Origin of the sequence: Planctopirus limnophila DSM 3776, from assembly GCF_000092105.1 — a bacterium.
Classification (GTDB): domain Bacteria; phylum Planctomycetota; class Planctomycetia; order Planctomycetales; family Planctomycetaceae; genus Planctopirus; species Planctopirus limnophila.
Genome location: NC_014148.1, coordinates 4,659,804 through 4,717,474, shown reverse-complemented (window position 1 = coordinate 4,717,474; position 57,671 = coordinate 4,659,804). Strand labels below are relative to the sequence as shown.

At 54.8% G+C, this 57,671-nt stretch carries 46 protein-coding genes (2 of these 46 cut by a window edge); 21 read left to right on the top strand and 25 right to left on the bottom strand.

From position 1 onward, the window contains the following. Nucleotides 1-272 carry the 5' portion of a serine/threonine protein kinase gene (locus tag PLIM_RS23270; protein ID WP_013111911.1) on the bottom strand. 1,390 nt of this gene lie to the left of the window's left edge, so only the first 272 of its 1,662 coding nucleotides appear in the window; the start codon lies at nucleotides 270-272; the stop codon falls past the left edge of the window. A gap of 329 nt (nucleotides 273-601) precedes the next feature. On the opposite strand from PLIM_RS23270, the gene PLIM_RS18850 reads away from it, so the two are divergent. From PLIM_RS18850 to PLIM_RS18830, 5 genes are all read left to right on the top strand, one after another. Then, on the top strand, nucleotides 602-1,153 hold the full coding sequence (locus PLIM_RS18850) for an inorganic diphosphatase (protein WP_013111910.1): 552 nt from the start codon (nucleotides 602-604) through the stop codon (nucleotides 1,151-1,153). 89 nt (nucleotides 1,154-1,242) lie between these two features. Then, nucleotides 1,243-2,109, top strand: a complete 867-nt coding sequence (locus PLIM_RS18845) for a glycerophosphodiester phosphodiesterase (RefSeq protein ID WP_013111909.1) — start codon at nucleotides 1,243-1,245, stop codon at nucleotides 2,107-2,109. A gap of 113 nt (nucleotides 2,110-2,222) precedes the next feature. Then, the gene (locus PLIM_RS18840; protein WP_013111908.1) at nucleotides 2,223-2,501 is read left to right on the top strand and encodes a zinc ribbon domain-containing protein; all 279 of its coding nucleotides are present in this window, start codon (nucleotides 2,223-2,225) and stop codon (nucleotides 2,499-2,501) included. A gap of 61 nt (nucleotides 2,502-2,562) precedes the next feature. Further along, complete coding sequence (locus PLIM_RS18835) at nucleotides 2,563-4,572, top strand: alpha/beta hydrolase family protein (RefSeq protein WP_013111907.1); 2,010 nt, start codon at nucleotides 2,563-2,565, stop codon at nucleotides 4,570-4,572. A 124-nt stretch (nucleotides 4,573-4,696) separates the two neighbouring features. Further along, a complete protein-coding gene (locus PLIM_RS18830; protein WP_013111906.1) occupies nucleotides 4,697-5,485 on the top strand; it encodes a class I SAM-dependent methyltransferase in 789 nt (262 codons plus the stop codon). A gap of 552 nt (nucleotides 5,486-6,037) precedes the next feature. Here the strand turns inward: PLIM_RS18830 and PLIM_RS18825 are convergent. Further along, nucleotides 6,038-7,951: a sulfatase gene (locus PLIM_RS18825; protein WP_013111905.1), complete on the bottom strand. Its 1,914-nt coding sequence runs from the start codon at nucleotides 7,949-7,951 to the stop codon at nucleotides 6,038-6,040. 741 nt (nucleotides 7,952-8,692) lie between these two features. Between PLIM_RS18825 and PLIM_RS18815 the strand changes: the two genes are divergently transcribed. Beyond that, nucleotides 8,693-9,193 carry a hypothetical protein gene (locus PLIM_RS18815; protein ID WP_041402233.1) on the top strand — a complete coding sequence of 167 codons (501 nt, stop codon included), beginning with the start codon at nucleotides 8,693-8,695 and terminating at the stop codon, nucleotides 9,191-9,193. A gap of 581 nt (nucleotides 9,194-9,774) precedes the next feature. On the opposite strand, the gene PLIM_RS18810 is transcribed toward PLIM_RS18815, so the two are convergent. Continuing rightward, nucleotides 9,775-11,163 (bottom strand): ABC transporter permease, encoded by a 1,389-nt coding sequence (locus tag PLIM_RS18810; RefSeq protein ID WP_013111902.1) that lies wholly within the window; start codon nucleotides 11,161-11,163, stop codon nucleotides 9,775-9,777. Nucleotides 11,164-11,450: 287 nt separating this feature from the next. Between PLIM_RS18810 and PLIM_RS18805 the strand changes: the two genes are divergently transcribed. Then, complete coding sequence (locus PLIM_RS18805; protein WP_013111901.1) at nucleotides 11,451-12,770, top strand: beta-ketoacyl-[acyl-carrier-protein] synthase family protein; 1,320 nt, start codon at nucleotides 11,451-11,453, stop codon at nucleotides 12,768-12,770. On the opposite strand, the gene PLIM_RS18800 is transcribed toward PLIM_RS18805, so the two are convergent. Next, a complete protein-coding gene (locus PLIM_RS18800; protein WP_013111900.1) occupies nucleotides 12,765-13,430 on the bottom strand; it encodes an MOSC domain-containing protein in 666 nt (221 codons plus the stop codon). The genes PLIM_RS18805 and PLIM_RS18800 overlap by 6 nt on opposite strands. Before the next feature lie 652 nt (nucleotides 13,431-14,082). Here PLIM_RS18800 and PLIM_RS18795 point away from each other — a divergent pair. Then, entirely contained in the window at nucleotides 14,083-15,192 is a 1,110-nt protein-coding gene (locus PLIM_RS18795) for a DUF1559 domain-containing protein (RefSeq protein ID WP_013111899.1), read from the top strand. Beyond that, entirely contained in the window at nucleotides 15,182-15,646 is a 465-nt protein-coding gene (locus tag PLIM_RS18790) for a hypothetical protein (RefSeq protein ID WP_013111898.1), read from the top strand. Before PLIM_RS18795 ends, PLIM_RS18790 begins: the two co-directional genes overlap by 11 nt. A 327-nt stretch (nucleotides 15,647-15,973) precedes the next feature. Here PLIM_RS18790 and PLIM_RS18785 read toward each other — a convergent pair whose 3' ends face one another. The 3 genes from PLIM_RS18785 to PLIM_RS18775 all read right to left on the bottom strand — a co-directional run bounded on the left by PLIM_RS18785 (nucleotide 15,974) and on the right by PLIM_RS18775 (nucleotide 18,946). Then, nucleotides 15,974-16,549 carry a peptidylprolyl isomerase gene (locus PLIM_RS18785; protein ID WP_013111897.1) on the bottom strand — a complete coding sequence of 192 codons (576 nt, stop codon included), beginning with the start codon at nucleotides 16,547-16,549 and terminating at the stop codon, nucleotides 15,974-15,976. Between the two features lie 116 nt (nucleotides 16,550-16,665). After that, on the bottom strand, nucleotides 16,666-17,190 hold the full coding sequence (locus PLIM_RS18780; protein ID WP_013111896.1) for an adenine phosphoribosyltransferase: 525 nt from the start codon (nucleotides 17,188-17,190) through the stop codon (nucleotides 16,666-16,668). 286 nt (nucleotides 17,191-17,476) lie between these two features. Continuing rightward, complete coding sequence (locus PLIM_RS18775; protein ID WP_013111895.1) at nucleotides 17,477-18,946, bottom strand: MFS transporter; 1,470 nt, start codon at nucleotides 18,944-18,946, stop codon at nucleotides 17,477-17,479. Nucleotides 18,947-19,186: 240 nt separating this feature from the next. Here PLIM_RS18775 and PLIM_RS18765 point away from each other — a divergent pair, with 240 nt between their 5' ends. Then, nucleotides 19,187-20,428 carry a hypothetical protein gene (locus tag PLIM_RS18765; protein ID WP_013111894.1) on the top strand — a complete coding sequence of 414 codons (1,242 nt, stop codon included), beginning with the start codon at nucleotides 19,187-19,189 and terminating at the stop codon, nucleotides 20,426-20,428. 163 nt (nucleotides 20,429-20,591) lie between these two features. Then, nucleotides 20,592-21,557: an NTP transferase domain-containing protein gene (locus tag PLIM_RS18760; RefSeq protein WP_013111893.1), complete on the top strand. Its 966-nt coding sequence runs from the start codon at nucleotides 20,592-20,594 to the stop codon at nucleotides 21,555-21,557. Here the strand turns inward: PLIM_RS18760 and PLIM_RS18755 are convergent. From PLIM_RS18755 to PLIM_RS18740, 4 genes are all read right to left on the bottom strand, one after another. Continuing rightward, nucleotides 21,549-22,628 (bottom strand): LOG family protein, encoded by a 1,080-nt coding sequence (locus PLIM_RS18755; protein ID WP_013111892.1) that lies wholly within the window; start codon nucleotides 22,626-22,628, stop codon nucleotides 21,549-21,551. The genes PLIM_RS18760 and PLIM_RS18755 overlap by 9 nt on opposite strands. Nucleotides 22,629-22,791: 163 nt before the next feature. Continuing rightward, on the bottom strand, nucleotides 22,792-27,759 hold the full coding sequence (locus PLIM_RS23265) for a protein kinase domain-containing protein (RefSeq protein WP_013111891.1): 4,968 nt from the start codon (nucleotides 27,757-27,759) through the stop codon (nucleotides 22,792-22,794). A gap of 171 nt (nucleotides 27,760-27,930) precedes the next feature. Next, nucleotides 27,931-29,259, bottom strand: a complete 1,329-nt coding sequence (locus PLIM_RS18745) for a glycoside hydrolase family 15 protein (protein ID WP_013111890.1) — start codon at nucleotides 29,257-29,259, stop codon at nucleotides 27,931-27,933. Nucleotides 29,260-29,533: 274 nt separating this feature from the next. Continuing rightward, on the bottom strand, nucleotides 29,534-29,917 hold the full coding sequence (locus PLIM_RS18740) for a VOC family protein (RefSeq protein WP_013111889.1): 384 nt from the start codon (nucleotides 29,915-29,917) through the stop codon (nucleotides 29,534-29,536). A gap of 210 nt (nucleotides 29,918-30,127) precedes the next feature. Here PLIM_RS18740 and PLIM_RS18730 point away from each other — a divergent pair, with 210 nt between their 5' ends. From PLIM_RS18730 to PLIM_RS18715, 4 genes are all read left to right on the top strand, one after another. Further along, nucleotides 30,128-30,559, top strand: a complete 432-nt coding sequence (locus tag PLIM_RS18730) for a helix-turn-helix domain-containing protein (RefSeq protein ID WP_013111888.1) — start codon at nucleotides 30,128-30,130, stop codon at nucleotides 30,557-30,559. 291 nt (nucleotides 30,560-30,850) lie between these two features. Beyond that, nucleotides 30,851-31,867, top strand: a complete 1,017-nt coding sequence (locus tag PLIM_RS18725; RefSeq protein WP_013111887.1) for a DMT family transporter — start codon at nucleotides 30,851-30,853, stop codon at nucleotides 31,865-31,867. A gap of 130 nt (nucleotides 31,868-31,997) precedes the next feature. Further along, nucleotides 31,998-33,176, top strand: a complete 1,179-nt coding sequence (gene eboE, locus PLIM_RS18720) for a metabolite traffic protein EboE (protein ID WP_013111886.1) — start codon at nucleotides 31,998-32,000, stop codon at nucleotides 33,174-33,176. Between the two features lie 144 nt (nucleotides 33,177-33,320). Then, entirely contained in the window at nucleotides 33,321-33,842 is a 522-nt protein-coding gene (locus PLIM_RS18715; protein ID WP_013111885.1) for a transposase, read from the top strand. Nucleotides 33,843-33,974: 132 nt separating this feature from the next. Here the strand turns inward: PLIM_RS18715 and PLIM_RS18710 are convergent, their stop codons facing one another. After that, complete coding sequence (locus PLIM_RS18710) at nucleotides 33,975-35,537, bottom strand: sulfatase family protein (RefSeq protein WP_013111883.1); 1,563 nt, start codon at nucleotides 35,535-35,537, stop codon at nucleotides 33,975-33,977. 33 nt (nucleotides 35,538-35,570) lie between these two features. On the opposite strand from PLIM_RS18710, the gene PLIM_RS24615 reads away from it, so the two are divergent. Then, nucleotides 35,571-35,900 (top strand): hypothetical protein, encoded by a 330-nt coding sequence (locus PLIM_RS24615; protein ID WP_041402226.1) that lies wholly within the window; start codon nucleotides 35,571-35,573, stop codon nucleotides 35,898-35,900. A 61-nt stretch (nucleotides 35,901-35,961) separates the two neighbouring features. Here the strand turns inward: PLIM_RS24615 and PLIM_RS23260 are convergent, their stop codons facing one another. The 7 genes from PLIM_RS23260 to PLIM_RS18670 form a co-directional block, all read right to left on the bottom strand. After that, complete coding sequence (locus PLIM_RS23260) at nucleotides 35,962-37,722, bottom strand: type II secretion system minor pseudopilin (RefSeq protein WP_013111882.1); 1,761 nt, start codon at nucleotides 37,720-37,722, stop codon at nucleotides 35,962-35,964. Further along, nucleotides 37,719-38,660, bottom strand: coding sequence for a type II secretion system protein GspJ (locus PLIM_RS18695; RefSeq protein WP_013111881.1), 942 nt, complete (start codon nucleotides 38,658-38,660; stop codon nucleotides 37,719-37,721). Before PLIM_RS18695 ends, PLIM_RS23260 begins: the two co-directional genes overlap by 4 nt. After that, nucleotides 38,657-39,271, bottom strand: coding sequence for a type IV pilus modification PilV family protein (locus PLIM_RS18690; RefSeq protein ID WP_013111880.1), 615 nt, complete (start codon nucleotides 39,269-39,271; stop codon nucleotides 38,657-38,659). The genes PLIM_RS18695 and PLIM_RS18690 overlap by 4 nt, the downstream gene beginning before the upstream one ends. A 17-nt stretch (nucleotides 39,272-39,288) precedes the next feature. Then, nucleotides 39,289-40,053: a prepilin-type N-terminal cleavage/methylation domain-containing protein gene (locus tag PLIM_RS18685; RefSeq protein WP_013111879.1), complete on the bottom strand. Its 765-nt coding sequence runs from the start codon at nucleotides 40,051-40,053 to the stop codon at nucleotides 39,289-39,291. 513 nt (nucleotides 40,054-40,566) lie between these two features. Then, the gene (locus PLIM_RS18680) at nucleotides 40,567-43,044 is read right to left on the bottom strand and encodes a BatA domain-containing protein (RefSeq protein WP_013111878.1); all 2,478 of its coding nucleotides are present in this window, start codon (nucleotides 43,042-43,044) and stop codon (nucleotides 40,567-40,569) included. Between the two features lie 182 nt (nucleotides 43,045-43,226). Next, the gene (locus PLIM_RS18675; RefSeq protein WP_013111877.1) at nucleotides 43,227-44,249 is read right to left on the bottom strand and encodes an AAA family ATPase; all 1,023 of its coding nucleotides are present in this window, start codon (nucleotides 44,247-44,249) and stop codon (nucleotides 43,227-43,229) included. 69 nt (nucleotides 44,250-44,318) lie between these two features. Next, a complete protein-coding gene (locus PLIM_RS18670) occupies nucleotides 44,319-45,164 on the bottom strand; it encodes a thiazole synthase (protein ID WP_013111876.1) in 846 nt (281 codons plus the stop codon). Between the two features lie 533 nt (nucleotides 45,165-45,697). Here PLIM_RS18670 and PLIM_RS18665 point away from each other — a divergent pair. From PLIM_RS18665 to PLIM_RS18655, 3 genes are all read left to right on the top strand, one after another. Continuing rightward, the gene (locus PLIM_RS18665; protein ID WP_013111875.1) at nucleotides 45,698-46,486 is read left to right on the top strand and encodes a TatD family hydrolase; all 789 of its coding nucleotides are present in this window, start codon (nucleotides 45,698-45,700) and stop codon (nucleotides 46,484-46,486) included. A 139-nt stretch (nucleotides 46,487-46,625) separates the two neighbouring features. Next, nucleotides 46,626-47,453, top strand: coding sequence for a sugar phosphate isomerase/epimerase family protein (locus PLIM_RS18660; RefSeq protein WP_013111874.1), 828 nt, complete (start codon nucleotides 46,626-46,628; stop codon nucleotides 47,451-47,453). A 1,420-nt stretch (nucleotides 47,454-48,873) separates the two neighbouring features. Beyond that, nucleotides 48,874-49,077 (top strand): hypothetical protein, encoded by a 204-nt coding sequence (locus PLIM_RS18655; protein WP_013111873.1) that lies wholly within the window; start codon nucleotides 48,874-48,876, stop codon nucleotides 49,075-49,077. Nucleotides 49,078-49,610: 533 nt separating this feature from the next. Here the strand turns inward: PLIM_RS18655 and PLIM_RS23255 are convergent. Next, on the bottom strand, nucleotides 49,611-50,279 hold the full coding sequence (locus PLIM_RS23255; protein WP_013111872.1) for an FHA domain-containing protein: 669 nt from the start codon (nucleotides 50,277-50,279) through the stop codon (nucleotides 49,611-49,613). A gap of 113 nt (nucleotides 50,280-50,392) precedes the next feature. On the opposite strand from PLIM_RS23255, the gene PLIM_RS24460 reads away from it, so the two are divergent. Further along, complete coding sequence (locus tag PLIM_RS24460) at nucleotides 50,393-50,548, top strand: hypothetical protein (RefSeq protein ID WP_155523254.1); 156 nt, start codon at nucleotides 50,393-50,395, stop codon at nucleotides 50,546-50,548. Nucleotides 50,549-50,722: 174 nt separating this feature from the next. Then, complete coding sequence (locus PLIM_RS18640) at nucleotides 50,723-53,134, top strand: FG-GAP repeat domain-containing protein (protein ID WP_041402220.1); 2,412 nt, start codon at nucleotides 50,723-50,725, stop codon at nucleotides 53,132-53,134. A gap of 252 nt (nucleotides 53,135-53,386) precedes the next feature. Here PLIM_RS18640 and phnX read toward each other — a convergent pair whose 3' ends face one another. The 5 genes from phnX to PLIM_RS18615 all read right to left on the bottom strand — a co-directional run. Next, nucleotides 53,387-54,196, bottom strand: a complete 810-nt coding sequence (phnX, locus tag PLIM_RS18635) for a phosphonoacetaldehyde hydrolase (protein ID WP_013111870.1) — start codon at nucleotides 54,194-54,196, stop codon at nucleotides 53,387-53,389. A 236-nt stretch (nucleotides 54,197-54,432) separates the two neighbouring features. Continuing rightward, a complete protein-coding gene (locus tag PLIM_RS18630) occupies nucleotides 54,433-55,449 on the bottom strand; it encodes a sugar phosphate isomerase/epimerase family protein (protein WP_013111869.1) in 1,017 nt (338 codons plus the stop codon). Between the two features lie 90 nt (nucleotides 55,450-55,539). Continuing rightward, nucleotides 55,540-55,944: a hypothetical protein gene (locus PLIM_RS18625; protein ID WP_013111868.1), complete on the bottom strand. Its 405-nt coding sequence runs from the start codon at nucleotides 55,942-55,944 to the stop codon at nucleotides 55,540-55,542. Continuing rightward, the gene (locus tag PLIM_RS23250) at nucleotides 55,922-56,773 is read right to left on the bottom strand and encodes an endonuclease/exonuclease/phosphatase family protein (RefSeq protein WP_013111867.1); all 852 of its coding nucleotides are present in this window, start codon (nucleotides 56,771-56,773) and stop codon (nucleotides 55,922-55,924) included. The genes PLIM_RS18625 and PLIM_RS23250 overlap by 23 nt, the downstream gene beginning before the upstream one ends. Before the next feature lie 218 nt (nucleotides 56,774-56,991). Next, on the bottom strand, nucleotides 56,992-57,671 hold the final stretch of the coding sequence (locus PLIM_RS18615) for a lactate utilization protein B (RefSeq protein WP_013111866.1). The gene runs 718 nt beyond the window's last position; the window shows 680 of its 1,398 coding nt (coding positions 719-1,398); its start codon lies beyond the right edge, outside the window; its stop codon occupies nucleotides 56,992-56,994.

Sequence of the window (57,671 nt, the reverse complement as noted above, 5' to 3'; positions counted from 1 at the left end):
CCTTCGACATACTCCATGGCGTAGTAGTGGGTCTCGCGATCAGTTCCGCAGCCGTAAAGGCGAACGATCTGGGGATGATTGAGTGAGCGGAGGACTTCGATTTCGCGATGGAACCTGGCGACGAAACCTTCTTCGCGAGCCAATGAAGCGGGCAATTCTTTAATGGCGGCGAAGGCTCCGGTGGCATCGTCACGTCCGAGATAGACGTTCCCCATGCCTCCAGAGCCGAGTTGCCGCTCGATAATGTAATTGCCAATGCGATCCGGGAGCATGCGAAGGATTTGCTTATGAGGTGATGGAAGAAATTTTATGAGAAGTGACTGAAAACGATCGCTAAAGAGTTAATTCTAAGGAATGGATGAGATTTGTGTGGTTTGGAGTCGTTTACCACTGAAATCGATAGCTTGAGGATAATCATCCACCAGCGGCTCTGTCATGGGTGAAATGGGTGACTGTCTCAAGGATGGAAATTCTTGAAACTGTGAGCAGACCCATCGTGCACTGCCGTTCTCTGTGCGGTAGACTTATGGTGTGTGCTCGCAGTTGATTTGCGGCTCCCTTTCCGAATCGTTTTTAGAAACAGCTAACAGGAGCTGCGTGAATGACTCACGCCTGGCATGACGTAACACCTGGTGAAGATCTTCCTTCAGAGTTCACCGCCATTATTGAGATCCCCCGGGGTTCCAGCGTCAAGTACGAGCTGGATAAGGAGACCGGCATGCTGCGACTGGATCGCATGCTGCACTCGGCTGTGTACTACCCTGCCAACTATGGTTTTATTCCGCAGACCATGGCTGAGGATGACGACCCGCTGGATGTGCTGGTGCTGTGTCAGGAGCCGGTTGATCCGCTGACGCTGGTTGAAGCGCGGGCGATTGGTCTGATGACGATGATCGACTGCGGCAAGCGGGATCATAAGATTCTGGCTGTGGCGACGCATGACCCGGAATTCAACTCGTTCCATGAAGCGAGTGAGTTGCCACCTCATCGGCTGGCGATGATTCGCCGCTTCTTTCAGGATTATAAAATGCTGGAAGGAAAGCAGGTCGAAGTTGATGATCTGACCAGTGCCGAAACCTGCTTCCCGATTATTCGCGAAGCGCTGGAAAGGTACAGTCTGGAACGTCGCAGGGGTTTTCGTGAAGCCAAGTAGAACGCAGCTAGGTCAAAGGACGACTGATCGGCTCAGGTCGATTTCTGCGTCGACTCGCTGAGTTTGCACTCTCACTGAGGGGAAGGTCTGTGTCTGCAAGTCGAAATGTGGGGCTGGTGCTGTTCGCTCTGGCCTGGTTTTGTGGTGCATGTTTCTACGGGGCAAATCTGCAGAGTGAGGAAACTCGCACCATGCGAAGAGTGGAGATTGTGGCTCATCGCGGTGCTTCGCACGATGCTCCGGAAAACACGATGCCGGCTGTGCTGCTCGGGTGGGAACAAGGCGCTGATCTGGTCGAGATCGATGTTTACTTGAGCAAAGATCGAGAAGTTGTGCTGCTGCACGACAAGACGACCAAACGGACAACCGGAGTTGATCGACCGGTGGCGGAGCAGACGTGGGCAGAGCTTTCGACACAGGATGCCGGTGCCTGGAAATCTCCGAAGTATGCAGGGACGAAGATTCCTCGACTGGCTGAAGCATTGGCGAGCATTCCGCAAGGCAAACGCATGCTGGTGGAGGTGAAGTGCGGGCCAGAGATTGTGCCTTACTTGAAGCAGGAGTTTTCGAAGTCAGGGCAGCCACCCGAAGCGATCGTCGTGATCTGTTTTCAGGCTGCGGTCTGTCAGGCTGTCCGCGAGCAGATTCCTGAGCATCAGGTGTATTTTCTCGCTGACATCAAGAAGCCGAAAAGTGGTGATAAAACACCACCGACGGCTGAAGAGCTTGCTCAGACAGCCAGACGTCTGGGCGTCCACGGTGTCGATCTTTCGGCGACCACCGATATCGACCGGAAGTTTGTCGAGACCATTCGTCAGGCGGGTCTCGTAATGCATGTCTGGACAGTGGATGATCCTGAGTTGGCGCGGGCCATGTGTGAAGCGGGAGTGGACAGTATTACCACCAATCGACCGGCATTTCTGCGTGCAGAACTGGCAAAACCTGCTGTGAAGTGATCACTGGGGTGTTGTAAGATAAAGATGGTGCATTCCGTAAGAACTCCATGACACCCTACGCAACCTGATGCGGATAAGACCAACATGTCACGTTCCTGATTCCCGAGTGCATCATGAGCATTGCAGAAGATGATGACGACTGGTGGAAGAAGGGGAAGAAGCCCAAGGACTGGTCTTACGAAGACGACACTTATGATCAGGTGGATGACGAAGAACCTGAGTACATGGAGTGTCCGCATTGCCGGGCCGATGTTTACGAGGATGCGGTTCGTTGCCCGTTCTGTGGTGAATACATCAGTCGTTCGGGGAGCCCTTTTGCGAAAAGCTGGTGGGTCTATGCCATCGTGGGGCTCTTGCTGTTCACGATGTTGCTCTTGAGTTTGAGGTGGTAGCAGCGATGGCCTGAGTGCGTGCTGAGAACATTTGGAATTATCCAGCCTGAGCGGAGCATCCATGAAATCCTTGCTGTTCTATCTATTTAGCCTTTTGGTGTTTGCGAACTCTTTGTTATCGACGGCTATTCAGGCCGAGACGTTGCCGCCACTTGTCAATGGAAGAGTGCCCGCCAATCTGGATGAACTCTGGGCAGACTTCGATCCTCGCAACGAGCCCTTGGAAGTCGAGGTTCTCAGGGAATGGGAGCAGGATGGCGCGGTGTGTCGTCTGGTGCGATTTCAAGTGGGTGTTTTCAAAGGTGCACCGGCAAAAGTCGCGGCGTTTTATGCATTTCCTCAGGGAGGGCAGAAGTTACCGGCACTGCTCTCGATTCATGGCGGGGGACAATCGGCCGGCTTTGATAGCGTGCTGAAAGATACCGTGCGCGGTTACGCGAGCATGTCGATTAACTGGGGAGGCAACCCCTTGAACTTTGGCCGAGCGGTCGTGAAGTATGAGGGGCCTCAAACCGATTGGGGTCGACTTGACGCCACGCACCCGCCGCAGCGGAACAAAGCGAATCACTTTGTGAGTGAGTTGACGCCTGACGAATACACGCTCGATGCGGTGGTATCGCCGCGGAATAGCAACTGGTTCCTGGTGTTGATGGCTGCCAGGCGTGCGATCACGTTCCTCGAATCACAACCAGAGGTGGATGGTTCGCTGATTGGAGTTTACGGGCATTCCATGGGCGGCAAGCTCACGACGAATCTTGCGGCCATCGACAAGCGTGTGCGGGTGGCTGTGCCCTCTTGTGGTGGTGCGGGTGATCTCACCGAGTTGCAGATTGACGTGCCGGGAGGGCTGAAAACGAAACTATCAGCGATGAAACTCGCGTGCGTTTCGGACAACGCCTACATCCCGCGACTGACATGTCCGGTGCTGTGGCTTTCGCCGACCAACGACTTCCATGCACATATTGACAACATGGCCTGGAACTGGCGAGAGGTTCCTGATGAGCGGTTCCGCCTGAGCATTTCGCCACATTTCAATCACCGCCACACCAAAGAACATGAAGTCACACAGTTCCTGTGGTTTGAGGAGCACTTGAAGGGTGCCTTCCAAATGCCGGAAACGCCCCAAATCGAATTGCAGTTGAAGACCCAGGATGGCGTACCGCTGGTTACGGTTGTGCCTGATGGATCGCAAGCGGTGCTGAATGTGGCCATCTACTATGCGATCGATCCACACGAACTGACACGGTTCTGGCGAGATGGAAAGGCCGAGAAAAATGGCGTGCAATGGCAGGGCAGGTGTCCCGTGATGAGTCTGGACCAGCCCCTCTTCGTCTATGCGGATGTGACGTATGAGTTGCCCGGCCGCTATCGCACGGTCTCCAGGAAATACCAACTGTCCGATACCTACAAGCTGAGTTCGCGGGTCCTTTCCAGGGCCTCTGCTGAAATGAAAGCGGCTGGTGTGATGGTGACGGACTCTCCGGAACGCCTGATTGATGATGGAGCACGCGGGTGGCACGACTGGTATCAGATCAACTGGGACCATCTGCCGCTCTGGAGCGCCTCGACGCGTAAGCTGAAGGATGTCAAATGGCGTGGTCCGAATGGTGCCAGGCTGATGTTCGACATCCGTTGCCACACAGATAACTCGCTGGTCGTGAGTGTGCACTGCAACGAGTGGGGCGCTTATGAGCCGGGCAAGCCCGCTGTAAGTTACAGCGTGATCAAGCCACTGAAGGGATCGACCGACTGGCAGACGGTTGTGGTGAGTCTGGAGGAACTGGCGGTCACTGACCCGAAATTCTCGACGCTAATAACGGACTGGCAGACGGTCTGTGAGTTGAGCATCAGTCCTGCCGGACAGACGACCAGATCCGGGCAATTGGTCAAAGTGGACGCCAAGCCCTGGGAGGGGCCGCGCGAGATCCGCAATCTGCGCTGGGAAGGTGGCAAGTATTCCAAGAACCGGATGTCTAACTCTGCTCTCGCACCTGCTGAGCATGAGAAAGCTTTCAACGAGGCGATCAGGAAATCGTTGCAGCAGGAGGAGGCGGACCGCAAAGGGAAGTGACGGATGTTTGTTTTCCATCGACTCGTCCGGATGGCTGACCGTTGAAAACCCACCTTGCCGAAAAAGTCTGTTCAGAGCTACAGTTCCTCCCATGAAGTCTGTCTTCAGGGAAGGGATGGCAAGCATGGGTCTGGGCACTTTATGGAATCGTCTGACTGGGCCACAGGGTTCAATCCGATCATTGGGTTCTGCCAGGTCATGGGGATCTGCGGCGGGATCAACCCGGCTGTTTGGCCGGCGGGGAGTGGCCGAAGAGTACCTGTGTGGCGAAGGGATAGAGATTGGTGCTTTGCATAATCCCCTCAAGGTGCCAGCCGCTGCCCGCGTGACCTATGTGGATCGGATGTCGTATGACGATCTGATTCGCGCCTATCCAACCATGGCTAATAAAGGGATCGTACGCCCGGCGATTATCGACAATGGTGAGACGCTGGCGACGTTGGCGAATACATCGCAGGATTTTGTGATTGCCAACCACATGATTGAGCATGCCGAAGACCCGGTCTCGGTGATCGAAAACTTCTTGCGCGTCGTGAAACCAGGGGGCGTGATTTATCTGACGATCCCGGATATGCGGGGCACGTTTGATCGGCATCGGCCAGAGACAACTGTCGAGCATCTGCTACGCGACTATCGGGAAGGCCCGGCTTGGTCGCGACGCGACCACTTTGTCGAGTATGCCCAGCTCGTCGATCAGGTGACAGAACCAGCGGCTCTTGCAGCGCACGTCGAACATCTGATTCGAACTGAATTCAACATTCATTATCACTGCTGGTCACAGCGGGGGATGTGGGCGTGGCTGAGTGCCCTGCAGATGGAACTCAAGTTCCCTTTTGATGTCGAGTTCTATCTGCATCGAAAGTCGACCAAAGGTGAGGGCGAAGGAATCTTTATTCTGAAGAAGCATCTCTAAAACGCATACCAGAAATCAATGGCGTGTTGAGGGTTGATCAGCATACTTGCTTGGAGCTACTGTTTATGACACACAACGTTGATTGTGTGCTTTTTGGTATGTGGCTGGAGGCTGGGTGGCTGGGGTCAAACGTCTTCGTTTGCCCCCAGGTTTCTTGACGCTGGTTGTTTATGGCGATGTTGGGGAGTTCTGAAGAACGCTACAGATGCATTGGTGCTGGTGAACTCGATTTGAAGAGGGGGCGGATGAAGACATCCGACCCCTGCCACCCTGGCAATGCATAAACTCTCACTCAGAAAAGGGGTAAAGACCACGCCCTTTCGCACAGTTTTGATTTTTGTGGCTCCAGGGTCGTGCCACCCAAGGGCGAGACAAGAGTGATGGCGTGACACGCGCATGGCGCGGCTTCTTGTCATCGCACTAAGTACGATGACCCGGCCACGAGTTGGCCGGGCTACCCGTCATCCTTGGAGGCATGCTTGCCCAGAGCTGCAAGCATGGCACACAAGTACCCGATGGCAGAATGAAGTGTGGTGGCGTGGAATGCGATGATTACTCAGATTCGACTTCGCCGAATTGCCATTCTTTAACGAGGTTGCCATCGATCAGTTCGGCCCGGATCCAGCCGAGAGAGAGGTCGCTATTTCCTCGACCGAACTCGATGCGGATCCCGGTGAGCAGGTCTTGAACTGGCAAGGTGATCTCGTGAGTTTCCCATTCACCTGTCTGTGTGGCTGCAAATTTGGCCTGCCGGTTTTGCGTAAAGCTTGGCTCGCTGGCAGTTGACCACATGACACGCCCTTCCATGCGGGACGAGGTCTTGAGTGGCAGGCGAAGGCGCAGTTGCCGATTCACATGCGGTACATCGTAGGTTTCAAAGAGAATGGGTCGATCTCCGGAACGTTTGAGGACTAGCTCGCCATCTTCGACTTCGGCATCGGCACCAGTCGCCCAGCCTTGTTGCGGTCTTTCAAAGTTCGGATTTTTCTGTGGAACCAATGCGCGGGTTTCTATGAGAAAGTTCTGGATGAGGTTCGTCAGGCGTACGATTTCATCCCGGCGTGAACGTGCGAGGTTGATGCGCTCGCCGGGATCATTCTGCAGGTCGTAGACTTCAATGCGGTCTGTCTGGGTGACATGACCACCGAAGAAGCGAATGAGCTTCATGTTTTCACTGCGAACAGAGATCGCAGGTGTGGTTCCTGTCGTTGGGTTGTAGTGCGGGTAGTGATGAAAGATGGCACCTCGATCAAAACCTGTGGCCCCTGTGAGTGCGGGTTTCAGACTGACGCCGTCAATCTGATGACCTGCGGGGATGGTGCCGCGCGCCATATCGACCAGGGTCGGGAGGAGATCCACAGCACTGACGGCGTCGTCGCAGCTGCGAGCAGGAGTGGCGACGCCAGGCCAGACGACGATGAGAGGGACCCGACTGCCCCCTTCATACATCGAGCCTTTGCCACCACGGAGCGGTCGATTGCTGGTGAGGAGGTCGCCTTCGATCGTGTCGGTCATGTTGCCACCGTTATCGGAGGTGAAAACGATGATGGTGCGCTGCGTGAGCTGGAGTCGCTCCAGTGCGGCGACAATGAGGCCGACGCGCTGGTCGAGTGCCGCGATCATGGCGGCCATGACCGGGGCCTGCTGTGGATCTTGAGAGGGGTCTGCCAATGTGCGTGCCTGCTGTATATCCCCAGATGGAGCTTGAAAAGGTGCACCGACTGATTGATACCACAGATTCAGAAAGAACGGTTCCTTTGAATTGGTTTCCATCCAGTTGATGGCCTGTTGTGTCAGCAGATCATCAGCATGTTGACCGGCGAACTGCGGCTGACTGGTAAGCGGCGAACTGCAGACAACGTGAGAGAAGCCCTGATTTTCTGGCTGAGAAGCGTTTTCGCCCAGGTTCCATTCGCCCATGAAAGCGGTGGCATAGCCTGCGTTTTGGAGAATTTCTGCTGCAGTGAGTTCATCGCCAGGGAGTTGAGTGCGTGATGTCGGGGTGATCATCGAGATATGGGAAAGGGCGGTTTGTGGCAAAGAGGGTTCGAGAATTTCGCCCGGGTTGAGTTCCCGCGATTGAGTCAGCTTCAGACGTGCGGGCCATTTTCCAGTGAGGAGGCTGGCCCGGCTGGGTTCATCGAGCGAACTGCTCGAGTAGGCTTGAGTGAAGATGACGCCGCGAGCGGCGAGGGCATCGATGTGAGGAGTGCGGGACGACTTGCTGCCGTAGATGGAAGTGTCTCGCCAGCCGAGGTCATCGACCATGATGACGATGATGTTGGGGCGGTCGGCGAGGGCTGCCGAGGTGGTGTCAACACTCGTTTCCGGAGTGATTTGTGCGAGTACGACAGGTGTCGGGCTGGTTGTGAGGATCCAGATCAGGCAGGCAAAGAGCAGGCAAAGCCCCGAGACAATGCGAGTGAGGCGACGCTGATTCAAGTACGCTTGGCGATCCGGCAACATCGAGCGCCCGCTTCTATCCGATCATCGGTGGTTTTCTGTGGTGGTCATGCTCAGGTCAAAATACAGGTCTGCGGTCTGGCGAGCCGCTGGAATCCTGATTCAATCCAGTGATCCGTTCAATTCAGGATCAGTTTGTCTCAAACCTGAAATGATTCGTGGAGGCCTGCCATCGGGCGCAGTGACAGTCCATTTCACAAATCATCGTGCTCATTGTCATACTGGACTTTCAGTCAGTGCTCAAGTGAAAGATCGATTGATATCGCCAGGCACTCGGAGATCTACTGGTGAAGATCGGGAGATCTTCGTTGATTTTGATGAAGAACCTGAGAAGAAGAGGTTCACAAACGACCCGGGGACGAACGAACTGTCATGAGCAATCGAGATTCTTTGAACGCGCAAGGATGCCGCAGAACCCCCTGGATCAGCCAAAACCCCGGATCCATGTATCTATCGCAATTATCCATTTTCACGATCTGGGATCTCGCAGGTTGCTGACGCTTGCGGCGGAAAATTTTACCCATTATCCCTAAGTCCATGTATCATGGAGGTGTCGAAGCGACATTCGGCAATTTTTGCCATCAATCGAGGGTGTGTCGCCGATAGATTGAGAAATGTCAGCAACGGGCCTTGCTGGTGTTCGACTGAGCGAGCCTTTCGTGTGGAAAGGCCTGATGAGGGCTGGAACCTGTTCTCTTGCCTCACTCAAAGCGTATCAGGGACATCACTGGGAGAAGGAGTGAAATGATGGGTCGTTTTATCCGCAATGTGGCTGCACTGGCAGTCGTCACTGCACTGGGGATTTCTGCTTCGGGATTTGTCGAAGCGAAGCAACCTGGGGCTGTCTATGGTGGCCCTTCGTTCGGCCAGATTCCGCCAGTTCCTGGCCAGGAGCCCACCGCTCTGCAGCCTATGGCTGATCCGGCTTACGACAGCATGACCACAACCGTGGTTTCGCCGGGTGCGGCTTATGTTTCCACAACTTCCTGTGTGCTCTATGAGTGTGTGAATTACCGCAGAGAGCGGAACATTGCACCATGTGCAGTTTCCAAAATTGTGTCGATCAAGGATCCCTGCAATCCCTGTCAGTGCGTCTGTGTGAAGATCTGCGTACCACCTTGTGCCTGCGAAGAAGAAGTCAAGGTGAGTCGCTGTGGTGACAAGGTCGTTTATGACTACGGCAAGTACTCGGTTGAACTGACTTCGTCATCACGTCGTGGGATTACCGTGACCTATCACGACTAAGCCCGATGTAATGCTCGAGTGAGACGTTAAATGGTGGGTTCAATGGCCAAAACATGCTTGCCCAGAGCCGCAAGCATGGCACTCTGAGTGAGTATGGTCATTAGAGCACCCGTTTGAATTGAGCTTGAAACAGATCGCCCGCCTGATGATTCACATCAGGCGGGCGATTTTGTTGGTGATGATGATTTCTTTCAGGCTGAGGGAAATGATACGTTTCCCAGGAAGTAACAGCGTTGTGCTGGTTGCGAAGGCATGCTTGCCCAGAGCTGCTGTCTATTACACACAACTTTGCCGGCGTGCTGAGTACAGGGGTCGCTGGAGACTGTGTGGCTGGGGTCAAACGTCCTCGTTTGCCCCCAGGTCGTTTGATGTTGGTTGTTGATGGCGATGTTGCGGAGTTCTGAAGAACGCTACAGATGCATTTGTGCTGGTGAACTCGATTTGACCAGGGGGCGGATGAAGACATCCGACCCCTGCCACACCGGCAATGCATAAACTCTCACTCAGAAAAGGCGTAAAGACCACGCCCTTCCGCAAAGCCTCCAGGGTCGTGCCACCCAACGTCGGGCCACCCAACGGTTTTATGAGCGGCGGATCGCTTCCATGGGTGTGAGTCTGGTGGCCCACAGGGCGGGGTAAAGTCCGCCGAGCACACCCAGTGCCATACTGAAAGCGAGGCTGAAGAGGAGCAGGCCGGGACTTGCATAAAGGTTGAGTTTATCGGGAATGGACGCATTGACGACGAGTGTGCCAATCCAGCCCAGTGTGCAGCCGAGAATCCCGCCAATCAGCCCGAGAGCCGCTGATTCGTAAGCGATGAGCCGCAGAAGATCCCACGATGACCAGCCATTGGCTTTCAGAATGCCGAACTCGGTCATCCGTTCGGTGACACTCATGAGCATGGTGTTGAGAATGCTGAGCAGGGCAATCACGACCCCGATGCCACTCATGAGGTACATGAAGATATCCAGGTCGGAGCTGAACTCCTGAATTTTGGTGCCCCAGTCACGGGCGGAACGAACTTCGAGACCTTCTTCGGCATCGCTGGTGTCGGCTGCAGAGTTTTCGCCGGAGATGTCTTCGGGGCTGGGCTTTTCACCTCCTGCGAGAAGGACTTCGCCAGAAGTCGACGAGTTGGCCGGCGCTGGTTTGCGTGGTTTTCCGAGATCTGACAGCCCCGATAAGCCAGCGACGAACTTGTCGGCGAGTGTCGCTTCTGTTCGACCAGAAAGGCCGGCGATGGTATCAGCCGACGGTTGCCATTTGCCGAGGGAACGTCCACGGAATTTCTCGCGAATAGCCTTGGAGAGTTCGTCAGGATTCATCTTTTCCACCGGTTCGATATAGACCGAAGAGATGATCGAAGGATCCATGCGGTAGAGTTGTCGCAGAGTGGATTGATCAATGACGATGGCCACATCGAGCAGGATGGAACCTGTTTTGTAGACGCCAATAACTTCCAACAGGTTGCCATCGACTTTGATGATATCACCTGGTTTTTTGCTGGAATCGCGGGCAATGGCTTCGCTGATGACGCAGCGGTTGGTGCCGACGTCGGCAAGTTCCAGGAAGCGCCCGGCTTGAATGTCGTCGCGATAGACGGCCGACTTCATCTGGAGAGTGGTGGGGATATCGGTTCCGAATAGGAAGCGTGGCGGGTTGAAGGTCATTTTGCCATCGACCATCTGGGCTCTGGTCCAGAGTTCGGGCCTGACGACACTCACGCCGGGAACTTCGCGGATTTCTTCGGCCCAGGCGGCGGGCATGCGGGAAAACAAGGGGATGGGTGCGCCGGGTTGCATGGCTGCCAAGCCCGGGATGCGATCAAAGGTTCTGCCGACAGTTCGTTGCAGGCCGACAGCAATCGAGAAAAGGCCCACCATCCCCGTGATGGCGACGGTCAGGCCCAGGAGAGCGAGAATTGAACGAGCCGGACGACTGGCCAGATTTTGCCACGCGAAATGCAGCATTCCAAACTTCTCCCGATCCTTCGATGTGGTCGTCAGCCTGCCTGTCAACTGGCATACGTATTGGAAGCAGGTGGCCTCCAACATTCTAGCGTGGAGGGCGATCGTAACTCTCATCGCGAAAGAAACGAAAGGTCAATTGTCGTGAAACGAGGTTTCAAAGGTCGGTTTTGATGAACAACTGCTATACAAAATGTGTGGCGTTGAAGTCTGAGGAAGAGGACTCGCTTTTCGCGGGGATGGTGACTGCGATACCCTTACCGGGACGTTGTTGAGGAAAATATGCCGCCATGTTGGCGGGAAATTCCTCATGGCAAAGGCAGAGTGTCAGCGTGGGTGAGAGCAGTGTCGTCATTACCGGATTGGGGGCTGTTTCGGCAGCTGGCACCGGGACGGAAGCTCTCTGGCAGGGATTGATCCGGGGTCAGTCGCTCATCGAAACCCGCCATGAGGGCGAAACTTTTCGCGGCTTGCGGCACATACCAGCCTCTATAGCGATGACAGGTGGTTATCTTCCGCAGGAGCTTTTTCGCCAGAACGAACCGTGGCACGATCCGTTGGAAGCGGCCGCTGTGGCTGCTGCCCGCGAAGCGTGGGAGAGTGCGGATGGTGATGGGCAGTTTGAGCCTGTGAGGATTGGCTGTGCTTTCGGTACCAGCAAAGGGGGCGTTTACGCAGCGACCCAGGCGTGGCAGTTATCGCGCGAGCAGGCCCGTCATCTGAGCGCGATTGAGAGAGATGTTTTCTTATCGGTTTTTCCGCATGAGGCTTCGCGACTGGTGGCGACGGTCTGCAAAGCACGCGGGCCATGCTCCGCTCCCATTGCGGCCTGTGCGACAGGACTGGCAGCTGCGATGCAGGGGGCGCGCTGGATTGAAGAAGGGTTATGCGATGTCGTGATCACCGGGAGTGCGGATGCTTCGCTGCATCCCCTCATTCTGGCGGCATTTCAGCGGTTGGGAGTGCTCGCGTCGCAGCGCAATCTGCCGGAAGGATACTCCCGACAAAGTTCGATCGAATGCCGACCTTTCGACAAGTATCGGCATGGATTTCTGGTGGGTGAAGGAGCTGGTTGCCTGGTGCTGGAGCGCGAATCGTCGGCGGTCGCCCGCGGGCAAAAGATTCTGGCGCGCTGGCGGGCCGGGCGGCAATTGACGGATGCGGCCAGTTTGATGCAGCCCGATCCTGAAGCGCAGAGCCTGCAGCGGCTGATTGTCGATCTGCTCAAATCGGGTGATTGTGACGCTCAAGAACTGGGGTATGTCAATGCCCATGGAACGGGGACCAGGCTCAACGATCAGACGGAGTTGATGGCCTTGCAACAGGTGCTGGGATCGTCATTGCTCGAAGAACTTCCTGTGAGCAGTTTCAAGGGGACGATTGGTCATCTGCTGGGGGCTGCGGGGAGTGTGGAACTGGTGGGTACAGTGCTGGCACTCGATCGAGGAGTGGTTCCACCGACGGCAAACCGAACTCAGGTTGATGGCGAGTTCGAGAAGTATCTGTTACCGGCAGAAGCCCTGCCCATGAGAAAAAACGTGGCTTTGAAGCTGTCGAGTGGCTTTGGCGGGCATTTGATGGGTGTGCTGCTGGAGCGTCCTGATTTATGACGAATGCAGGCGGCTCATGAAGGTGTCGCGCCAACTGGTCGAGAGAAACGGAAGTGCCAAAGCTTCTTTGAGCAGGCTGATGTTTTGCTTTTCGCGGTACATCAGTTGGTTCAGGCGGCTGATGGGCCAGGCAGGTGCTGGTCGCGCGATGAGTGTGATTTCATCGCCTTGAGCCAATGTTCCCGGCTGAATGACGCGCAGGTACCAGCCCGTCTTGCCGGTCTGAATGACTTTGCCGGGAAGATCGGTCATTTCCCAGCGGCGGCCCAGCTTCCAGCAGGGTTGGCGCGGTTGAGAGACCTGGAGCCTGGCTGTGCCAATGGCCCAGAGATCGCCGACGCAGACTTCGGCTTCATGAAGAGTTTCGCCACTGACCGTGAGATTTTCGCCAAAGGCACCGTAAGAGAAATCATCTCGCTGCAGTGTGGTTTTCCATGCGGGGTAATGCAGGGCGGCATAGATGCAGAGGGCTTTGTCGGTGCCGCCATGATTGATGAGATCGGCCTGACCATCCCCTTCGAGTCCATGAGCATCGAGGAGTAATCGCCCTGTGACGGGAGATTTCCAGAAGCCTGTCCAATAGGCGGGTTGCCGGTCACTCAGCGCGGGCCGCTGTTGCGGTCTGCCGACTTGCAGGGAGGTGATATGACCGAGGGGCATGGTTGTTGGGTATTTGGTATTTGGTATTTGGTGTTGGGTGTTGGGTGTTGGGTGTTGGGTGTTGGGTGTTGGGTGTTGGGTGTGGCCCATGCGGTGGTGATGTTCATTGAAGCTACGTTGTTTGAATGGCGTGGGAAAGTCGAAACCTGTGGCTGGGCGGTTGGGATGGCGGAAAGTTAAAAGAAGACCACGCCTTGGGGAAGACCTCAGGGTGTGCCCCCGCTGTCGTGTGGAGTTTGATCGGGGCAAGACATTGCTGGCGAGCCAGTAGTGGTACGCAAGAGGTTTCGCGATGCTGATTGAGTCACCAGGAGGCTGATGTTCCAGCGAATGAGTTGGCCGAGCATGGTGCGATCTGGCAGAAGATGAGCGCGAGCAAGTGTGCGTGCATCCTGTTGTCGCTCATGGTCAATTCAATCGTTTTAACCTCCTGATGTGCTTGGTTTTGTGAGGTGTCTAACGATGTTTGATGCACGAACAAATTTTCGTGAATATTCGTCGAGATGAAGAACTGGACTAGGCAGTGATGAGGTGCATTGTAGCATTTCAGTTCGTTCTATAGAGGGTTAGTCGTCAGATGAGCCTATATACGCATTGGTATGTATTTATCCGTTTTTTCCCGGATGGTTCAAGATTTTAGGGGGCGGTCACTATGTCGAAGTTGATGTCTTCGAGGAAGTCTGGATTTACGCTGATTGAGTTGCTGGTGGTGATTGCGATCATTGCCATTCTGATTGCGCTATTGCTGCCAGCAGTGCAGCAGGCGCGAGAAGCCGCGCGAAGAACTCAATGCCGTAATAATCTGAAGCAGTTGGGTTTGGCGTTCCACAACTATATGGAAACGCACGGCACCACGCCGATTCACCAGCATCGAATCGCAGGTGACTATACCGGCGGGAATGGCCGAGCGGGTGGCAAGTCATGGTATTGCTTCATCCTGCCGTTTATCGATCAGGCTCCGGCATATAATGAGTTGAATTTTTCTTCGGGCGGTGGCTGGTCTGAATTTGCCGCGGGAACGACGAACCAGATGCGGGTATCCCGAATTCAGATGCCAGCCTTCAAATGCCCGTCAGAGTCGATGGTCAATACGGCGGATGGGATTCCTGCTGCTAATTTCAGCTATCTGGCGAATGCTGGTCGCCCAAGAAACCTGCTGATGCCTGGCCAGCCTTCAACAAGCGGTGGCCCACCCCCACCGTCAAAAGGGATCGTCACAATGTCCCGAATGAATCCCGGCTGCGGGTTTAGTGCGAATTGGTCGCAGACAACGAACAACGTGGTTCGTATTCGTGACGTGACTGACGGAACTTCCAACACCGCCATGCTGAGTGAATCACTTGTTGCTTCGAGTAGCTCACATACTGACCGGCGCCGCAATCTCTCGTACACCAACTCCGCAGCCATTGAGCAGTACGATGCCTACATCGACAACGTTGTGCGGGATGGACTAGCGAATCCAATCAACTTCGCCTCCTGGACAACTTATAAGGGCCATTCATGGATGTATACCGATTCTTGGCAGAAACATGTTTACGCCCATCTCTTCCCTCCCAATACAGTCAATATTGCCGCCTACAGCACGGAGACATTTCGTTGCCATGAAGGAGATGGCGGGATCACGGCCTCCAGCGAACATACGGGTGGCGTCCATGTGACGATGATGGATGGCTCGGTACGTTTTGTCTCCAACAGTGTAGATCTTGCGACATGGTGGGCGTTGGGTACCAAGGGAGAAAACGAGGTTCTCGGTGAATTCTAATTTTCTTAATACTATCCGCCACAGCCATGCGGCAGTTGGCATATTTCTCTGCCTTTGGGTATTCATCTTTTCGGGTTGCTCGACAGACACCGGAGAGCAGACGAACAATCGACTCAAGGAATTGCCCTATACACTCGATGTTGTCGGGCAGGAGTTTGTCAGCCGCTTTCAGGCAACGAAAAAGCCAAGCTCCGAGGGTGCTCAATTAGCCATCCGTGAAGGAGGTATTGTTGAGCATGGGGGCAGTGGGCCTTCCAGCGCGCCGCAGACGCTCGAAATGATCGCGGATGACATTCTGACAAAATTGCGTCGAGTGGATACATTGTCCAAGTCCGAGCAGGTTCCTGCCTTTGAAAATTGGTTGAGAACGTCTTCAAAGCTGGACGAGAAGTCGGTTCAAACGCTTATTAGCGCTTTGCAACAGGCGGTCGCTCATGAACCTGTCGAGTCATGAAGTTGCTGGTTGAGAGTCTTTTCGTTTCGGTAAAATCCTAGACTCAATGAAAGCACCCGGTGTTGCATAGAACACCGGGTGCCTTTTTATAACTGCTTTCGTCGTTGCTGGAAGAGACTTTGGGCTGTGTCGGTGGGTAGATGGGCATTGTGAAAGCGAATTCTGACAGGAGGTTGGGTGTCAGTCAGTCGGATGAAGACCACGCCCTTCGGCGGACCTCAGGGACGTGCCACCCTTTGGGGTGCCACCTACTGGATCAGTGACAAACACCCAATACCCAACAGCCAACAGCAAATCCCAACCATCCACCCACAACCACCCACCAAACTACTTCACTTCGCCGCAGTCGGTGATTTCGACCTTCTGGCTGGTCTTGCCGCTTTGGCTGCCGACCTTTTCGATGGCCTTGACGACATCCATGCCTTCCACAACTGAGCCGAAGACGACGTGCTTGCCGTCGAGCCATTCGGTCTTTTCGGTGCAGAGGAAGAACTGCGAGCCGTTGGTGTTGGGGCCGGCATTGGCCATGCTCAGAATGCCTGGGCCGGTGTGCTTGAGCTGGAAGTTTTCGTCGGCGAACTTGCTGCCGTAGATCGACTTGCCCCCGGTGCCGTTGTGATTGGTGAAGTCACCACCCTGGCACATGAAGCCGGGAATCACGCGGTGGAAGGAGGAGCCTTTGAAGCCGAAACCTTTTTCGCCTGTGCAGAGAGCGCGGAAGTTTTCGGCTGTCTTGGGAACTACGTCATCACGGAGTTCCATGACGATTTTACCGGCGGGTTTGCCGCCAATGCTGATATCAAAGTAGACCTTGCTCAATTTTTTGCCTTCCGCTGCAAACAGGTGAGATCCCACAGTGGCTGCTGCAACGGCAGTAGCCAGGGCTTCGCGACGATTCATCATGGTGAGCATCCTTTCAAAGAGTGGTTCATCCATAGGAACATGAGAGACTTTGTACCGGCGTTGATGAGGCATAATGGCCTGATCGTTGCCAGTGGTTCATGAATGGTAGCAAAAGATCAGGTTTCCCCATCATAAGTGATGAGGCTCTTGATGGGGTAGTTCCCCAGCTTTTTGCGGCCATCGAGGAAAGAGAGTTCGACGACGAAGCCACAGCCGACGGCTTCGGCACCGGCTTCTTGAGCGAGTTTTGCGCAGGCTTCGATGGTGCCGCCGGTGGCGAGCAGATCATCGATCAACAGCACCCGGCTCCCCTGGCCAACGGCATCGACGTGAATTTCGAGCGAGTCGGAACCGTATTCGAGGTCGTAGGAGAATTTGCGTGTTTTGTAAGGGAGCTTGCCGGGCTTTCGTACGGGGATGAAGGCTGCACCTAAAGCAAGAGCAAGTGGTGCCCCAAAGAGGAAGCCCCGCGATTCCGCCGCCAGAATAGCTGTGGGTCGAGTGGGTGCGAAGGTGCGTTTGAATTCGTCAATCGCGTAGCCAAAGGCATCGGGATTGGAGAGTAAGGGGGTGATATCGCGAAACAGGATTCCGGGTTTGGGGAAGTCTGGAATGCTGCGAATGTATTCCCGCAAATCCATAAGTGGCACCTGCTGCTGAAGGTCAATTGATCGCGACGTGAAAATCGGTTGGCAATATCTTCCGCAGTCTGGCTGTGCACTGCAAGCATACCTGCTTACGCGGCTGTCTCTGAGGTACAACGTTGCTCGTGTGCTTTGTCAATTACTGGCTGGAGAAGAGGTGTCTGGAACCCTGTGGTACAGGACGCGGGCGAGGGTTTTGCTCCTTCTCCCGTTCTGACGGGAGAAGGATGGGATGAGGAGAACTCGAACGTATTTGGCGAGCCCGCACGTATGGGGCGAGCCGTCAGATCCGATGGCCGGTCACTTCTGCCGCCGCATCGTGAGCGAGTCGCCAACTGTCGATCGTCGAAATTACCACCATCCCACCAATCAACCCGAGTGTGATCTGGAAGTCGATCAGTGAGGGAACGGCGGTTTCCAGATCGATCGACGATCCCGTCCAGAGTGACGAAAGCCTGAGTGACAGAGCTGCGGCAGCGATCCCCACGCCGATATGCAGTTGCCGCCCCAGGCTGAAAATGACATTGGCCTGTCCGGTTAAAGTCGGAGGGATATCTGAGAACGCCAGGGTATTCAGGCAGGTAAACTGCATCGAACGCGAAAGCCCGCCAGCAAACAGAATCGCCATGATCAGCATGATCGGGGTCTGGGCCTGGATTGCCGTGCAGGCCCAGAGTGTTGCTGCACAAATCAAGCCGTTTACGATCAAGACGCGCCGGATCCCATAACGCCTGAGCATGAATGTCGTCGCAGGTTTCATCCCCAGATTTCCCGCGAAAATGGCGAGCATCAAAAACCCTGACTTCGCTGCGCTGTAACCAAACCCCACTTGAAACAGTTGTGGAAACAGAAAACTCGTCGATCCCACCACCATGCGGAACAACCCTCCCCCCAGCATCGTCACCTGAAACGTGGGATACCAGAAGACCCGCAGATCAAACAGTGGATGAGGTGTTCTCAGCAGATGGACAATCATCAAACTCCCCGCGAACAGACTGCCAATCAGCAAAGAAACAGCCAGACTCCAGTTCTCGCCCGGCTGGCCAATCAACTCCATGCCATACAACAGACAGGACGACGCCAGACCGCACAGGCAGAAGCCCATCAGGTCAAACGGATTCTGATGCTCACTGGGAATGGGCGGGATCATCCGTAGCGTCAGCGCGAAGGCCACCACTCCCAAGGGGACATTCAAGTAAAAAATCCATGGCCACGAAGCATATGTCGTGATCAGCCCGCCCAGGGGAGGCCCGATTAATGGCCCAAACAGCGCAGGCCAGGTGAGATAGGCAATGGAACGCAACAGATCCTGCTTCGATGTCGCCTGCAGCACCACCGCGCGGCCGACGGGCACCATCATCGCTCCACCCAGCCCCTGCAGGACACGCGCACAGGTAAATTGCGACAAACTCTGACTGAACCCGCACAGCACCGATGCCAGAGTGAAAACGACGATTGCCGTCGCAAAGACCCGTCTCGCTCCCAGTCGATCTGCCAGCCAGCCACTGAGCGGAATAAAAATCGCCAGGGCAAACAGGTAAGCCGACAACCCCATGTTCAGATCGACAGGGTTTTCGCCAAACGAGATGGCCATTTGAGGCAACGCCGTGGCAATCACCGTACTGTCCAGATGCTCCATAAAAAAGCACGCCGCCACCAGCAGTGCAATGGCCCTCGACGAACGAGAACTCTTTCCCTCCACTGGCAGATCGTCAGGTTGCTGTGATGAATTCTCAGCCCGGCTCGCTTCCACTTTGCTCCTTATCGAAATGCACATATTCTGCCATCGGCAATCCTTGCCGGAAATGATGTTGACGAAATTGCCGATTTCCCCAACATTCTCACCGCGGCCACTGACCAGCTCTCAAGGGCCTTCGTGCGAACTGTTCCCGCTCGATGGTTCGTGAGTGACGGATTAATTGCCAGTCCACCCGCCATGAGGATCATGCGAGTGAAATTGACTGGCAGGAATTGTGGCTGCTGGAGCTTTGCCATGGATGGATCTCCTGACTACTACATGCTTTCGGGCACACGCCAACTCTCTTCATTCGCCTGGAGATTGGTGGGTGTGGTTCTGGCATGCACCTGTTGCCTCGCCCATGATGTTCCGGCTCACGCCCAGAGCTTCCTGCCACACGGGCCACGCTTCACTTATGCCAACAATCAGACATCTTCTCTGATTGGCTACAATCGCTCGGAAGAATTCGAGCAGGCCATTCGAGCGCAATCCCCTTCTCCCACGTTTGAGCAACCTTACAACCCTTCCTTAGGGGCTCCACCGGCTGGGGCGTCTCCTCAATATCAGGTTCCTACCGATCAGGCCCCTTATCTGGCCCCGCAAGGAGGTTATCAGGATCCTTTTCTGCAATATCCAGGAAATGCCGTTCCCGATTCGATGAATGCTTTCGGGGGTTCCCAGGTCTTTGGTGTCAATGGCCCGCAACCTTTCCGCACCGGATGGATTCCCAGCCTGGAACTGGGGTGGCTCGCTCCCGCCAATGCAACTGGGGGGAATGCCAGCGGCGATATGCAGATCTTCGAAATCGACAGTGAATTGCGCTACAACACGATCATCGGACGGGGCGGCTTATTCTCCATCGCCCCGCAATTCGGCATGCGATTCTGGGATGGCCCACTTTCCCCCAACCTGCCTGGTGAGGTCTATCGTTTTGGTCTCGATATGCAACTCGATACCGTCCCGGTCAATGGCTGGGGTGTGCGGGTGGGCTTCAATCCTTCGATCAACTCTGACTTGACTGCCAGCCTCGGTTCCGATGCGTTTAACTGGGATGGTACTGCCGCCCTGGTCTATCAGGCATCTCCCACATTCACCATAGTCGGTGGTGTCACCTACTGGGATCGTGTGGATAACTTTCTGTTGCCTTACGGCGGTGTGATCTGGTTGCCCAGTGACCGATGGGAGTTCCAGGTGCTCTTCCCCCGAGGCAAAATCAGTTATTTCATGGGGAATTTCCTCAATGGGAGCCACTGGCTCTATGTCTCCGGTGGCTTCTACGCAGAAAGCTATCAAATCCAGATGCAGGGGCCAGATATCGCCGAGCAGATCCAGTTTACTGATTGGCGAGTGATGCTGGGTATTCGCAGCGATCACTGCTATTACGAAAAATTCATCGAAGTCGGTGCGGTCCTCGGACGTGAGGTCGATTTCAAGTACGGCACACCCAACTTCGATCTCTCTGACACCTTCATGGCCCGTTTTGGCATTCGTTTCTAAACATCGCTGCCAGATGGAGTCTTTGCGTAGGGTGCATGCAGCGCCAGCGGAATGCACCACATTCGGCGTTGCTATCCACAACAGGTATATGAAGTCACAGAAGATTGGTGCATTGGCATGCACCCTACAAGTGGCATCTATCAACATAAGGTCTCACGCTTATATGGCGGCTCCACTGGCAATCGTTCTTGCAGCTGGCAAAAGCACTCGCATGAAGTCGGCACTCCCGAAAGTCGTGCATCCACTCTTCGGTCGCCCCATGGTCGAATACGTCTTTGATGCCGCCCGCGCCGCTGGTGTTGAACGACTCGTCGTCGTGGTGGGCCATCGAGCCGATGAAGTCCAGGCGATTCTGGCACATCACAAAGATGTCGAATTCGCTTTACAGACTGAGCAGAAGGGAACTGGCCACGCCGTCAAAATGTGTCTGCCAGCCCTGCAGACGCATCAGGGGCCAGTGCTGATTCTTTCTGGTGATACTCCACTGCTCAAAGTCGATTCACTCAAAAAACTCCTGGCTGCCCAGGGGGCTGGTGCTGCGGCTGTGATTGGGACAGCCAAGACTCAGGCCAATGAAGGGTTGGGCCGCATTGTCCGTTCTCCCGAAGGTGAGTTTCTGCGTATTGTTGAAGAACGCGATGCGACACCTGCCGAAAAGCGGATTCAGGAGATCAATACCGGATGCTACGCCTTTGATGGTCAGAAGCTCGCCAGTGCTCTCGAGCGACTCCAGCCCACCAATGCCCAGGGCGAGTATTATCTCACCGATGCACCGGCTCTGCTCAAAGCCGATCGAGAGTTAGTCATTGCAGCCGACTGCTTCGATATCGAAGAAGCGATGGGCGTGAATACGCGTATTCAACTGGCCGAGGTGGCACAGGTCATCAAAGATCGAACCGATCGGCAATTGATGGCTGAAGGTGTAACGATTGTAGATCCCCGGCTGGTGTCGATTGATCCTCAGGCGAAGATCGCTGCTGATGTCGTCATCGAGCCTTTTGTCGTCATCCGTGGTGCGGTCGAAATCGGGCCCGACAGCCACATTGGCCCGCATGCCGTTCTGGAAGGCCCGTTGACACTCCCTGGAGGTTCAATCGTCAAACCTTTCCAGCATCTTCCCTCACGATAAAGATGGCTGCTGAGGGGAAAGTTCTGGTGTCGGAAGTTCTGGCGAAAGGTTGAGGGCGTCGATCATTTGCCTAAGGCGGCCAGTTTCCCGCCGCTCGAAATGGAAGCGCAAGCGGGGGAGATCTTTCAAATGTGGCTCGTCCGCTTCAAACGGATGGGCCGCTGTTCGCTCGATCCTGCCTGAAATGAGCAGATCGGCAAACTCGACATTCAACTGATCCAGCAGTTCATCGCTGATGGGGTGGTTCAGCCTGAGTACCAGATTCTGTTTGACGAAGCGCATGCTGTTATAGACACGGTAAAAACTCAGCACTTCAGAGACGGCTGCTGCTGGCGAATGGACGATCCGGTAGAGCGAGAGATCAGCCGGTGAAATCAGGCCCCGCTCCAGAAGTTGATGACGAATGAAGTCCTGCAGAGCACACCAGTAATTGCAATCGGGCTGATCGACCAGCACGATGGGGAGCATGTCCCGCTTCCCGGTCTGGATCAGCGTGAGTGTTTCAAAGAGTTCATCGAGTGTTCCGAAGCCCCCGGGATAGACCACGATGGCATGGACTTCTTTGACGAACATCAGTTTACGGGTAAAGAAAAATCGAAACGTGACCAGCTTCGGATCACCATCAATGACCGAATTGGCCTGTTGCTCAAAGGGGAGCAGAATGTTCACACCCATCGACATCGGTAAACCGGCGCCGACATGGGCACCTTCCATGATGCCGCTACCTGCGCCTGTTAAAACCATCCAGTTGTTCCTGGCCATCAGGCGGCCAAACTCGACCGATGAAAGATAATCGGGATGATTGGCCGGAGTGCGGGCCGAACCAAAAACCGTCACCTTGCGATGGAGTCGATAGGGGGTAAAGACCTTGAAGGCGTAGCGCAGTTCTTTAGCGGCCCGGGCAATAATTTTGATATCACCGCGCGTGGCCTGATCGTGTGCCAGCTTGTCGGCCACTTCGCGAATCTGCGCGAGAAACGCCGACTTGCCACCAATCTCCGGTTCCTGTTCGGAAATCAGCGTGTGTTCTTCGGCTTCACCCGCAATCGGGAGTGGGAGTTCGTCTTCCATGGTCAATCCTGCGGCTCTGAAGGCCTGTCAATGATGCGAAGTGATTTCGTTCCTGTGAGAACGCATTTCGAGAATCATTGGATCATGCCGGAGACCGGCGGCCAACAGGCTGGGCAACTTTTCCACATCCTCCGGGGCAGCCAAAGTTGGTTGGCACCCGGCATCAATTGAAGTCCTTGAACTCACCACCGTTCCAGAGAATCCGGCATTTCGGATGCAAGGATTGGAATTTGTCGACGGAGTCGGCCGTGACCTTCGTTTCGAGGAGATTCAGTCGTTTCAGGTTGGGCAGGGCGTTCACCAGCAGCAATAAACCCTGATCACTGAACTGTGTGTTGCTGAGGGTCAGTTCTTCGAGCTGATTGAGCTTGAGAAAAACTTTGGCTGAGGCGTCGGTCAATCGTGTGTGATTGAGTCCGAGGTAAGTAAGGTTTTCAGCACTGGCCAGATGTTCGATACCCTCGTCGGTCAGCCCGGTAAAGTTCAAAGTCGCCATTTCCAGATTCTGTAAGCTTTCAAAGGCCGCGATCGAGGCATCGGTGATCCGAGTGCCTCCGAGATTGAGATAAGTGTAATCAGGTGACGCGATCGACTGGATGAATTTGTCATCTGCCTGTGTGGCCCAGACGGATAAAAAGGTCAGCCTTTTGCAGCCTGAAAAGTACGAGAGCCCCTTGCTCGTTACTGCCTGGCCATCGAGCTTTAACTTTGTGATGGAGGTTGTTCCTTCAAACGCCCTGAGATGTTCGTCGGTGATTCCCATGTTCAAAAGCTGCAGATCGGACAAGTTTTGGCACCCTTTGAAGATCTCGAAATCACGAGGTGTGAGAGTTTTCAACCCTTCAAGACTGATCCCCGTCAATTTGAACAGGTGCGGCGGCAGTATCGCCGGGTCCCCGTGCAGCGGATCTTTGGCATTATCGAGCCAGACGTATTTTCCCTGTTTGAGGACAAACGCTGCCGCTGCGCGATCGGCCTTGGCGTTCTTCACCAGTTCATCGCCATTCGGCTCCCATCTCGGCAGCACGCCCGCATCACACTTTACTTCGCAAAGCGGTTTCTGCTTGCGGAATGACTCGATCGCCTCTGGCGTGACCTGAGTGTACCGCAGATCGACCGAGAGCAGATGGGGTAGCTTCATCAAATAGAAAAAGACCTCGTTGGTGACTTTGGAACCCTGCAGCTCAAGAGATCGCAAAGCCTTCAGTTCGCAGATCTCGCGAACACCTTCATCACCGATCCCCGTGTTGTAAAGCGCGAGGAAGGTGAGTCGATGGCAATCCTTGAGTGCGGCAAGATCTTTGTTTTTGATCGATGTGAAGGCCAGCCGTGAACTGCGGAGATCCGAGAGGTTGGTGAATGCCGCCAGGGCTTTTCCTGTGATCCGCGTGCCACCCAGATCGAGGTTTCTGAAAGGGTTGTCTTTGAGGGGGGCGAGATCGTCGTCACCCACGGGCACCGCCCACGCTTCCAGATGTGTCAGGTGCTTGAACTTTCGGATCGCCGCCCCCGTGACCTTCTCGCACTGGCTCAGTTCAAGGTGCGTGAGCTTTGGCAGATTCTCCAGAGGTTTCAAGTGGGCATCGCTGATGGAAGAGAATCCCAGCCGCACCTTTTCAAGATCCCGACATCCGGAAAAGACTTCGAAGTCCTTCGCGTCGAGGTCGCGCTTGTTTCTAAATTCAATTCCGGTGAGTTGCACAGAATTGGCGAATTCCGCGACGGACAGCGATTGCCGTGCGGTCGATTCCCCGTTGATCCAAACGGAACCCTGTTGGTTCAGCACATAGCGGGTGGCAGCGTGATCCGAGCCAGCGCTCGGGTTGACATTCTCCGTCATCAGTCGATCGGATAGTGGATGATCGGAAAGGGGCCAGATGCGAACGGTACGATCGTCGCTCCCCGAGACGAGACGTTTGCCGTCAGCCGAGAAACCAACATCATTGACCCTTGCAGCGTGGCCAGTGAATCGTTCGAGAATCGATCCAGAACGGGTGTCGTAAAGCGAAACCTGGCCGGAGTCATCACCGACCACAAAGGATGAGCCGTCCGGCGAGAAGGCCACGCAACGAGGTTGGCTGTCGAGGATCTCATCGTCGCCGATGCAGAGCAATTGTCGTTCTGAAGCCCAATCCCACAGTCGGATCGTAAAGTCTGGTGCACAGGAGAGGAGCAACTGGCCATTGGCCGACATCACCACATGTGTGGGGGGCCTCGTATGACCCTGAAAAGTTTTGGCAATCTCGCCGGCGTCAGTCTTCCACGCTCGGATCTCACCCGCGCCATTCCACACTGCACTCAACAAATAGTTTGCATCAGGCGAGAACGACATTCGCGGTGCTTCGACTCCGGGTGGAGTCTCTTGAAAAACGACTCGGGGCAGTTCTTTTCCTTCGGGCAACGTCCATGAGTTAATGCCCCCTTTCCCACTGCGGGCCAGCTTCACCACACCTCCCTGAGGCGAGAATGTCACACAGCGGACGCAGTGATTGTCGGCCAGCGGGAAGTGATGCAACCGCTCGCCGGTTTCCATGTTCCAGACATAGACTCGCGGCTCCGAAGGGCCATTGGCCGTCGCCCAGCCCGAAGAGGCCGCGAGCGATGTTCCATCCGGTGAGATGGCAATCCCCATAGGGCCGTAATGACTCCCTTCCGTCATCCACAAGCGGCGAATCTCTTTACCGGATTGGGCATCCCACACGCGAACTGTGTTATCCTTCCCTGCGACGTGATAACGAATCCCGCCACGAATCTCGTGATCATCACCATTGCTGGCCGAAACGATTCGTGAACCATCTTTGCTGAAGGCGACCCAGCGCACCGGGTCGATATGCTGCATGGTGACCACAGGTGCGGCGGGATCAACCGTTTTGGATGTTGCCGGAATCGGTGCAGCTGGTGATACCTGCGGCAGATCGGGAACTCCTTCCCAGAGCAGATTTCCCTGCGGGTCGGTGACGCGGATGTTGCGAAAGCGAACCGCAGCGTTCCAACTGGCGAACCCGACCTTCCCTTGAAGACGATGAGGATCGGCCATCGTGAGAACCTGTGCTCCATCCAGAAAACAGGTCGTTTTATCGCCGCGAAGCTGCAGCTTGACTTGATACCAGCGCTGTCGCTCGAAGGCGAAATTGAGATATCCACCGTCGTTATCGCGGCTCCATTTCCCCTCGATGACTCGATTGAGTTCAATCGCTCGTCCACCATACGCACCCAAAGGGAAATTCAGCACATTATTGAAATCGAGCACGCGAAAGAGGCCAATTCCTCCCTGACTGTCGGCGGCATTCGAAGTGGTCATCGTTTCATAGCTGAAGTCGATATCCGTCCACGCCGGATTTCCGAAACTCATGTGAGATGGAAATATGGATGACAAGACGACTTCGTTGCCGTCTGCCGTCCAGTTCCCTTTGAGAATGGTTACCGAGCGATCTTTGTAAAGCCCCGATCCAGCACTTGATTGGCCCATTGTGGCTGTGGCCTGAGCGGGTTTTTTCGTGGCTTCCTGGCTAATCTTGAGCACTTCCCGACCATTGCTGGAGATGTTGACCAACTGCTTGAGAATGAGGGCATCCCCCTCTTTGGCTTCCACTTCGTACTGACCGGGCTGCAATCGAAGTTCCTTCACACCGGCACCAGTCACGACGATTTCCTGCCCATCGATTCTCAGAGAGATGTTCGGATCATCGACTTCGACCACGAGTGTCCCGGTGGGTGTGAACAGGCGGATGACTGTTTTCGTGACGGCGGTAACACCGGAGGCTTCTGTCATGCCAAAGCCGAGAAGTATGGCCAGCAAAACCGTCGCGGCTAATCCCCACGGTTGGCGCACTGCCTCCGAAAACCGTCTGGTGATCCTATGCGAACCCGCGAGAAAGACCGTCGTGGCAGGTTCTTGTTTCGGGGGCTGTTTTTCTCCCTGTGAACTGAGCGGTTTTGCATCACCTTGGGGGAGTTCAGACTCAGCGAGGCGAGGAGCTTTTTCCCGTAGATTCAGCCGGGCGGCCACTTCTGTCGCTGATTGAAAACGCGCTTCGCGGTCTTTGGCATGGAGCTTTTCGACAACGCCAATCAACCAGACGGGGATCTCGGGAACAATGTCGTGCATGTCGCGCGGCGTGTCTTCCACCACCCGCTTGAGGACAGCCATCGTATTGCCGGCACGAAAGGGAGGCCTGCCTGTGCAGAGGACATAGAGCACACTTCCCAGGCTGAACAGATCCGAACGATAATCGAGTGGCTCCCCGCGTGCCTGCTCAGGAGACATATACAGCGGCGTACCGGCTATCACGCCACTTTGCGTAATGCTCGCATCGTCGGCAGTGCGTGCCAGTCCGAAATCGGTAATCTTGACGCGATGCGTACCATCTTCAACCAGAATGTTCCCTGGCTTGATATCGCGATGAATGAGCCCGGTCGCATGGGCAGCTGCCAAGCCACTGGCGATCTGATGGCCAATGGCAACGACTTCGTCGATAGAGAACGGCCCCTTCTCTTCGTGCATCTGCTGCAACGTTTTGCCTGCAATGTACTCCATGACGATGAAAGGAAGTGGCTGTTCTTCGACGGCGTAAATCTGCACGACATTATCATGGCGAATGGCTGCTGAGGCCCGCGCTTCGCGCAGAAACCGCTTTCTGGCTGGCGATGTGACTGCCAATTCCGGTGCCATCAGCTTGAGAGCAACGCGGCGATGCAGCTTTTCATCGAAAGCGCGAAAGACCGTCCCGCAACCACCACTTCCCAGAACTTCTTCGATCTCGTAATGCAGTAATCGCCCCAGTGAACCGGGCTTGGTCGAGGGAGTGAGAATCGATAAATCGAGGCGTTCTTGACTGCTGGTCGAATCGACGCTGGTAATTTCTCCTGCAGGAGCGGATGAAGCATTGGGTTCGGCATCGGTATCGTCGCGTGTGTTCCCTGCGAAATTGGTAAGGCCGGCAATCTTCAGAAACGCGCCCGATTCCTCATGCGCTTTAAGGAGTGCTTCCACTCGTTTGAGTAATGCAGGATCGGATAGACAAGCCTCTTCGAGATAAGCACTTCGCCGCTGAGGGTCGTCGATGTCAATGGCTGCCAGAAAGATCGATTCTTCATCGGGCGTGCCCGTCTTTTTGTCGTCCGGATGCATACCATCAACCTCAAAACTTGCATTCTTCGCAGACCCTCAGAGATCAATGCGAGAATGGCAAAAGATGATGGCCAGGAAAAATGAATTTTATTCGTAGTTGGTGAATCGAGTCAAAAAACCAGTGCGTGAATGACCTGCCAGGAGTGACACAACCTCCTGAAAAATTTGCCATTACGACGAGAGCGACTGGAGCATGCCGACCAGTGCCAGGCGCAAATTGGCCTGAGTCCACAACAGGGGTGTGATGTCATTGGGTATGTACGATCCTGCTTCGCAGAAGTAGGACTCCGGGCATTTGTAGGGACCAAAGCGGCTCTCTGGTCGAGTGAGCTGTGTGAGTGCCCGCAATAGGTGGAACTTCTGCAGCGCCAGATCTTCCGGCTGGCCGTGCGAGCGGTACCATTCGCCAGCAATGATCGAAATGATCGGATCAAACAGGCACCACTGTGCTTCGAAACCTTTCTTCAAGAGCTGATCGCGAGCCGACTGATCTTCGCTGTAATCGGTCGATCGTTTTTCGGCACTGACCAGCGTGCGATAATCGGCACACCAATAGGAATCTCCCAGGTAGCGGCGAATGCCATAAGGCCCCGCGAGTTGTTCACTCACATTGGCCACAATGGTGCGGGCCATGGGTTCCGTTGTCACCTGCAATGGCCAGATCAGGAAGAGCAGAGCCGCATCGACAGCGCGGACTTTTCTGGAATTCTCCTGGCGACATTCATAGGGCAAAATACGGGCCAGCGCGTCTTCACCGCGATGCACCAACTGACTGCAGAACTCCGACGTCGCACCCCGTCCAGCCGTGCGGAACTCGGGGTGTTCATCGAGAATGACGGCCCACAGCTTCAAGGCCGCCACGACGACACCGATGCTCGAAGCCTCGACTTTGCGCTCTTCTTCCCAGTGGCCACTGTCTTCATCGGTCGTGTAATCGATGGCTTGAAAGTAATGCGGGAACTCATTGAGCAAGGCGGCTTGTTCGATGGAAAGCTCGAGTTGCCCAGTCGTTGCGAGCCTGGAAGTGAGCCAGAGAAAATAGCCCAGGGCATCGTTCTGGGCGTGAGACCATGACTCGCTGTTTTCCGTCAAAGTCCTCCCATTAAAGCGAATGTGCGGCCGCTGCTGGATCTGATCGGGAGTGGTTCGCCCTTCGATCATGTTCGCCAGTCGCTGCTTCTGGGTCGCAAAGAATGCCAGAAGTGCCTCAACATCCTCGACGGCGATGGCCTGCTCACCCCAGAGAAAATGGCCATGGGCGACATGCACGTTGTCTCGTACCCAGACGTTCTGATACCCCGTCAGGTGAAAGTCATCGGCGACCGATGTCGCTGCCGCAAACAGACCTGTCTCCAGCCTCGGGAAGTGGAAAGTTCCCTGCTCGATGAGCAAATCTTCCACAGCTTTGACTTGCCCGTGAGTCCAGGTGTCATTGATCGAGGCGGGCAGTAGCGCAGCAATTTCCGGGAGCAGACTTTGAGCGGGAGCAGGTGCAGGCATGTTATGCAGGAACTTTCCAGAACGAGGCTAATACGAGAGTGGCCACAGGTCACGTTATGACAGCCGATGGGTAAATTCCCATACCACCGGCCTCTTGTCATGCTGAGGAATTCAGTTTGATTAGAACGAGGGAGCGGCGGGTGGCTGGGGTTGAGTCTTCGAACCCCCAGCGATTTTCGGCACGATCTGGGGGTTCGCGAAGAGGCTCAACCCCAGCCACTCCATACCAGGGAATGCAGTTGATTATTGGAATCCGTATCAGTCGAGTTGTTGATTAGAACGAGGGGGCGGTATGCAGACCGAAGGCGTTCCCTTCGGTATCGATCCCTGTGGCGATAAAGCCGTACATGCCGATGGATGTTTTGGGCATCATCAGCTTGCCACCGGCGGCTTCAATGCGACCGGCTTCGACAGCGCAGTCTTCGCAACTGAAGTAGATCATTGTGCTGTTTCCCCCGGCTGACATCCCTTCCATTTTGCATAAAGCCCCAGAGGCTCCCGGGCCGTCCATCGACATGGGAAAGGTCATCATCTGCAGATTGTCGACCGGGCTGGCCAGCTTATCGAGCTTTGTTCCGAGGACGGTCTGATAAAAAGCCGTCGCGCGGTCGAGATCATCGACATAAATTTCAAACCAGCAACCAGGATTTGGACGCACAGGAAACCTCCTTCACAAACAGAAACGTGGGGTATCGGAAACATTGGGTGTTCAGTAAGAACGCTCGCGACAATAACTGCGCCACCTGATCATTGCCAAAGAGTTTTTGTAACATCATGACAGATTGCGACATCACCAGCATTCGATCGAGTGATCGGGACATTCTAAGGTGCATTCTGCAAGATCATTGAGAGAACGGGGGAACCGACCATGACGATCCATTCACAGTTTCGTCTCAGAGGGAAGAACAAAGATTCTTATCTGGAGCTGATTCTGGATTTTCCCCTGGCTTCGATCCGAAGTGATGCACATCTGGTTGAAGCACAAAAAGTGATCGATGGCCTCTTGGCCCGCGAACGTCTTAACGAGGGTGAAGCGACTTACCTCGACGCACTGAGTGATCTTGTGGAGACCTACGAAGACGAGCATCATGCCATCGCTCCTGCTACTGATGCCGATCTGCTCCAGCAGCTTCTTGAGGCGAAAGGATTATCTCAGGCACAGCTCAGTCGAGAAGCGGGTCTGCCCAGATCAACGATCTCCGAAGTGCTCAAAGGGAAAAGACGATTCAGCCGACAGATGATCCACAAGCTGGCCGCCTACTTTCAGATCGACGCTGCCGTGCTGGCGGTTAACATCTAGTGCGCTTCGAGTTCGATAGTTCGGGCATTTGACTCATGCTCCAGCGAACTTTTTCTGAGTTTTGATGTCGGATTCGATGTCAGAATCGTGTGAAGGTCGGGAGAATCAGAGGCCATCAGGCCGAAATTTGTTCAGAATCGCTATGTGACTGAAAGACTGGGCATCATCAGCCGCTATGATCCGCTAGAAGATTTTCCTTCCAGCCTGTGGATCGACCCACACGCTAGCCGCCCTGCTGAACAACTGTCTGTACGCTCGGCATGGACGGAGCATTTTTGACTTGAGGATGATGTGCCTTATCTGCTGTTTCTACTGATCTGCACTGTGTGGGGGGGCAGCTTCATCCTGATGAAGAAGGCCAATCCTGTCCTCGAAGCGATCACGATTGGTGGTTGGCGTGTGGCGGGTGGTGCCATCGCACTGGGGTTGATTTTCTGGTGGCTCGGCCCATCTCGAACGCTTCGGAGAAAACATCTGGGGGCACTGGTCATTGTGACCTTTCTCGGATTCACCTGGCCTTATGTGGTGCAGCCGTGGCTGGTCGAGCGGAATGGCAGTTTTATCGTGGGTGGGAGTGTGAGCCTCAATCCACTGATGACGATCTTCATTGCCATACCACTTCTGGGTGTCTGGCCCACCCAGCGGCAATTCTGGGGTGTGCTGGCTGCTCTTTCGTTTCTCATTGTGCTCTTCGCTGGCGAGATTCATAAGAACCTGCCACTGCTCGACCTGGCTGTACTGATTTCAGTCCCCTTAGGTTACGCCTTCTCGAATGTCATCATTCGCCGCACGATGAAGGATGCGAATCCTCTCGAATTGACACTGGTCGCACTGGCTGCCGCTGCAATCATCCTGTTGCCACTTGCCTGGTTCACCGAATCTGCGGCCCCGGATGCCACCCGGATCGACTGGATCACCGCGATTGGTGCTGTGGCGATCCTCGGTGTCGCAGGAACGGGATTGGCCATGTATGGCTTTAACATTCTCATTCGCGATCAAGGCCCGCTGTTTGCCGGGATGGTGACGAACCTCGTACCACTCTGGGCCTTTTACTGGGCCTGGCTCGATGGAGAACCACTCACTTTGTTGCAACTGGTCTGTGTGGTTGGTGTGCTGGGCTCGGTTCTCGTCGTGCAGTATCGCGCTGCTGGTGCGAAGACACCTGCTCACCCTCCGGTTGCGGCACCCGCCATCCCTCCACTCGAAGTCACAGACGAAGCAACAGAACTGGTCACAGTCCGCAGCGTACCGACCAACACGCTGGCCCCCGCGCGGGAGCAGATTGCGGCTGGTGGCGAAAATGGCTGAGTTGGCCATGATCCCATTTTCAGCCTGCTTCTTCGCTTCGGAGGAGTGCCTTGGACAACAAAAGCTGGCATGATGAGGAGTGCCGAAGAGAACCCAGATTCAGCTTGCGAACCCACAGCCGGAAGAGCTCATGACCTTTCCACTTTTGCCCCTCAGCTATTGCACCAATGTTCATCCGGCTCAGACTCTCGCTGAAGTGATTCAAGGTCTTGATACCTTCGCCCTTCCTATTCGCCAGGCCAGTGGTGGCGAACTCGCCGTCGGCTTATGGCTGCAAGCCACCATCATCGATGAGTTACTCGCTACGCCCCAGGCTCTCGAAGAACTTCGCGCGGCGCTTTCCTCACGAAATCTCATCTGCTACACACTCAATGCCTTCCCTTACGGAAACTTTCACTCCGAGCGCGTCAAAGATCAGGTCTATCTTCCCAACTGGTCGTCTCCGCAGCGGTACGATTACACCTTGAATTGTGCCCGCATTCTTGCGGCACTGCTCCCCGAAGATCTGCAAGGGAGCCTGTCAACATTGCCACTCGCGTTCAAGCCGCATGAACCCACGGGTGATTTTACGAGCATTTGTATTCGTCAATTACTCGATCTGGCCATGGCCCTCGATGACCTGCATGATTCCACTGGCCGCCTGATTCGGCTGGCGATTGAACCTGAACCACTCTGCCTGCTGGAAACGACCGATGAGGCGATTGCCTTTTTCGAGCAGTTGTTTCGTCAGGCGGAAGAGAAGGGCGTGCTCTCTCAGGCCAGAACGCATCTGGGGCTGTGCTACGACGTCTGCCATCAGGCGGTTGAATTCGAACCAGCCGATCAGGCCATTCATGCCATTGAACGAGCCGGTATTCGCATCAACAAGGTTCACTTAAGCTGCGCCATCGATGCGAGGCAACCCCTCACCCCCGAAGTTCAGGCGGCTCTTAAAAGCTATATCGAGCCGCGTTACCTGCACCAGACGATCGCCCGCTGCATCTCGGGCGACCGGCAGGAGAGTGGCTTCATTCGCCAGGTCGATCTGACGGAAGAATTTCTGGCAGCACCACCACTCGAATTCCAGCAGGCCGAGAGTTGGCGCGTGCATTACCATGTGCCCATCTCGGAAGTTTCGATTGGCCCGCTCTTCACGACGAGGCCGGATCTTGAAGCGGCTCTTAAAGCCGTCGAGGCTCTTCCCTACGCCCCGCACTTGGAAGTGGAAACCTACACCTGGAATGTCCTCCCGGGACAACCCCGCACGGAAGCGATCATCGCGGGCCTGGGAAAAGAACTCGAAACGGCCCGAGGGTTAGTTGGTATGTAACGCGCCACGAGCCGGAAGCGTGAGCGACGGGTATTTGTATTGTCTTGATGTTTAGTGTGAATCGTCACGAAGAAAAGTCGAGAAATGCCCGTCGCTGACGCTTCCGGCTCGTATTAGCACACGTATGTCGAGGGATATCGCACCTTGAATCCGCCGCTGGCTTACTTCATCACGTTCACGACGTATGGCACATGGCTGCATGGTCGGGATCCGGGATCGGTGGATCGTCAGCACAATCTTCCTGGCACTCCGTTAGTTGCTCCTGATGAAGAACTGGAAGCTCGTCGCCACCAGTCATTACGCCAGGCACCTTATCAGCTCAATCACGTACACCGTGAAGTCGTCCTGAAGACTATTCGCGAGGTATGCACTCATCGTTCGTGGAGTCTTCATGCCGTTCACGTCTGCAGCAACCATGTGCATATTCTGCTGAACGCGCCGATATCGCCGGAAAAGGTCATGAGTGATCTGAGAGCGTGGTCGAGTCGTCGATTACGGGAAGCTTTTCAAGAGGATGCGGACCGCGACCGCTGGACTCAACACGGCAGCACGAGATACCTCAATGACATGAAATCGCTGGAGTCAGCCATAGCCTACGTTATCAACGAACAAGGCGAGCAGATGTCGGTCTACAACACACGGCTCGACCAAAGCGAGCCACAATGATCACGAGCCGGAAGCGTGAGCGACGGGTGCTTCTCTACTTTTCTTCGTGGCAGAATATACTAGATATTATGACAATACAAATGCCCGTCGCTGACGCTTCCGGCTCGTTGATGACACGTCAATTGCTCGTGGTTAGATCTCACCTTTGATTCTCTCGAGGAGGGCTTGGAGTTCTTTGACTTTTTCGGGTTGGTCTTCGGCGAGGTCGCGGGTTTCGCCGGGGTCTTCTTCGAGATTAAACAGGCGAGGTCTGGGGAGCTGGCCGGTTTCGGTATTGGTCTGCTGGAAGACACGCGGGGCTTTGCCGGGCTCAATCAGTTTCCAGGGGCCCGCGCGCAGGCCCAGAACTCCCGAGTGCTCCACCAGTTGCTCTCGACCTGCCTGTGACTCACCCAATAAAGCGGGAAGGACATCAATACTGTCATACGCTTCCTGGGGTGGGACAGGTTGCCCCACCAGTTTGCCGAGCGAGGCCATGAGGTCGATCTGACACATCAACGCGTTCGATGTTCCCGGCTGGATGCGACCTGGCCAGCGGACAATGAAGGGGACGCGAGTCCCTCCTTCATAGGCACTATATTTACCACCTCGATAAGGGCCAGCCGGTTGATGATGACTCAGCTTCGTGACGGCTTCATCTTTGTATCCATCATCGACGACGGGGCCATTATCGCTGGTAAAGATGACCATCGTCTCGTCGTCAATTCCTAAGGCCGCGAGCTTGTCGAGCACCTGACCGACACACCAATCCATTTCGACAATCACGTCGCCGCGCGGGCCCATGCTGGTGCTGCCGACAAAGCGGGGGTGAGGCAAGCGGGGAACGTGAATATCGTGCAGCGAAAAGAACAAGAAAAACGGCTGATCGGCATGGCGAGCCCAATGATCGGTCATGAACTTGAGTGCTTTTGAGGTAAAGACATCGGCCATCTCCTGATCGTTCCAGAGAGCGGCCTTGCCACCTGTCATATAGCCAATCCGGCTGACACCATTGATAATCGTCATGTCGTGACCGTGGCTCGGCTTCATGACCGTGAGCAATTCTGGATGCGATTTCCCTGTGGGTAGGGCAGGATCAATTGGTTTGCCGAACTGGACTTTGATTGGGTCGTTCGGGTCAAGGTTGAGCACACGATCCTGCTCAACGTAGACACATGGCACTCGATCGCCGGTCGCGGCCATGATGAACGATTCATCAAAGCCCACTTCGAGAGGGCCGGGTTTGATGACGCCGTTCCAGTTAAGTTTTTCGTCTCCTAAACCCAGATGCCATTTCCCGACGACACCGGTGCGATAGCCCGCCTTTTGAAGTGTCGAAGCGAGAGTGCGGCGGCCCGGTTCAATAATCAGCCTGGCATCGCCCGGAAGAACTCCAGTCCCTTTTTTCCGCCAGGCATATTCGCCGGTGAGCATGGCGTAGCGCGAGGGAGTGCAAGTGGCCGACGGTGAGTGTCCATCAGAAAAGTTGAGTCCTTCGCGAGCCAATCGATCGACATGGGGCGTTTTGACCAGCGTGGCGCCATGACAACTGATGTCGCCATAACCGAGATCGTCCACATAGATGAGCACGATGTTGGGCCGGGAAACCTGGGGCTTTCCTGTGGTTTCAGCAGCCAGAGCTGAAGGAACTTCCGAGTGGTTTACCACGCATAAAGCCAGAGTGCATAGAGTCAACAGCCATCGTTTCAGTTTCATAAAAATCCAGTCCTGCAGTCAGAATTCTCTCGGATGATCTGGTTGATCATAACCATCACTCAATTCGATTGCATAAAGCAATCGAGCATGAGGCGAGGTTTGGATTCTGAGTGGCTGGGGTCAAACGTTTTCGTTGCCGGCCATGGCAGGAAAGCATGTGTCGATGCATTCGTGCTGGTGAACTCGATTGACCAGAGGGCGGATGAAGACATCCGATCCCTGCCACCCGATGCGGGATGCTTTTCATCTCTGGCCAGTGGCAGACAATTGGTGCTCCTGCGGAAACGTTTGTTTTGGACACAAATCGTTTGGGCAGACCTTCACCTTGACTTCTTCTACGAAGACATGGGCGAGGGTTCTTGAGGGGGACATGCATCGCACATAGGAGCGATTTGGACTCTTAGAAAGCATATGCGGCGAGCAGTCATAAGGGGGCTGCTTGAGGCGCGATCATGCTGCGGGGATAGCCTCTCCCTAGCGAAGTGAGATCTCGCCGATAGATGACCTGTGGTGGATTGACGGTGGCATCGACGATGACTTCCGAGCGATTGATCGGCCCGCCGCCGTCTGTGAAGCCCAGAATCTGCGCACGAAAGACACTTCCCTGGCAGGTGAGGTAAGGGTCGAGTGTGCGTAAAGTCGCGAGATCGGCAATCCCTTCGGCATAGAGCCAGGCAATGTTTTTCCGTTGAGCCAGGAGGCTGGTATTGGGCATCCCGTTGGAATCGACTGGCTGTGAAGCCATGATGCCGTCGAGGAGTTCTTCGGTCATGCCGGGGATGCCGGAGAGAACCTCGACGCGTGCTTCGTTGATGTTGATGCGCCCTTCGATGAAGTCATCTTCGATGGTGCTTAAATTGTCCAGAATGGCAGGCAGAGTCGCGGCCAGTTCGTTGGGTTCGTCTTTCCAGGGGCTTTCGAGTGTGGTTTGTGCACCATTGACCGTGGCGGTCACTGAGACACCCACAAGGTCAAAGATCGAGTTCACTTTGAACTGTCCACCACGGGTGATGTCGATACCTCCACGCGTGACTGTTCCCGTTTCGCTGCTGGCGGCTTCGCTTAGACCTCGAACCAGCGATTGAACGGCCTGAGAATCGCGCTGCTGGCGTCCACGCTGAGAACTGGAACCTGTCGGTGAGCCACCAATGTTGCGAATGCGGTCATTGCCACTGGTGCTGTTGGCAGGTTGTGCTTCTGTGGTACTGTTCGGCCCGTTGACTCGATAGGCAATGATGAATTTGGCGACATCTTCGCCAAATTCGGGTTCGAGGGCATCGTAGAGATCTGTCAGAAAATCGTTGTTGAGATAGATTTTCTTCGTGCCATCGGGACGCTTGTTCTTTTCGCGGCTGTGAACTGTAAAGTAAGCACTCCACCCCTGATCAAGGAAGGTGTCGTTGTTATCAAAGGGAGGGCTCGAGTCACCATCAACCTCATTCTGATCCAAGAGACCATTCCGATTGGCATCTTCGCCATAGAGCAACTGAGGAGTGACTCCCTTGACCATCAGGAGTTCATCCAGCGATTCCAGTGGCCCGTTTTTGGCCTGATAAGGTGGCGAAAGAGTTTCGTAATAGCTCGATTCAGCACCACCTGGTAGCTCTTCGTCGTTGGTGTCAATCCAGTCGCGAATGGCAGCGGCGATGTCTTCTGTCATGTTGGGAATTCCCATCAGGAGAGCCGTCATCTCCTCTTCGGTCAGCTTCAGAGCCGAGAGTCGATTGAGATTGAGCTTTCCGGATTCATCCATGACGCCATAACGAATGGAGTAAGTGGCGATGTCTTGAGGAAGGGGTGAAACGACAGAAAAGCGAATGTTCCCCCGGGCACGTTCGGATTCTTCGACCAGGACACCTTGAAAGAGAGTCGGCGCATGCCAGAGACTTTCGGCAGCCGTTTCGCCTTGTTGAGCCACAACTGTTGCCAGATATTCAATCCCGGATTCGACAGCGGCCTGCACACGAACTTCGGTCTGATAGAAACGCGTGGCTTCGAGTTCGGAAGTCATCTGCCGGGAAAACGAGGCGACTCCATAGGTGAGAAAGATGGTCACCACGAGGACGAGAATCAGAATCATGCCCTGCCGAGGGGATGATTGCGGCCGAGAGGGTAATCTTCGTGTCGATGGTCGGCTTTGAGTTTGAAACTGACGTGAGTAAGCCAGTGGGGGAATTCGTTTCATAATGTCTCCTCCGGTGGCTTCGGATCTGCCAGCGGGACGGCGATCACAAACGTCGCCTGATTCGACATCGGTGAAACCCCGGCATTGAAGATCGTTCCCAGTCGATTCTCTGCGGGAACAAATTGCAGAGTGACTTCAATCGCGCGAGGCAATGCCTGCATCGTGGGGCTGTCCCAACTTTCGAGCCAGGCCAAACCATCAAAATAGCGGAAGCTGATTGAGGCGATTTCTGGCGCCAGAATTTGTGGTACGGCCAGAGCTTTTCCACTCGTTTCCGCAAAGGTGGCTTCGAGTCGATCGGCCTCATAGCGAGCCAGGCCAGACTGTGAAGCTTCCCCCGTCTGATTGTCCAGGCTGCCGCCCGCCATCCAGTAGTAACAGATCTGTCGCAAGTCGCTGGAAGTGGTCGCGGTGTAGTATTCAACATCATTTAATACCGGCGTTTCCATTCGCGGCAGACTGACATGCAGCTTCAGGTTTGCGATATCGCCGACAACTCCGGCACTCCCGGCAGCCAACTGGTCGTCCGCACCCACAACGGAAATCGTGGTCGTTTCGTCAGTGGTTGTTTCTGTAGAACCGGTTCCAGAAGTTTCTGTGCCACTTGTGGATGAAGAACCAGTTGATGTCGAGGTGCTGGTCGAAGCCACTGTGCTTGAGGAGACTGTGCTCGAAGCCGATGCTTCTTTCTGGAAAGCAAAGGTCACATTGCGAATATCGCTGGCAATCTGCCGTTGGATCGCCCGCACCAGACGCGAGCGTTCCAGCTCGACCCGGCTGGTCACCGTACTGCGATAATACGTATTCAAAGCCTGCGAAATGATCATCACCAGCACCGCTGTCAGGGCGGCTGCCAGCAGCACTTCCAGCAGGTTAAAGCCTTGCCGGGAGGCTCGCTGGCCAATCGTACGGCGAGAGCATGAGCGGCGGCTGATCATCGTGAGCCTCCATTCTGCTGCGATCCACCACCGCCAGATCCTGACCCTGATCCTGAACGTGAACCTGACCCTGATGACGAACCAGATCCTGAAGAAGAACCAGAACTGCCGGATGAGGTGCTGGTCGATGAAGTGCTGGTTTCGGCCGCTGCTGCTGCGGCTTCTTCGGCAGCAGCATCAATGAACCATTGCGGATCCCGGATCCAGCGTTTGAGTCGAAAGCCGGCACTGGCCAGAGGTGTGGAGCCTTCGCGAGTCACCATGACTTCGACGGCTAATAGCTCAGCATAAGGCCCTTCGGAAACATTCAAACTCCATGACCACGCGGGATCGTCATCGAACGGAGTGGACGAGACGGGCGAAAGTGCCACCACGCCGGCTACTGCTTCCTGCATCTTGGATTCACATCTCCAGGTGGCTTCGGCCAGCAGCCGCGACTGAATCGACGCCCGGCTGCCATTCCAGACCAGTTGAGAAAGAGCGACAGTCGCGCCCAGAAAGATCGTGCCGGCGAGCACCACTTCCAGCAGACTGAAACCGGCAGTCCGACTCGATACGCAGGGACGCCGACTCCCTCGACCTTGCTGCTCATCATGGCGTCTGTATCGCATCGAGAGAATTCCTTGGCTTAAGGCTCAAACCTGGGGGATGAATTCTCCATGGTTGATGGATCTTCAATAGTCATGGCCGACATGGTGGCGCTGCCGGTTAATCCGCGAACTCGAATTCGAATGGTGCGGCCGGAAGCATCGGAGATCTTGAACTGCTGATCGATCGTGGTGCCATCGGGTTGGAAAACGAGGGGCTCAGACCACCTGACCTGAGAAAGTTCACTCGCATTTTCGAGGTCGGCAATCAAGTTTTCTGAGACTGTCTGGGCGAGGGATTGCTCTCGAAAAGTGGGGGTTGGATTGGCGAATCGCACAGGACTCGCCAGATGCCCTCCGATCGAGCGACTGCGTGTCCAGGCATTGAGCGGACCCGTAGCGACAGGCTGACCTGTGTTATCGACAGGAGTTGCTGCGGATGAGGAGTTTCCCGAGGTCAGTGCCGCATCGGCAATCCCGGTACGGGTGGTGACGAGAAAATGATTGCCCCCCGGCTGATAGCGAAACTCGGCAGGCTCACCCGCTTCCATCGCCATCATCCGTGCTTCCGAAAGAAGCTTACAGATTTCATCGGCAGAAGAAATCATCGTCGAATCTGCCAGACGACGCAGCGCCGACGGTGCAACGATTGCGGCCAGCACGCCCAGGACAGCCAGCACTAAAAGAATTTCGAGCAACGTGTAGGCAGAACGTGAGCGGTGTGCAGGAGTAACCCATGCCACTTGCAGCCATGGGCGGGCATGACTTTTCTCGGCGCTGCTGCTGATTTTTTGTGGGCACTTCATGCCGACTGGAATCTCCCCGGAGGTGATCAGACTTCACGGTCTGTCTTCAATTCTGTCCTTTTTGTCTGCCTTCATGGAGTGGTCTGGTGGTATCAACACTCAATCGCTGCCAGAGTTCTGCAAAGAATGCCTTTGAATGAACATTTGCTACAGACCTTCCAGAAATCTGCGGCTTTTCAGAGGTACGTCAGGCATGCTTGCCCAGGGCTGCAAGCATGGCACATAGCCGCAAGCATGGCACAAAGAATGTTGTAAATGCTGAAAGCGGTGTTATTTATTGAACATGATTCGGTGACCAACATCCAGCAGGAGTTGAGATTCCCTGGAAGATCTTTGAGGTTCCCACAAAAAGGCTGCGCGTTGTTGGTCGCGAAGACATGCTTGCCCAGAGCTGCAAGCAGGGCACACAGAGCACATCGCGCGGCTTCTTGTTGTCGTGGCTTTGCACGACAACCTGTGTCGGTGAGTTGGGCACGAGTTGGCCGGGCCCCCCGCGAGGATGCGAAACCTGAGTCAACGACGGAAGAGCCGGCGCCAGAGAGACGGACGAGTCGGCTGGGGATTGTTTTGCAGAAGCTGGGCCTGGGTGGAACGACGGAAAACACCGCCGCTGAAAACACCCTCACAAAGCAGCAGCAGCAATACCAGCAGGAGCAGCCAGCGGGGGAGATTGTCGCTCGGGTTGTCGCTGGTTTCGGTAGTTTTCGCACGCGGATTTGACGTGGGCGTATTTGACAGGGGCGGCGTGCTGGAAGTTGTGGTCTCCTGCCTCGGCTGCTGAGAGATGGGCGGGGTGTGGCTTCCTGGAGTCCTGTGGCTGGCGTTTTCAGTGGCAGGCAAAGGCCAGCGGGCCAGTGACGATTCACGGATATCGGGATTCACTGCGAACCAGAACCAGCCTGTCGCAGGACCCGATGGTGCGCGGGAAGTGCCGGTCTTGACGGATGGCGAATGGATCAATCCCGGGGTGCTGCGCGACAGTCGATAGAGCCCGGCCTGATAGGGCACTGCCAACGCCTGATCAGGCTGTGGGGTCACGAGGGTGTCGGCACCGGCAGGTGTGCGCCAGATCCAGTTTGATGCACTCGTTTCATTCGAGCTGTTCTGGCTCTGCATGGCTTTCAGGATGGCTGCATGGGGGAAGACAGGCTCACCGGCGATCGTGCTGCGCATCTGCTGCGAATCGGCAGCGGCATAACGCACCATTTCGTGGCTGAGAGGAACGAGGCTATGCCCCCACAAAGCCCATGTTCCCCAGGTACGATCAAACGGCGTGGCCACGATCACCAGTCGGCCAGCACCGACACTGCTGGTCACAATGGCGGGGTCGCCCGAACTGAACTGCAGTGCGACCTGGCTGGTGATTCCGGGCCGGGCCAGCATTCGCAGATAGGCAAAGGTCTTTGTTGCAGATAAACCTGTGCCCGATTGACCGGCAAAGGGAAACAGGATGGGGTGCTGGTAGTTTAAAGGATCGAAGGAAAAGATGTCCTCGGGATTTTCCGGGGAGCCGACGATGGAATCGAGTTCGAGTGGCCACCATGAGGCTGCCTGATTCAGCACGGAACGCCATGCGCCCAGTTGTATCTGGCTGCCAAAACCGATGATCAGGCCGCCGCCCTGCCTTAAATAGGCTTCGACAGCATTCAATTCATTGGCTGAAAGTTCCGGCAGATCGCACAGGCAGACGACATCGTACTCAGGGAGTCGATTTGAGAGCAGTTCGTCCGCAGGGATCACGTTGATCTGGTACTGGTCTTGCTCATCGCCGGGATCGAGGGCCAGGCGCAGAAAATCGGTCGCATTTTCAAAACGTGTTTTGGCAGGCTTGCCATCGACCAGCAGGATTTTGAGTCGGTCACGAATGGGAGCCACGAGATAACGGACGTCATCCTGAGGGCGCTCATCGACGGGTAATCCCAACGATTTGCCGGCATTCTCCTTAAGGCCCAGGCCCACTTCAATGGTGCGTTCTCCGGCAACTTCAAAACGGAGATCGAACGAAACTTTGGCTTCGATTTGACGACCCGATGGAAGCTCCTGGGGACTCAAGATCACGGGGGCGGTTTGTGAGAGTTGGCCATCGACCTTGAGAAACACCACGAGAGGTGCAGGATCAACCGGTGGTTTTCCCAGGCATGTGACAGTCAGTTCGAGTCGAAAGGATTCCTTTCGCAACAGGATCGGGGCCAGGATTTCGGCCCTGGTAATGGCATAATTTGCGGGGATTTCCAAGCCCACGTCTTCCCATTGAAGAGCCGCGTGTTGTTGAATTTCGAGCAGGATCTGGCTGGTGGGTGTGCCGGGGGAAAGATCCCAGGTCGATTCCTGCAGGTCGGTGATCAGCGAGACCACCTGTTGCTCGAAGTGTGGCTCGCGCTCGGATGCAGAAGCCAGCCATTGACGAACACGGCGTAAGCTGGCGAGTGGATTGCCCGCCGATTGTGTGAGTTGAAGCTGATCGAGTTCCCGGAGAATTTCGGCTTTAGCACGGGAAGGTTCCGAGATCAGGGCGCGTGCTTCATCGCCTTGAAGCAGCACCAGTTGGAACGCTGTCCCCTGAGGTGCGTTGTTGACGATTTCGCGGGCTCGATCGAGTGCCCTGCTCCAGGCGGAGGGTTGGTTTTGAGGAGATGATAACGCTGAAGGGAGAGCTTCGGCACGAGCAGCGGTCAATGTCCCCATACTGAGAGTGGTATCGAGCAGGAGGATCTGCAGGGTCGAAGGCGTTTTGGAAACTGTGATGGCTGCTGAAGACCAGATGGGCCGGGCGAGTGCCACAGCCGGGAGCATGATGATCCCCAGACGAAAGGCGAGTTGCCAGAGTTCTTCCAGTTGCAATCGTCGGCGATTTTTTTCGATGGCGGCTGTCAGAAACTGCATGGCAGCCCAGGGGAGCCTGGCAGGCTGGCGACGTTTCCACAGGTGCAGGACCAGTGGCACGACTCCCAGGAGCAACCCCCACAACAACCATGGATCAGCAAAACTCACATCCGCGTCCCGAAGACCGTCCGTTCAATTTCTGAATCATTATGATAGGGGGAATTCCGAGGAGATTGTAAGACTCATCCCGGAAATCTATGGCGCATTGAGAGTCTGTCCAGCCTGCCTCGAGCCGCTGTGTTTAACATGCCTTTGTCGGTGTGCGTCAAATATAGTCAGCTGGCCGTCTATCACCGGCGTGAAGGACGATCGTCTTCGTCATCGTCGTCGTCGTACATGTCATCATCATCGTCATCCAGATCATCATCCTCATCGTCGTCGTCATGACGGTCGGGATGAAGCGGGTCGTTGGGGGAGAAGAAGAAATCTCCGAGGCCCATGGGCATCACATCTCCACCCAGCGTCTGCCGGTTTTTGGCTGCCAGACGATCCAGATCGAGAGCTTCCGAACCTAGACAGGCTTCGAGAGACTGCCGCCAGGCTTCATCGCGCGCCAACGGGTGTTCCGGGTCTTGAGCAGCCCGTTTCATGGCATACCGCAGGACGTTGATGCCATCGCGCGTTGAAAAGTCGAGTTTCAATCCGTGCGATTGCTGCAGAAACTCAACTGTCAGGTTCAGAATATCCTCGGCAGCAAACGGCAGATGATAGCGCAGGATGGCCAGTTCATCTTCACGAGCCGGATGACCAAGCGTCAGGGTGGGCTGTAAGCGACTGAGAATGTAATCGGGAATTTCAAAGGTTGATTCGTCTTCATTCATGGTCACTGCACAGCGAAAATCGCGATGGGCCTGAATGGTAATCCCTGCCACAATCGATTCCGCATACCGGCGATGATCGAGGAGCGGAGCCAGACTTGCCCACGACTTCTCATTCATGCGGTTCCCTTCATCGAGAATGCAGACGCCGCCACGAATCATGGCTGTCACGAGCGCCGAAGCGTGGTAGCGAATCCTCCCGTCTTCCGCGAGGACAGGTGTCACCAGCAGGTCTTCGGGGCGGGTGTCGGCCGTACATTGATAGATGTAAACCTCCTGCCCGCGCTGTCGGCCTGCAGCAATGGCCAGAGTGGTTTTGCCAATCCCGGGGGCACCAATCAGGCGGGGAGAGAGCGGCAGATCGCGATCGTCGACCACCAGCCAGCAGGCCAGAAGCTGCATCAGCACTTCGCGTTGGCCAATCCACTGCTCCTGCGTGTGATCGGGCGAAGAGAGATGCAGCGAGACACCATCAATTTCCACTACGTCGGACATGTCGCGTTTTCCATCGATTGAGCAACAGCGTATGAGTTATCAGTCGGCCATCTGTCAGAATTTGAACGGTTAACCCCGCACTGCGGGGGAAATCAACCCGGTTTCCGGGCTCGAGGCTGTCGCGTACAGTTTACGGGGAATGCGCCCGGCCCGCGCTGCCAGATAACCCGCCTGGCAGGCCAGCTTCATCGCCACGGCCATGTCCCGTGTCTGGGCAGCGCTCGCAATCGCCGTATTGAGCAGGACGGCATCGCAACCCAACTCCATGGCAAAGGCGACATCGCTTGCTGTGCCCACTCCTGCATCGACAATGACCGGGTAATCCGGGTCGTTCTCTTTAAGATACTCGAGGCAGATACGGATATTATTGGGATTGAGCACACCTTGCCCGCTGCCAATGGGTGAACCCGCTGGCATGACCGAAACAGCCCCTTCGTCTTTCAACCGTTTGGCTGTGATCGGGTCATCGGTCGTATAGACCAGCACTTCAAAGCCATCTTTCACCAACTGGCGCGTGGCTTCCACAGTGGCGATGGGATCGGGGAGCAACGTCTTTTTGTCTCCCAGAACTTCGAGTTTGACCCAGCTTGCACCGGGGTTTTCGAGCCCTTCGAGAATCTCGCGCCCCAGCCGGGCCGTGCGAACGGCATCTTCGGCAGTAAAGCAACCGGCCGTATTCGGCAGAATGGTGGTCTTTTTAAGGTCAATGAAGTCGAGAATGTTACGGCCTTCTTTATCGACCAACCGCTCACGCCTCACCGCGACGGTCACCACATCGGCACCGCTGAGTGCCAGACAATCGTGCATTTCTTCAAAGGTGGTGTACTTGCCTGTGCCGACAATCAGTCGGGAAGAAAGCTCATGGCTTCCGACTTTGAAACGGGGAAGTGACATACCGGGTTGATCTGCAGACATCGCCAAGGACCATTATCTAAGGAAGAGCATTGACAGTGATATGACTCACAGACTGTCAGCCAGCGGGAAGGAACGCAAGCCGACCGGGATCTTCGACCGGTCAGGGACTCGTTCAGAAGCTCGCTCACCGAGTCTGAGCATATACAAAACAGAGAACTGGTCTGGAAAAGGTCTGAGTGAATTCTGAGAGTCCATTCATCATATCGCAACAGAATCATTCCCCGCAGATGTCCCTTGTGCTGAGTAGAGATTTGGGCACCACAGGTCAGTTGCCCGTGAAACCGCCTGGCGTGCCATGCTTGCGGCTCGGAGCAAGCATGCTTGATCGACTCTCCTAGCAATGGTTTTCCGGGATGGGTCTAGCATGCCCCTGAAACAGCCGGCAGGAGGTTCTTTTGCAATCCGGATGTCAGTTGGAGATAGTGATCGCTTCAAGATGTTGTCTTTCAAAGTTCTGACAAGGCGTGCTGATCGTTTTAACGAGCGAGTGTGCGGGCAGTGCAGTGACCTTCAATCGGGTGTTCTGAAATTCCATGGATGAGTTGTTCGATACACATTGTCATCTCGATGAAGATGCCTTTTTGAATGAGCGGGACGATGTGATCGAGCGGGCGATTGCCTTGGGTGTCACGCGCATGCTGTCGATTGGCACGACTTTGGCCAGCAGTCAGCGAGCGATTGAACTGGCCGAGCGGGAGTCTCACGTGCGGGCTGCTGTGGGGATTCATCCGAATTATTGCTCAGGGACTCAACCCACTGACTGGAGCGAGATCTGCCAGTTGGCGCGCCATCCTCTGGTGCTGGCTGTGGGTGAAACGGGGTTGGATCAGTATTGGAAGCAGACACCCATCGAATTGCAGCAGGATTATTTCCGCCGACATATCGAGCTGTCGTGGGAATTGAAGAAGCCTTTTATTGTCCATTGCCGGGATGCAGAGCCTGAAACGCTGCTGTTACTCGAAGAGATGTCGCGGATGGCTCCGCTGTGCGGCTTGATGCACTCGTTTGCAGGAAGTGCCGAGACAGCCCGGCAATGTCTGGAGCTGGGTTTGTATCTGTCGTTTTCCGGGATGATTACTTACAAACGCAACGAGGCACTCCTGGCTGTGGCGACAGAAGCACCTCTCGACCGGATTCTGATTGAGACTGACGCGCCGTATCTGGCTCCGGTTCCTTTGCGTGGAAAACGGAACGAACCGGCCCATGTCCGTTACACGTTGGGTAAGCTTGCCGATGCGAGGCAAATCGATCGACACGAACTGGCGACGACAACGACTGCGAATGCACTCCGGCTTTTGGGTTGGCCAGCGCCGTTGGCTTAAGGAGGTCTGTCGATTGCCGGGTGAACCTCTCTTTCATCGAAGGGATGCTCTCGACTAGATTACGAGTTCGAGAGAAGATGTTTTTTATTGGCCCTTGAGTGATCGTTTTGAGGGCGTGTTATCATTCCGGAAGGCATTCATGCGATTTGCAATCTGCCAGGAACTGTACGAAGGCTGGAGCTGGGAGCGTCAGTGCGCATTCTCGGCTGAGCTGGGTTATCAAGGATTGGAAGTCGCACCGTTTACGCTGGCTCCACGGATCACGGATGTGAGCAGCGGGCAGCGGGCCGAATACCGCCGGGTGGCTCAGGCTCATGGTCTGTCGATTATTGGCCTGCACTGGCTGCTGGCGAAGACAGAGGGGTTTCATCTCACGACCAAAGACGCCGCAGTTCGTCAGAAGACGGCGGCCTATCTGGCGGAACTGGCCCGAGGGTGTGCCGATCTGGGTGGCCAGATTCTCGTGCTGGGTTCACCACAGCAGCGGCAACTGGAAGTGGGGATGACGAAAGAAACGGGCATGGAGCATGCTCGCGAAGTGCTGGAAGCGATTGAACCTGTCCTGGCCGAGACCCGGGTGACGTTGTGCCTGGAACCGCTGTCTCCCAAAGAGACCAATTTTCTCAACACCTGCGGCGAGGCGGTCGCGCTGATTGATCAGATCGGCTCGCCATGGATCCGACTGCATCAGGATGTGAAGGCGATGCTCAGTGAGCCGACGCCCATTGATCAGTTGATCATGAAGTACGCCAGTTATACGTCTCACTTCCATGTGAATGATGCCAATCTGCTGGGCCCGGGGATGGGGACGACCGACTTTGCACCGATTTTTGATGCGCTGTTTAAGTCGGGCTATGCGAAGTGGGTGAGTGTGGAAGTCTTCGATTACAGCCCGGGAGCGGAAGTGATTGCCCGGGATAGTATTGCTCACATGCTGCGCTTTTGTGAAGACGCCCGCTCCTGCTGAGGTGGCTGATTGTTGGGTGTTGGGAGTTGGGAGTTGGGAGTTGGTAGTTGGGTGGCCAATTATGGAACCCTCGCCTGCGTCTGCGATGGAAAGGGCCGGGTGAGGGTCTGCTATATTCTTCCAACCGTAGGGTGCCATGCAGCGCCAGCGAAATGCACCAACTCTTCCCCCTTCGCAGCCTTCGCGTCTTCGCGAGAGACCTCCGAATTTCAATTCATCCTCACGCGAACCCGCGAAGTTATCCAAGAAGATCTCCATTCTTCAAGTTATCCCCTCTTCGTGCGATGCTTTCTGCCACTTGCCAGAATTTGTCCATGTTTTCTCTTCGTGATCTTCGTGTCCTTCGTGGTGAACCAGTGACATGCGCTGCTCCCGTCAGAAGGGGTGAAGCAGCTTTGCCCATGTCTGCTTGCTGGGGCCTCCCGGTCGCCAGCCATACGTCGAGGACACATCACAGCAGGTTTCCTCTGGCTGTCGTTGTGGGCGGCCCATGAAGAGCAACAACCTTTCCATGTTCATCTCTCATGGTGGAGCGCGGTGAAGGAACTTTGGCGCCGATTCAAGATCTCTTCCATCCAGATCAGGTCGCCCAGGCACATCGACTGAGGGCATGACTCGAACTGAACGATTAAAAAGTCTGATGTTCTCATAAATTTTTTCGCTTCGAGATGAGGGATGCTGAAGGCTGCTCGTGAGTGATGGTCGATGATCGCGTCGAACCCGTCTCGCAGATGATGGAGCATGATCAGAAGAGGGGTGAGTGCATCATCATGGAACATCTCTTCGTTCGAGGAGGGAATGTTGTGATGGGCCGTGCAAGATGGCTGATGATCATGTGATTGGATCTGACAGACATTACAGAAACGCCTGTTTTTCAGGCCTTTTTAAGACATGACTCAGCGATGCTCATGATGTGATCAGGTTCATGAAACCAGAGTGAGGAGGACTTCAGCAGTCGCTGCGATCGGGTTTTGTCGAGTGGCCATATCCCATGTGATCGTTGTGTTCAAGACGTGATCTGCATGGTCTGGATGTGATGCATGAAGGTCGATGAAAGGCAGGCTTGTGGCTGGCCATGAAGAGCAGGTTGTAAAAACCTTTCAGAATTCAACAGATTTTGAGTGCTGTAAGCAGATAATTGGCTTGAAGAATTTCAAGGAATTCATACGATGTCGCCAGTTCAGTGATGTTGTTATCAACATGCTCGTTGTCAAGTGAGTGAGATGACCTCTGCCAAGGTCGCGAACAACACGACAACAATCGTGATCAGCGAAGCAGGTTGATGATGACGTTACTCGACTCGCCAAGGTTGGCAGTCGGTTACGAACAGTTTTTATGTGACCCGCCTTTCTCCGCATGATGCCCGGTAAGCCAGCGGGAAGGATGGTCACGACAGTTCTCTTTTTTGGAGGAAGAGCAAGTGGCCAAGAAGAAAGCCGCCGTTAAGAAGGCCGTCGTGAAGAAGGCTGTTGCCAAGAAGGCCGTCGCTAAGAAGGCTGTTGCCAAGAAGGCCGTCGCCAAGAAGGCTGTGGCGAAGAAGGCTGTTGCCAAGAAGGCTGTCAAGAAGGCTGTTGCCAAGAAGACAGTCAAGAAGGCAGCTCCCACTCCGACACCAGCTCCGTAAATCTTGAAGCTCACCTGCGGGTGAGGTTTCAGGCGTTCAGGCAGGTCGTATTGCAAAATCGACCATCAGTCCTGAACCGAGTGTTACGGGCAGCAGAATTCGGCAAGCCCAGATTCGATATGTGGCATGGGCGTTCCCAATGCTTCATCGAATCGACGCCCAGCCCCATCTCTCGGCATGACCTGTTTCACTTTCAAGGCAATTGACTTCACTTTTATGCACACAAGGCTGCCAAGTTTCTTGTAGTTCTCTACAGGAAGCACTCTTGCCTCAGTTCTTTTGAACTGGTGGCGGTTGATTGATGAAAGTCGATCAGCCGGGCAGCAACGTTACAGCGAGCAGAGGGCGGCCATCTTTGAATGGCTGCCCTTTGCTGTTTTCCGGAGACCAACACGGCGCATATCTCCCAGGAAATAACAGAGCGGTGTTGGTTGCGAAGACATGCTTGCCCAGAGCTGCAAGCATGGCACATGAAATGAGCATGGCACGCAGAGTAAGAATGATCTCACAGAAGGCGCATAAGCCTCCGAGAATCAAACTGTGTCGTTGCTGGATAGTCGGCGTAGAATGTCGGCCAGCGATGCTTCCAGTTCAATCAGTCGCTCACGCTGAGCCCACGGAATGATCAATTGCCTGAGACCTGTCATCGCAGATGACTGTTCACTCGCATTCTGCAGTGCACTCCCGAGTTCGTCGTGAATCCAGGCAATCAGATCGTTTAACTGAACGCGCTGCAGCCCTTTCAGATCGAGTGGTAACTCGGGGCGCCCATGAGGGAACATGGGTTTGCGGCCCATTTCAAAATCGGTCGCAATCGAGAATTCGAGATCGCCGGAATCTCCGGGATCGGTCAGGCCAATGCGCGTCTCAGGGGCTCCCTGATTGCTGGTCACCAAAGTGACTGCCGGTGGCGGGACATCGCCGTAAAGCAGGACACATCGGCCCACCATAATCAGATCGCCCGGCTGCAGCACATGCATCTGCACAGCCCGGCCATTCACTCGCGTCCCATTGGTACTGTCGAGATCGGTCAAAATGACGCGGCCAGAATCTTCCTGCAGTTTGCAGTGAAAGCGACTGATGCGGTCATCATTCAGTTGAACCGCATTCTCTTCTTCTCGACCAACAGTGCAGGGCAGGGTCAGGTCGTGAAAGACCTCACCTCGTTCCATTCCTTCGAGAATCCGTATCACAACCCGCATATCGTTTCCCGGCAGCGCAGCAAATACTTCTCAGGAAGCTATTAGCCACAATCCCATGCGTCAAGCGGGAGGCGAGTTCAGGGAGTTTTTTCCAGACGACCTGGGTGGCAACAATGCACAGCGTTCGTGTGAGTGGAAATCGCGGATTCCTGAATGTGGCGGGAGAGATTGCTCAGGTGATTGTTGCCGACACTTCGCGCGGGGAGTACAAACAATGTGAAGGAATTCACATTGGAGAATCTCCAGCGACTTCATCGTCGATTCATTGATTGACGAACCTCGTCTGGCGGAGAACCAAGTTTCTCAACATGAAAATTGAAGTCTTCGCATAAACCTGGTGCCTGAAGAGGCTCTCAGGTTGCGTGATGATACAGAGGGAAATGGAAGCAATGCTCCAGGCAATCATTCGTGGCAGCAGAACATTGATAACTCGATCTCCAAACATGGCAGGTTCCTGGAAGTGTGCGGGTTTTGTCCTCGCTGCTGTGCAGTTCTGTTCGATCGCCACTGCACAAATGACGGAAGAATCTTCCCGTTTGGCTGGTTACTACGGATTTGGTCCGCTGGAAGTCATGAAGCTCGAGGATCGCTCGAAGTTTCTTCACTCGGCCGATGTGAATCATGACGGCTTGATCGATCTTTTGGCGGTCGATAACAGCCACAACCGGATCGATCTGCTGCTTCAGCGTAAAGAAACCACACCCCATGCTGTGGCTTCGCGCGAAGTGAATAAAGTGCAGCAAAGCTCGTTGTTTGAGCATGTCAAGTTGCCTGTGGATCATGAGATTCTTTCATTAACAACAGGCGATTTTGACAAAGATGGCCGGACAGATATTGCCTACCTGGGCGCACCAGACCAGCTGGTCATTCTTTACCAGCCTGAGAAAGGAACCTGGAACCGGAAGTTTGAGCAGCGTGTGGCGGATATGAGTACAGCGTCGTGGTCGCTCGCGGCTGGTGATTTGAATCAGGATGACCGGACCGATCTGGTCGTTCTGGGAGAGCGGGAAACGAGTTTGTTTCTGCAACTGGCCTCGGGGCAGATGGCACCCGTGCAGAAGCTGCTCAATACTTCGGAGAAGATGGGTCTGGTGCAGATTTCTGATCTCAACGGCGACGGTCTCGCTGATCTGGTCTACTTAGCGGGTGAAGGAAACAACCGCAAACTGGGCGTTCGCTTTGGTCGCGGGAACAAAACTCTTGGAGCCGAGTTTCTCTTTGATCTGGATCGTCCCCGTTCTGTGACGCTGGCGAACATCGATGCCCAGCCAGGGAATGAAATTGTCACGATTGATTCTCGAAATGGCCGGATTCGCTTATCGAAGATCGAAATGGAAGCACGCAAAGCGGGTGAACTTCCGGATCGACTGGTGCAGTTTGGTTTTGGCCCGGGGGGAACGGCCAAAGATCGCTCAGTCGCTATTGGTGATGTCGATCAGGATGGTCTGACAGATATTCTCGTCTCTGATGGAGCCGCTTCGCGCGTATTGCTCTTTCGGCAGGATCCTCGCTTCGGGCTCGATTTGGGAACTGGCTGGCCATCGCTTAAAGGTGCCGACCAGCTTCGATTGGCCAATGTTGATGGTGTGCCCGGCCTCGAAATGATCGTGCAGAGTGTGGCTGAAAAATCGCTGGGAGTGACTTCCTTCCGCGGTGATCGGATACCTTTCCCGGAGTTGATCTCGATTGATACTGAGCCTGTCGCGTTGGAAATGGCGGATCTTGATGGCGATGGTCAGGTCGAGTTGCTGTATCTCGAAGCGAGTAAGAGTGGACGTGATTACTCGAGCAAGCTGCGAGCACTGACACATAACGGCACGAAGTTCGTGCCCTTCAAATTCGGAGATCAGGAGAGCTACACCGTACCACTCAAGGGGCGTGCCGAAGGAATGCTTGCGGGTGATCTTACGGGGAATAACCGGTCGGAACTGCTCGTCTTTCAGGGTGCAGGAAAGTCGCCTATCGTGCTGAGTTTCGGCGATCAGGGCGTGGTGACAGAGATTAACTCGACAGGCCCGTTAGGCCCGGGTATGGCAGGGGCGGTGGGAACCTCGATTGCCGAGTTCGGCAACGCTAAGGGCTTGCTGATATCGCAGGATAACCTGGTGCGGTTTGTGACTTATGACCAGGCTAAGGGCTGGCAGATCGTGATGCAGTACACTGCTCCGGAATCCAACGCTCGACTGATGGGAGGCACAACGATTGAACTCGATGGACAGCCGGGACCCGAAGTTGTGCTGTATGACGGTGGGTTAAGCAAACTGCGTGTTTATCGCCAGGCACCGGAGGGTCTGGTGGCGTGGAAGGAAATCGACATGGGAGACTTCCCTTTCCTGCAGTTCAAGACCGGCGATTTCAATGGTGATCATCAACAGGATCTCCTCGTCCTGGGGACTGATCGGATGGCAGTCCTTTATAGCGGCGGTGTCTCTCCCAAAATTGCTGAGCTGGGCCAGTTCGAAATGACACAGGAAAAGACCTATCCGGCTGATCTTATCGCTGGGGACTTTAATGATGATGGCTGGACAGATCTGGCAATCATCGACACACGCAGCCAATACCTGCAACTTGTGCAGTATCGCCCCAGTACCGGGCTGGAGGCGGCTCTCAGTTTTCGGGTATTCGAGCAGAAATCGTTCGATGACGACGAAGGTGGCAGTGGCGAGCCTCGCGAAGGGATTGCCGCCGATGTGACGGGCGATGGCCGGACGGATCTAATTCTGCTGGCGAAAGATCGCGTGCTGATCTACCCACAGGATACGGTGGAATCGCCTGAGCCAGCTCGGACCACACAGAAGACTCCTGCGGTTCCATCATCAACAGGAGCTCAGGCTCAACCTGCCAAAGCGAGGTAATACGTTTTCCTGGAAGTAACAGCGCGTGGCTGGTTGTGAAGACATGCTTCATGACAGGTGAGAAAGTTCGCCAGGGATGATCAATGTCCCCATGACCAGGGGGCAAACGAGGACGTTTGACCCCAGCCACGCAGTCACATGCCACACTTCAGATCAATAGGCATGCAATGTTGTGTGTCATAGACAGCCCAGGGCATGGCACACAGAGCGCTATGATTTCATGAAAAGCGTATCAGAGCTGATCGTCATGAATTAAGGCTTTTCGCCGCGAGCGATCCGTTCGTTGATCGATTTCACCAATGCGGGAAGTTCGTGGATCGAATCGATGACGGCATGGGCTTTGGCTGCGAGGAATTTGTCCTTCACCCGCGAGATTGATGCGGCCCGCTGCTGCTCGGAGAGCTGTTGCCACTCGTCGAGAGAGTAGCCGCACTCGCTGCTGGAATCGCAGACGCCGACACTCCAGACACCGGCGTTGAGCCCTTCTTCGATATCGAGCAGGGTATCTCCGACTTTGAGGACAGCCGAGGGAGGGTAGACGTTCAGTTGCTGCATCACGCGATAGACCATCCAGGGTGCTGGTCGTCCCTTGGGGACTTCGTCGCCGTTGACGGAGCAATCGGGAATAAAGCCCTGGGATTGGGCTTGTTCGAGAACGAGTTGAGCAGCCGCTACAAAGTAGCCGGTGGTGCCACCAATCTTCAGACCGGTTTGCCGCAGATTCTCGATGACTGGCACTAAACCGGGGACGAGTTCTGCCGATTGCCGGATCGTATCAAGCTGGATTGGTGCGACGGCATGATAGAGGCGATCGACATCAGCTTCTGTCCAGGGACTTCCTTTGGCCGCCTGCCAGCGGGCAGCGACATCACTGATCCGCAGCATCTCGCGGATGTGATCTTTTTTGTGCATGCCCATCGGGACACGAGCCTGGGCCGTCGTGACAGCGACATCTTCCCGGCGGAAGAGTTCCACAAAGGCCCGGACAGGTGCGAGCGAACCGAAATCAATGGTCGTCCCAGCCCAGTCAAAGATCACCAATTGAATGCCGCTCGCCATCATCGCCCCACTTGCATCGCAAAAGATCAATGAAATTGATGTGCAATTGATAGTGACGAATCAGCGACACTCAGTCAATCCAGTTGCCTGAGAGTCACAAAAAATTCACATTTTGGGGCCTGATACGGTTCCCAGGAAACAACTGCGCGTGGTTGGTCACGAAAACATGCTTGCCCAGTATTAACTTAGGCAGGCTGCAAGCATGGCACACGGTGGGCTCTTTCTTCATGCAAAGCGGATTAGAAGCCGCGGGCAGCGCGGATGTCGAGGAAATCTCGCAGGCGGTAGTTGATGCCGATGTAGTCGAGTTGCTTACAAAGAGCACGGACAGCGACACCCATGCCATCGGGGCCGCTGAAGCCACCGAACTGACCGCCACCTTTGAGGTGAGGTTCGAGTTCGAGAAATGTTCCCGGCAGGCCGAGTTTCTGCATCTTCTTTTCGATTTTGGGGAGAGACTCTTTGAGATCGCGAAGAATTCGTTCGTGGCCCGAATCGCCGACGTCGGCGGGGACGAAATTTTTGAGCCGCTCTTCATCGACAACGCCATTCCACTGCAGCTTCGGATCAATCTTGTAATCCTTGATGTGCATGTAGCCATAGACATCGCGCATGGCGAGGTATTCTGCAAAGCAGGCTTCGGGTGGCAGATTCTGGCTGGAGAGATTCCCGCCATCGAAGATGCAGATGAGATTGGGCTTTTTGACCGCTTTGGCCAGGGCCGCGAGAGTTCGTCCATTCTGACCCACGAGATTGGCTTCGACTTCGAGGCCGTAAACGAGGCCGGCTTTGGCACAGGCTTCGACAATCGGGCCGAGGGCATCGGCTGCGGGTTGAATGTACTTCAGAGCATCTTCACCACGCGGGTGATAGAACGAGAATCCGCGAATGATCTTGGCGCCCAGAGCTTCGGCAGCGCGGATTGTGGCGGCAACTTCTGTTTCCAGATACTTCTTGGGAGTGACATAGCGGTTATGAGAGCCATCTTCCTGATCGAAGAGTTTGACCTTGCCGAGCCTGGAGCCAATGCTGCAGACCTTCATGCCGTACTGCGTCTGCAAGGTGGCGAGTTGCTTAAGTTGTGACTTATCGAGTTCGGTCACATGCTGCACCTGCCCCGTGCCCGCGACATCGACAAACCGGGGGCTGTAGTAAGACAGCCCTAATGCGGAAAGGGATGAAAACTGCTCGACGGCCGACTTGGTATTCGCCGCTTCATCCGCAAAGGCAGAGAGAATCACAGTAGGTTCAGGCATGGTGGGGGTTTTCAAAGGTTCATCTGAAGGCGAAAGTCAGGTCGTAACAAAATTTTGTGGAGCATGAAAACATGGATATGCTCAGCCAGGTCAGTCGTCATTGCTGAGGGCAACAAGGGAATTGACAAGTGCGACAATTCGAGGTGACTTTAGAACTTGTGCGAGTGCATCGAGAACCTGTTGAGGGCTATATGCCTCGGCTTCGTCAGCAAATTCACTTTCCAGCTCTTCCGCATGAATAGTGCAAGGATAGACGACCATTTTATGGTGGCGAATTTCAAGGACTTCCTGTGAGAAGTTCCGGGCAGGTGCTCGCACAACGAGATGATGGGAAATGGTATCTGCAGAGCGTTCTGACTTGGTTACTTCCGCGACCACCAATCCATTGGTATGTGTGGCGAGTTTTTTTGCCTGCATTTCCAATAAAGATTTTGGTGTCGCGACGGCTGGCAGAATCTGATCAGACCACAGATCAGGAATTTGCGAAGTTGCCATGTGGGGCCTCTTGGGAAACAGGCGATGCTAATTTCAAGACAACAGGAAAGTGATCAGAAAAATTTTCGCGATCTGGCTGCCCAGAGTCATTCAGCAAGCTGAAGGAGTTGAGCTTTGTAATAATCTTCAGGTCAACCAATCGATCTGTCAGTTCATTTCTCAAGAGTACCTGATCGAACACATGCCAAAAATAGGCATTCGATGTCGATGATCTGTAAAAATGGGTGCCGGGTGGATGTTCGCCATCATCTCCGAGAAATCGCCACATGGGATTGTAGAACATTTTTCGCTCATTACCGTCAACTGTTCTTGAGCCTTTTTTCACCAGTTGGCGAGACATGGTGGCATGCAGCCCGTTAGCGCCGATGACTTGCCGGGAGAACGGATTCAAATTGAAGTCGCCAATCACCATCGTTCTGGAATGACCTGCGAACTTCTCTTGCTCGTCGATACGGCTGATGAGATCTGAGATGATGATATCCTGATCGGTTTCGTCACGGTGCAGCAGTGAGGGCAGATGGACCAGTGCGATCAGAAGCGTTTCATGGCCAGTGCGAAGTTCGAGTAACGGGGCACGCTCACTCCGGTCGACATACACTGGTTCAAAAGATAGCAGAGGCTCTCGATACGCCACACAAAATCGACGAATGGGATTTTTCGGATAACTCCAAACTTGCCCTGACGAAATGGACAGCATTTCCGCCAGAGATTGAGACGAAAGAGTCGATTCCGCCAAAAGCACAATATTCAGTTCGAATTCATGAACCCACTCGATGACTGGCTCAACGAGTGATTTGCGATAGGTATTCCAGAACCCAAAGTTCAACATTGGTGATTCGATCGCTTCAATTCCCGCAAAACTGCCTGAGAGCTGTTCGTTCAGTTGTTCTACACTGCACTGAGTTGATTCAGAAAACAACAGGTTGATTCAGAAAACAACAGTTCTTTCTTGTGTTGCGACAAGCATAGCGAAGCGATCGGGAACTCTCTCGGAACAGCTCTCTGTCGTTACGATTTGAAGAACTCTGAAGGATTGATCATGCGGAATTAGTTCTTAGATTTCTCGGCGATCTTCTGTCTCTCCGCATACAATTCCCGGAAAGACTTCTTTGGCATCGGGGGGAGTTCGCGTTGTTTGCCCCACTTGTTGAGGCCGTTGTAGACCATGAATCTGGGGAGCCAGGGCCAGAGCTTTCGGCCGACTTTCCCCATGAACTCATACAGCCTGGGGTGGCTGAAGAGCTTGCCGGCAAACCACATGCCCCAGCGTTTGTCAAAGGGGAGAAGCCCCAGGGCGGCAATCTGCTTTCGCCAGGTGAGGAGCTGCAGATGCAGATCGATCTTCACAGGGCAGACATCACTGCATGAGCCGCACAAGCTGCAGGCAAATGGTAACGTGCTGTGTTGAGCCGGGTCGCGCGATGGGGCGAGGATCGAGCCAATCGGGCCGGGGACAGTCGTTTCGTAGCTGTGCCCGCCACTGCGGCGATAGACCGGGCAGGTATTCATGCAGGCACCACAGCGAATGCAGTGCAGAGACCTGCGAAACTCGGGCGTCCCGAGAATTTTGCTGCGGCCATTATCGACGATCACAATATGCAGTTCGCCACCTTCCATCGGGCCATGGAAATGAGACGAGTAAGTCGTGATCGGCTGCCCGGTCGCTGAGCGTGCCAGCAAACGGAGGAAGACCGACAGATCGGCGGCCCTCGGAATGATCTTTTCCA

Bases quoted from the DNA above. Each gene is read 5' to 3' on its own strand.
- PLIM_RS18850 (WP_013111910.1), top strand. From the start codon at position 602: ATGACTCACGCCTGGCATGACGTAACACCTGGTGAAGATCTTCCTTCA.
- PLIM_RS18840 (WP_013111908.1), top strand. From the start codon at position 2,223: ATGAGCATTGCAGAAGATGATGACGACTGGTGGAAGAAGGGGAAGAAG.
- PLIM_RS18835 (WP_013111907.1), top strand. From the start codon at position 2,563: ATGAAATCCTTGCTGTTCTATCTATTTAGCCTTTTGGTGTTTGCGAAC.
- PLIM_RS18830 (WP_013111906.1), top strand. From the start codon at position 4,697: ATGGGTCTGGGCACTTTATGGAATCGTCTGACTGGGCCACAGGGTTCA.
- PLIM_RS18825 (WP_013111905.1), bottom strand. From the start codon at position 7,951: ATGTTGCCGGATCGCCAAGCGTACTTGAATCAGCGTCGCCTCACTCGC.
- PLIM_RS18815 (WP_041402233.1), top strand. From the start codon at position 8,693: ATGATGGGTCGTTTTATCCGCAATGTGGCTGCACTGGCAGTCGTCACT.
- PLIM_RS18810 (WP_013111902.1), bottom strand. From the start codon at position 11,163: ATGCTGCATTTCGCGTGGCAAAATCTGGCCAGTCGTCCGGCTCGTTCA.
- PLIM_RS18805 (WP_013111901.1), top strand. From the start codon at position 11,451: ATGTTGGCGGGAAATTCCTCATGGCAAAGGCAGAGTGTCAGCGTGGGT.
- PLIM_RS18800 (WP_013111900.1), bottom strand. From the start codon at position 13,430: ATGCCCCTCGGTCATATCACCTCCCTGCAAGTCGGCAGACCGCAACAG.
- PLIM_RS18795 (WP_013111899.1), top strand. From the start codon at position 14,083: ATGTCGAAGTTGATGTCTTCGAGGAAGTCTGGATTTACGCTGATTGAG.
- PLIM_RS18785 (WP_013111897.1), bottom strand. From the start codon at position 16,549: ATGATGAATCGTCGCGAAGCCCTGGCTACTGCCGTTGCAGCAGCCACT.
- PLIM_RS18780 (WP_013111896.1), bottom strand. From the start codon at position 17,190: ATGGATTTGCGGGAATACATTCGCAGCATTCCAGACTTCCCCAAACCC.
- PLIM_RS18765 (WP_013111894.1), top strand. From the start codon at position 19,187: ATGGATGGATCTCCTGACTACTACATGCTTTCGGGCACACGCCAACTC.
- PLIM_RS18760 (WP_013111893.1), top strand. From the start codon at position 20,592: ATGGCGGCTCCACTGGCAATCGTTCTTGCAGCTGGCAAAAGCACTCGC.
- PLIM_RS18755 (WP_013111892.1), bottom strand. From the start codon at position 22,628: ATGGAAGACGAACTCCCACTCCCGATTGCGGGTGAAGCCGAAGAACAC.
- PLIM_RS23265 (WP_013111891.1), bottom strand. From the start codon at position 27,759: ATGCATCCGGACGACAAAAAGACGGGCACGCCCGATGAAGAATCGATC.
- PLIM_RS18745 (WP_013111890.1), bottom strand. From the start codon at position 29,259: ATGCCTGCACCTGCTCCCGCTCAAAGTCTGCTCCCGGAAATTGCTGCG.
- PLIM_RS18730 (WP_013111888.1), top strand. From the start codon at position 30,128: ATGACGATCCATTCACAGTTTCGTCTCAGAGGGAAGAACAAAGATTCT.
- eboE (WP_013111886.1), top strand. From the start codon at position 31,998: ATGACCTTTCCACTTTTGCCCCTCAGCTATTGCACCAATGTTCATCCG.
- PLIM_RS18710 (WP_013111883.1), bottom strand. From the start codon at position 35,537: ATGAAACTGAAACGATGGCTGTTGACTCTATGCACTCTGGCTTTATGC.
- PLIM_RS24615 (WP_041402226.1), top strand. From the start codon at position 35,571: ATGATCTGGTTGATCATAACCATCACTCAATTCGATTGCATAAAGCAA.
- PLIM_RS23260 (WP_013111882.1), bottom strand. From the start codon at position 37,722: ATGAAACGAATTCCCCCACTGGCTTACTCACGTCAGTTTCAAACTCAA.
- PLIM_RS18695 (WP_013111881.1), bottom strand. From the start codon at position 38,660: ATGATCAGCCGCCGCTCATGCTCTCGCCGTACGATTGGCCAGCGAGCC.
- PLIM_RS18690 (WP_013111880.1), bottom strand. From the start codon at position 39,271: ATGCGATACAGACGCCATGATGAGCAGCAAGGTCGAGGGAGTCGGCGT.
- PLIM_RS18685 (WP_013111879.1), bottom strand. From the start codon at position 40,053: ATGAAGTGCCCACAAAAAATCAGCAGCAGCGCCGAGAAAAGTCATGCC.
- PLIM_RS18675 (WP_013111877.1), bottom strand. From the start codon at position 44,249: ATGTCCGACGTAGTGGAAATTGATGGTGTCTCGCTGCATCTCTCTTCG.
- PLIM_RS18670 (WP_013111876.1), bottom strand. From the start codon at position 45,164: ATGTCTGCAGATCAACCCGGTATGTCACTTCCCCGTTTCAAAGTCGGA.
- PLIM_RS18665 (WP_013111875.1), top strand. From the start codon at position 45,698: ATGGATGAGTTGTTCGATACACATTGTCATCTCGATGAAGATGCCTTT.
- PLIM_RS18660 (WP_013111874.1), top strand. From the start codon at position 46,626: ATGCGATTTGCAATCTGCCAGGAACTGTACGAAGGCTGGAGCTGGGAG.
- PLIM_RS23255 (WP_013111872.1), bottom strand. From the start codon at position 50,279: ATGCGGGTTGTGATACGGATTCTCGAAGGAATGGAACGAGGTGAGGTC.
- PLIM_RS24460 (WP_155523254.1), top strand. From the start codon at position 50,393: ATGCACAGCGTTCGTGTGAGTGGAAATCGCGGATTCCTGAATGTGGCG.
- PLIM_RS18640 (WP_041402220.1), top strand. From the start codon at position 50,723: ATGGCAGGTTCCTGGAAGTGTGCGGGTTTTGTCCTCGCTGCTGTGCAG.
- phnX (WP_013111870.1), bottom strand. From the start codon at position 54,196: ATGATGGCGAGCGGCATTCAATTGGTGATCTTTGACTGGGCTGGGACG.
- PLIM_RS18630 (WP_013111869.1), bottom strand. From the start codon at position 55,449: ATGCCTGAACCTACTGTGATTCTCTCTGCCTTTGCGGATGAAGCGGCG.
- PLIM_RS18625 (WP_013111868.1), bottom strand. From the start codon at position 55,944: ATGGCAACTTCGCAAATTCCTGATCTGTGGTCTGATCAGATTCTGCCA.
- PLIM_RS23250 (WP_013111867.1), bottom strand. From the start codon at position 56,773: ATGTTGAACTTTGGGTTCTGGAATACCTATCGCAAATCACTCGTTGAG.